The 55,119-nt window shown below is 71.2% G+C and carries 58 protein-coding genes (2 of these 58 only partly in view); 19 read left to right on the forward strand and 39 right to left on the reverse strand.

Annotation, left to right across the window (positions count from 1 at the left end; all coding sequences use genetic code 11):
- The 7 genes from era to AC3CF1_RS12420 all read right to left on the reverse strand — a co-directional run.
- Window positions 1–847, reverse strand: the 5' portion of a protein-coding gene (gene era, locus AC3CF1_RS12390; RefSeq protein WP_099857888.1) for a GTPase Era. It extends 50 nt beyond the left edge of the window; only the first 847 of its 897 coding nucleotides appear in the window; it begins with the start codon at window positions 845–847; its stop codon lies beyond the left edge, outside the window.
- Window positions 848–852: 5 nt separating this feature from the next.
- Entirely contained in the window at window positions 853–1,239 is a 387-nt protein-coding gene (locus AC3CF1_RS12395; protein ID WP_488450521.1) for a cytidine deaminase, read from the reverse strand.
- Entirely contained in the window at window positions 1,232–2,656 is a 1,425-nt protein-coding gene (locus AC3CF1_RS12400; RefSeq protein WP_088951947.1) for a hemolysin family protein, read from the reverse strand. The genes AC3CF1_RS12395 and AC3CF1_RS12400 overlap by 8 nt, the downstream gene beginning before the upstream one ends.
- A complete protein-coding gene (gene ybeY / locus AC3CF1_RS12405; protein ID WP_088949688.1) occupies window positions 2,632–3,105 on the reverse strand; it encodes an rRNA maturation RNase YbeY in 474 nt (157 codons plus the stop codon). Before ybeY ends, AC3CF1_RS12400 begins: the two co-directional genes overlap by 25 nt.
- Window positions 3,106–3,120: 15 nt before the next feature.
- Window positions 3,121–4,179 carry a PhoH family protein gene (locus tag AC3CF1_RS12410; RefSeq protein WP_088949689.1) on the reverse strand — a complete coding sequence of 353 codons (1,059 nt, stop codon included), beginning with the start codon at window positions 4,177–4,179 and terminating at the stop codon, window positions 3,121–3,123.
- A 132-nt stretch (window positions 4,180–4,311) separates the two neighbouring features.
- On the reverse strand, window positions 4,312–5,679 hold the full coding sequence (locus AC3CF1_RS12415; protein WP_488450522.1) for a serine hydrolase domain-containing protein: 1,368 nt from the start codon (window positions 5,677–5,679) through the stop codon (window positions 4,312–4,314).
- A gap of 26 nt (window positions 5,680–5,705) precedes the next feature.
- Window positions 5,706–6,065: a histidine triad nucleotide-binding protein gene (locus AC3CF1_RS12420; protein ID WP_088988083.1), complete on the reverse strand. Its 360-nt coding sequence runs from the start codon at window positions 6,063–6,065 to the stop codon at window positions 5,706–5,708.
- 96 nt (window positions 6,066–6,161) lie between these two features.
- Here AC3CF1_RS12420 and AC3CF1_RS12425 point away from each other — a divergent pair, with 96 nt between their 5' ends.
- Window positions 6,162–6,923, forward strand: coding sequence for an SDR family NAD(P)-dependent oxidoreductase (locus AC3CF1_RS12425; protein ID WP_330465715.1), 762 nt, complete (start codon window positions 6,162–6,164; stop codon window positions 6,921–6,923).
- 72 nt (window positions 6,924–6,995) lie between these two features.
- Complete coding sequence (ppk2, locus tag AC3CF1_RS12430) at window positions 6,996–7,907, forward strand: polyphosphate kinase 2 (protein WP_088949692.1); 912 nt, start codon at window positions 6,996–6,998, stop codon at window positions 7,905–7,907.
- Window positions 7,908–7,927: 20 nt separating this feature from the next.
- Here ppk2 and AC3CF1_RS12435 read toward each other — a convergent pair whose 3' ends face one another.
- From AC3CF1_RS12435 to hrcA, 3 genes are all read right to left on the reverse strand, one after another.
- Complete coding sequence (locus tag AC3CF1_RS12435) at window positions 7,928–8,662, reverse strand: 16S rRNA (uracil(1498)-N(3))-methyltransferase (protein WP_488450523.1); 735 nt, start codon at window positions 8,660–8,662, stop codon at window positions 7,928–7,930.
- Between the two features lies 1 nt (window position 8,663).
- On the reverse strand, window positions 8,664–9,809 hold the full coding sequence (dnaJ, locus tag AC3CF1_RS12440) for a molecular chaperone DnaJ (RefSeq protein WP_172862226.1): 1,146 nt from the start codon (window positions 9,807–9,809) through the stop codon (window positions 8,664–8,666).
- Between the two features lie 75 nt (window positions 9,810–9,884).
- Window positions 9,885–10,907 carry a heat-inducible transcriptional repressor HrcA gene (gene hrcA, locus AC3CF1_RS12445; RefSeq protein WP_088949695.1) on the reverse strand — a complete coding sequence of 341 codons (1,023 nt, stop codon included), beginning with the start codon at window positions 10,905–10,907 and terminating at the stop codon, window positions 9,885–9,887.
- 225 nt (window positions 10,908–11,132) lie between these two features.
- Here hrcA and AC3CF1_RS12450 point away from each other — a divergent pair, with 225 nt between their 5' ends.
- Window positions 11,133–11,729, forward strand: coding sequence for a DUF4870 domain-containing protein (locus tag AC3CF1_RS12450; protein WP_354983390.1), 597 nt, complete (start codon window positions 11,133–11,135; stop codon window positions 11,727–11,729).
- Window positions 11,730–11,765: 36 nt separating this feature from the next.
- Here the strand turns inward: AC3CF1_RS12450 and hemW are convergent, their stop codons facing one another.
- Window positions 11,766–12,989 (reverse strand): radical SAM family heme chaperone HemW, encoded by a 1,224-nt coding sequence (gene hemW, locus AC3CF1_RS12455; RefSeq protein ID WP_488450524.1) that lies wholly within the window; start codon window positions 12,987–12,989, stop codon window positions 11,766–11,768.
- A 19-nt stretch (window positions 12,990–13,008) separates the two neighbouring features.
- On the opposite strand from hemW, the gene AC3CF1_RS12460 reads away from it, so the two are divergent.
- Complete coding sequence (locus AC3CF1_RS12460; protein ID WP_488450525.1) at window positions 13,009–13,818, forward strand: enoyl-CoA hydratase-related protein; 810 nt, start codon at window positions 13,009–13,011, stop codon at window positions 13,816–13,818.
- Between the two features lie 91 nt (window positions 13,819–13,909).
- Here the strand turns inward: AC3CF1_RS12460 and AC3CF1_RS12465 are convergent, their stop codons facing one another.
- Window positions 13,910–14,674 (reverse strand): SDR family NAD(P)-dependent oxidoreductase, encoded by a 765-nt coding sequence (locus AC3CF1_RS12465; RefSeq protein WP_355160754.1) that lies wholly within the window; start codon window positions 14,672–14,674, stop codon window positions 13,910–13,912.
- Window positions 14,675–15,045: 371 nt separating this feature from the next.
- Here AC3CF1_RS12465 and AC3CF1_RS12470 point away from each other — a divergent pair, with 371 nt between their 5' ends.
- The 3 genes from AC3CF1_RS12470 (at window position 15,046) to AC3CF1_RS12480 (ending at window position 18,419) form a co-directional block, all read left to right on the forward strand.
- Window positions 15,046–15,906, forward strand: coding sequence for a hypothetical protein (locus tag AC3CF1_RS12470; RefSeq protein ID WP_328371282.1), 861 nt, complete (start codon window positions 15,046–15,048; stop codon window positions 15,904–15,906).
- 221 nt (window positions 15,907–16,127) lie between these two features.
- Complete coding sequence (locus AC3CF1_RS12475) at window positions 16,128–17,030, forward strand: phytanoyl-CoA dioxygenase family protein (RefSeq protein WP_488450526.1); 903 nt, start codon at window positions 16,128–16,130, stop codon at window positions 17,028–17,030.
- Window positions 17,031–17,228: 198 nt separating this feature from the next.
- Window positions 17,229–18,419 carry a low temperature requirement protein A gene (locus AC3CF1_RS12480; protein WP_488450527.1) on the forward strand — a complete coding sequence of 397 codons (1,191 nt, stop codon included), beginning with the start codon at window positions 17,229–17,231 and terminating at the stop codon, window positions 18,417–18,419.
- Between the two features lie 32 nt (window positions 18,420–18,451).
- Here the strand turns inward: AC3CF1_RS12480 and AC3CF1_RS12485 are convergent, their stop codons facing one another.
- Together AC3CF1_RS12485 and AC3CF1_RS12490 are read right to left on the reverse strand one after the other, a co-directional pair.
- The gene (locus AC3CF1_RS12485; protein ID WP_488450528.1) at window positions 18,452–19,645 is read right to left on the reverse strand and encodes a low temperature requirement protein A; all 1,194 of its coding nucleotides are present in this window, start codon (window positions 19,643–19,645) and stop codon (window positions 18,452–18,454) included.
- Window positions 19,646–19,772: 127 nt separating this feature from the next.
- Window positions 19,773–20,414 carry an MOSC domain-containing protein gene (locus AC3CF1_RS12490; protein WP_088949703.1) on the reverse strand — a complete coding sequence of 214 codons (642 nt, stop codon included), beginning with the start codon at window positions 20,412–20,414 and terminating at the stop codon, window positions 19,773–19,775.
- Window positions 20,415–20,486: 72 nt separating this feature from the next.
- Here AC3CF1_RS12490 and AC3CF1_RS12495 point away from each other — a divergent pair, with 72 nt between their 5' ends.
- Genes AC3CF1_RS12495 through AC3CF1_RS12505 form a run of 3 tightly spaced genes read left to right on the forward strand, consistent with a single transcriptional unit; the run spans window position 20,487 to window position 22,870 of the window.
- Complete coding sequence (locus tag AC3CF1_RS12495) at window positions 20,487–21,284, forward strand: ABC transporter ATP-binding protein (RefSeq protein WP_488450529.1); 798 nt, start codon at window positions 20,487–20,489, stop codon at window positions 21,282–21,284.
- Window positions 21,281–22,042, forward strand: coding sequence for an ABC transporter permease (locus AC3CF1_RS12500; protein WP_355160758.1), 762 nt, complete (start codon window positions 21,281–21,283; stop codon window positions 22,040–22,042). The genes AC3CF1_RS12495 and AC3CF1_RS12500 overlap by 4 nt, the downstream gene beginning before the upstream one ends.
- Window positions 22,043–22,087: 45 nt before the next feature.
- On the forward strand, window positions 22,088–22,870 hold the full coding sequence (locus AC3CF1_RS12505) for a MerR family transcriptional regulator (protein ID WP_488450530.1): 783 nt from the start codon (window positions 22,088–22,090) through the stop codon (window positions 22,868–22,870).
- Between the two features lie 41 nt (window positions 22,871–22,911).
- On the opposite strand, the gene AC3CF1_RS12510 is transcribed toward AC3CF1_RS12505, so the two are convergent.
- From AC3CF1_RS12510 to AC3CF1_RS12540, 7 genes are all read right to left on the reverse strand, one after another.
- Window positions 22,912–23,742: a carbohydrate ABC transporter permease gene (locus AC3CF1_RS12510; protein WP_354983382.1), complete on the reverse strand. Its 831-nt coding sequence runs from the start codon at window positions 23,740–23,742 to the stop codon at window positions 22,912–22,914.
- Window positions 23,739–24,725, reverse strand: a complete 987-nt coding sequence (locus tag AC3CF1_RS12515; protein ID WP_354983381.1) for a carbohydrate ABC transporter permease — start codon at window positions 24,723–24,725, stop codon at window positions 23,739–23,741. Before AC3CF1_RS12515 ends, AC3CF1_RS12510 begins: the two co-directional genes overlap by 4 nt.
- Window positions 24,722–26,008: a sugar ABC transporter substrate-binding protein gene (locus tag AC3CF1_RS12520; RefSeq protein WP_354983380.1), complete on the reverse strand. Its 1,287-nt coding sequence runs from the start codon at window positions 26,006–26,008 to the stop codon at window positions 24,722–24,724. The genes AC3CF1_RS12515 and AC3CF1_RS12520 overlap by 4 nt, the downstream gene beginning before the upstream one ends.
- A 251-nt stretch (window positions 26,009–26,259) precedes the next feature.
- Entirely contained in the window at window positions 26,260–26,544 is a 285-nt protein-coding gene (locus AC3CF1_RS12525; protein WP_091410004.1) for a GlsB/YeaQ/YmgE family stress response membrane protein, read from the reverse strand.
- Window positions 26,545–27,002: 458 nt separating this feature from the next.
- On the reverse strand, window positions 27,003–27,287 hold the full coding sequence (locus AC3CF1_RS12530) for a GlsB/YeaQ/YmgE family stress response membrane protein (RefSeq protein ID WP_088951951.1): 285 nt from the start codon (window positions 27,285–27,287) through the stop codon (window positions 27,003–27,005).
- 453 nt (window positions 27,288–27,740) lie between these two features.
- Window positions 27,741–29,618, reverse strand: coding sequence for a translation elongation factor 4 (gene lepA, locus AC3CF1_RS12535; RefSeq protein WP_088949710.1), 1,878 nt, complete (start codon window positions 29,616–29,618; stop codon window positions 27,741–27,743).
- Window positions 29,619–29,734: 116 nt separating this feature from the next.
- Complete coding sequence (locus AC3CF1_RS12540; RefSeq protein ID WP_110562678.1) at window positions 29,735–30,271, reverse strand: DUF4240 domain-containing protein; 537 nt, start codon at window positions 30,269–30,271, stop codon at window positions 29,735–29,737.
- A gap of 61 nt (window positions 30,272–30,332) precedes the next feature.
- Here AC3CF1_RS12540 and AC3CF1_RS12545 point away from each other — a divergent pair, with 61 nt between their 5' ends.
- Window positions 30,333–31,319, forward strand: coding sequence for a phosphotransferase family protein (locus tag AC3CF1_RS12545; RefSeq protein ID WP_488450531.1), 987 nt, complete (start codon window positions 30,333–30,335; stop codon window positions 31,317–31,319).
- A 255-nt stretch (window positions 31,320–31,574) separates the two neighbouring features.
- Window positions 31,575–31,844, forward strand: coding sequence for a 30S ribosomal protein S20 (gene rpsT, locus AC3CF1_RS12550; RefSeq protein WP_088949712.1), 270 nt, complete (start codon window positions 31,575–31,577; stop codon window positions 31,842–31,844).
- Window positions 31,845–32,037: 193 nt separating this feature from the next.
- On the opposite strand, the gene AC3CF1_RS12555 is transcribed toward rpsT, so the two are convergent.
- The 10 genes from AC3CF1_RS12555 to nadD all read right to left on the reverse strand — a co-directional run bounded on the left by AC3CF1_RS12555 (window position 32,038) and on the right by nadD (window position 41,117).
- Window positions 32,038–32,460, reverse strand: coding sequence for a hypothetical protein (locus AC3CF1_RS12555; protein ID WP_088949713.1), 423 nt, complete (start codon window positions 32,458–32,460; stop codon window positions 32,038–32,040).
- Window positions 32,457–33,437, reverse strand: a complete 981-nt coding sequence (holA, locus tag AC3CF1_RS12560; protein ID WP_488452073.1) for a DNA polymerase III subunit delta — start codon at window positions 33,435–33,437, stop codon at window positions 32,457–32,459. The genes AC3CF1_RS12555 and holA overlap by 4 nt, the downstream gene beginning before the upstream one ends.
- Window positions 33,438–33,601: 164 nt before the next feature.
- Window positions 33,602–36,010, reverse strand: coding sequence for a ComEC/Rec2 family competence protein (locus AC3CF1_RS12565; RefSeq protein WP_488450532.1), 2,409 nt, complete (start codon window positions 36,008–36,010; stop codon window positions 33,602–33,604).
- Window positions 36,007–36,834 (reverse strand): ComEA family DNA-binding protein, encoded by an 828-nt coding sequence (locus AC3CF1_RS12570; RefSeq protein ID WP_354983376.1) that lies wholly within the window; start codon window positions 36,832–36,834, stop codon window positions 36,007–36,009. Before AC3CF1_RS12570 ends, AC3CF1_RS12565 begins: the two co-directional genes overlap by 4 nt.
- A 239-nt stretch (window positions 36,835–37,073) precedes the next feature.
- The gene (locus AC3CF1_RS12575; protein ID WP_141910790.1) at window positions 37,074–37,448 is read right to left on the reverse strand and encodes a VOC family protein; all 375 of its coding nucleotides are present in this window, start codon (window positions 37,446–37,448) and stop codon (window positions 37,074–37,076) included.
- Window positions 37,449–37,665: 217 nt separating this feature from the next.
- The gene (locus AC3CF1_RS12580) at window positions 37,666–38,439 is read right to left on the reverse strand and encodes an SDR family NAD(P)-dependent oxidoreductase (protein ID WP_099857902.1); all 774 of its coding nucleotides are present in this window, start codon (window positions 38,437–38,439) and stop codon (window positions 37,666–37,668) included.
- A 4-nt stretch (window positions 38,440–38,443) separates the two neighbouring features.
- Entirely contained in the window at window positions 38,444–39,298 is an 855-nt protein-coding gene (locus tag AC3CF1_RS12585) for a DegV family protein (protein WP_099856581.1), read from the reverse strand.
- Between the two features lie 48 nt (window positions 39,299–39,346).
- Window positions 39,347–40,006: a histidine phosphatase family protein gene (locus AC3CF1_RS12590; RefSeq protein WP_354983374.1), complete on the reverse strand. Its 660-nt coding sequence runs from the start codon at window positions 40,004–40,006 to the stop codon at window positions 39,347–39,349.
- Window positions 40,003–40,410, reverse strand: coding sequence for a ribosome silencing factor (gene rsfS, locus AC3CF1_RS12595; protein ID WP_088949720.1), 408 nt, complete (start codon window positions 40,408–40,410; stop codon window positions 40,003–40,005). Before rsfS ends, AC3CF1_RS12590 begins: the two co-directional genes overlap by 4 nt.
- A gap of 110 nt (window positions 40,411–40,520) precedes the next feature.
- Window positions 40,521–41,117 carry a nicotinate-nucleotide adenylyltransferase gene (gene nadD / locus AC3CF1_RS12600; protein ID WP_088951954.1) on the reverse strand — a complete coding sequence of 199 codons (597 nt, stop codon included), beginning with the start codon at window positions 41,115–41,117 and terminating at the stop codon, window positions 40,521–40,523.
- 152 nt (window positions 41,118–41,269) lie between these two features.
- On the opposite strand from nadD, the gene AC3CF1_RS12605 reads away from it, so the two are divergent.
- Entirely contained in the window at window positions 41,270–41,989 is a 720-nt protein-coding gene (locus AC3CF1_RS12605; protein ID WP_488450533.1) for a PadR family transcriptional regulator, read from the forward strand.
- 153 nt (window positions 41,990–42,142) lie between these two features.
- On the forward strand, window positions 42,143–43,357 hold the full coding sequence (locus tag AC3CF1_RS12610; protein WP_488450534.1) for an FAD-dependent monooxygenase: 1,215 nt from the start codon (window positions 42,143–42,145) through the stop codon (window positions 43,355–43,357).
- An 86-nt stretch (window positions 43,358–43,443) separates the two neighbouring features.
- Here AC3CF1_RS12610 and pepN read toward each other — a convergent pair whose 3' ends face one another.
- Window positions 43,444–45,960: an aminopeptidase N gene (gene pepN, locus AC3CF1_RS12615; RefSeq protein ID WP_354983371.1), complete on the reverse strand. Its 2,517-nt coding sequence runs from the start codon at window positions 45,958–45,960 to the stop codon at window positions 43,444–43,446.
- 69 nt (window positions 45,961–46,029) lie between these two features.
- Between pepN and AC3CF1_RS12620 the strand changes: the two genes are divergently transcribed.
- Window positions 46,030–46,248: a DUF397 domain-containing protein gene (locus AC3CF1_RS12620; protein ID WP_030336536.1), complete on the forward strand. Its 219-nt coding sequence runs from the start codon at window positions 46,030–46,032 to the stop codon at window positions 46,246–46,248.
- Window positions 46,249–46,306: 58 nt separating this feature from the next.
- Here the strand turns inward: AC3CF1_RS12620 and AC3CF1_RS12625 are convergent, their stop codons facing one another.
- A complete protein-coding gene (locus tag AC3CF1_RS12625) occupies window positions 46,307–46,708 on the reverse strand; it encodes a hypothetical protein (protein WP_354983370.1) in 402 nt (133 codons plus the stop codon).
- A gap of 160 nt (window positions 46,709–46,868) precedes the next feature.
- On the opposite strand from AC3CF1_RS12625, the gene AC3CF1_RS12630 reads away from it, so the two are divergent.
- Window positions 46,869–48,116, forward strand: a complete 1,248-nt coding sequence (locus tag AC3CF1_RS12630) for a cytochrome P450 (protein ID WP_354983369.1) — start codon at window positions 46,869–46,871, stop codon at window positions 48,114–48,116.
- A gap of 88 nt (window positions 48,117–48,204) precedes the next feature.
- Here AC3CF1_RS12630 and AC3CF1_RS12635 read toward each other — a convergent pair whose 3' ends face one another.
- Window positions 48,205–49,374, reverse strand: coding sequence for a zinc-dependent alcohol dehydrogenase (locus tag AC3CF1_RS12635; protein ID WP_488450535.1), 1,170 nt, complete (start codon window positions 49,372–49,374; stop codon window positions 48,205–48,207).
- The gene (locus AC3CF1_RS12640; protein ID WP_354983368.1) at window positions 49,371–50,009 is read right to left on the reverse strand and encodes an SRPBCC family protein; all 639 of its coding nucleotides are present in this window, start codon (window positions 50,007–50,009) and stop codon (window positions 49,371–49,373) included. Before AC3CF1_RS12640 ends, AC3CF1_RS12635 begins: the two co-directional genes overlap by 4 nt.
- Before the next feature lie 159 nt (window positions 50,010–50,168).
- Here AC3CF1_RS12640 and AC3CF1_RS12645 point away from each other — a divergent pair, with 159 nt between their 5' ends.
- Entirely contained in the window at window positions 50,169–51,215 is a 1,047-nt protein-coding gene (locus AC3CF1_RS12645; protein ID WP_488450536.1) for a glycosyltransferase family 2 protein, read from the forward strand.
- A gap of 67 nt (window positions 51,216–51,282) precedes the next feature.
- Here AC3CF1_RS12645 and AC3CF1_RS12650 read toward each other — a convergent pair whose 3' ends face one another.
- The 3 genes from AC3CF1_RS12650 to AC3CF1_RS12660 are packed head-to-tail and all read right to left on the reverse strand — an operon-like array spanning window position 51,283 to window position 53,250.
- The gene (locus AC3CF1_RS12650) at window positions 51,283–51,933 is read right to left on the reverse strand and encodes a DUF3618 domain-containing protein (protein WP_488450537.1); all 651 of its coding nucleotides are present in this window, start codon (window positions 51,931–51,933) and stop codon (window positions 51,283–51,285) included.
- Window positions 51,930–52,397, reverse strand: coding sequence for a phage holin family protein (locus AC3CF1_RS12655; protein WP_088949728.1), 468 nt, complete (start codon window positions 52,395–52,397; stop codon window positions 51,930–51,932). Before AC3CF1_RS12655 ends, AC3CF1_RS12650 begins: the two co-directional genes overlap by 4 nt.
- 31 nt (window positions 52,398–52,428) lie before the next feature.
- Window positions 52,429–53,250, reverse strand: a complete 822-nt coding sequence (locus AC3CF1_RS12660; RefSeq protein ID WP_488450538.1) for a hypothetical protein — start codon at window positions 53,248–53,250, stop codon at window positions 52,429–52,431.
- 231 nt (window positions 53,251–53,481) lie between these two features.
- On the opposite strand from AC3CF1_RS12660, the gene AC3CF1_RS12665 reads away from it, so the two are divergent.
- Together AC3CF1_RS12665 and AC3CF1_RS12670 are read left to right on the forward strand one after the other, a co-directional pair.
- Window positions 53,482–53,973: a DUF4383 domain-containing protein gene (locus tag AC3CF1_RS12665; RefSeq protein ID WP_088949730.1), complete on the forward strand. Its 492-nt coding sequence runs from the start codon at window positions 53,482–53,484 to the stop codon at window positions 53,971–53,973.
- A gap of 65 nt (window positions 53,974–54,038) precedes the next feature.
- Window positions 54,039–54,698, forward strand: a complete 660-nt coding sequence (locus AC3CF1_RS12670) for a DUF6766 family protein (RefSeq protein WP_141910805.1) — start codon at window positions 54,039–54,041, stop codon at window positions 54,696–54,698.
- Window positions 54,699–54,714: 16 nt separating this feature from the next.
- Here AC3CF1_RS12670 and AC3CF1_RS12675 read toward each other — a convergent pair whose 3' ends face one another.
- Window positions 54,715–55,119 carry the 3' portion of a GNAT family N-acetyltransferase gene (locus tag AC3CF1_RS12675; protein WP_088951956.1) on the reverse strand. It continues 45 nt past the right edge of the window, so the window shows 405 of its 450 coding nt (coding positions 46–450); its start codon lies beyond the right edge, outside the window; the stop codon is at window positions 54,715–54,717.

Consider the following 55,119-nt stretch of genomic DNA (forward strand, 5'->3'; position numbering starts at 1 on the left):
CGACGCGGACGTGCAGGTCGAGATAGACCCGACTGCCGAGCAGCTCCTCGATCTGCCGGCGGGCGTTGGTGCCGACCTCCTTGAGCCGGCTCGCCTTGTGACCGAGAACGATGGCCTTCTGGCTGGGCCGCTCCACGTAAAGGTCGGCGTAGATCTTCATGACCTGACCCTCGGGGATCATCTCCTCCACCACCACGGCGATGGAGTGCGGCAGCTCGTCACGGACGCCCTCCAGGGCTGCCTCCCGGATCAGCTCCGCGACGAGAACCTGCTCGGGATCGTCGGTCAGCATGTCGTCCGGGTAGAGCTGCGGCGACGGCGGCAGATATTTGGTCATCACGTCGACCAGGGTGTCCACCTGGTGGCCGGACACCGCGCTCACCGGCACGATCTCGGCGAACTCCCCCATCTGGCTCACCGCGAGCAGCTGCTCCGCCAGGCGGCGCTTGTCGACCAGGTCGGTCTTGGTGACCACCGCCAGCACTGTCGCCTTCAACTCGGCCAGCTCACCGGTGATGAACCGGTCACCGCGCCCCACCGGCTCGTCCGCCGGAATGCACAGGCCGATGACGTCGACCTCCGTCCAGGTGGACCGGACCAGGTCGTTGAGGCGCTCGCCGAGCAGCGTACGGGGGCGGTGCAGGCCTGGGGTGTCGACCAGGACCAGCTGCGACTCCGGTCGGTGCAGCACGGCCCGGATGACGTGCCGGGTGGTCTGCGGCTTGTTCGAGGTGATCGCGATCTTGGTGCCGACGATGGCGTTGGTCAGCGTCGACTTGCCCGCGTTGGGCCGGCCGACGAAGCAGCCGAACCCGGCACGGTACGGCCGCGCCTCCGGGTCCTGCACGGGGCTCACTGGGTCACCGTGCCGAGGACCGTGCCGTCGGGAGCAGCCACGTGGATCGGCGCGTCCACCGTGAGGTCACGTACGGCCGCATGACCGGCGCCGTCCAGCGTCGACGCCTCGGTCACCACCGCCGCGGCCTCCAGCCGGCTCGCCCCGGCAGCCACGGCGGACGCGACCGCCAACTGCAACGCGGTGAGGGTCAACGAGGGCAGCGCGACATTGGCCGCCGCGTACGTCCGACCGTCCTGATCCCGGACCGCGGCGCCCTCCACGGCGCCGACCCGTCCGCGGGCTCCCCGGGCCAGGACGACGAGCTTGCCGTCCTCGGCGCTGAGCGTCGCCGACTCGGTGGGGGCGGGTCGGGCGGCGGGCGCGGCGGGTGTGTCAGGCATCGGCAGCTTGCCTCTCGTCATCTCGGTAGTTGTCCGTGTCGTCCCCGGGGCCGGCGTGGTCGCCACGCCCCGCGGTGTCCTGTTCGTGGCCCGACTCCACCCGGCTGACCAGGACGGTGTCGATCCGGTTGCGCCGGCCGGTGGTGCCCTCGGCGACCAGCCGGAGGCCGGCGACCTCCGCCTCCGCACCGGGGATCGGCACCCGCCCCAGCGACTGGGCGAGCAGGCCACCGACCGTCTCCACCTCGTCGGTGGGCAGATCGGTGTCGAACATCTCGCCCAGGTTCTCCACCGGCAGGCGGGCGGTCACCCGCACCGTGGAGTCCGCCAGACGTTCGACGGGCGGGCGTTCGACATCGTACTCGTCGGTGATCTCACCGACGATTTCCTCCAGGATGTCCTCGATGGTGACCAGACCGCCGGTGCCGCCGTACTCGTCGACGACGATGACCAGGTGGTTGCGGGCCGCCTGCATCTCCGACAGCAGGTCGTCGACCGGCTTGGACTCCGGAACGAAGGTCGCCGGGCGCATCAGCTCGGCCACCGGCAACTGCTCGGCCTCCGGGTCACCGCCCCGGGAGCGCCGGATCAGGTCCTTGAGGTAGAGCACACCCAGCACGTCGTCGACGCTCTCGCCGATCACCGGGATGCGGGAGAAACCGGAACGCAGGAAGAGCGCCAGCGCCTGCGCGAGCGTCTTGCCCTCCTCGATCCACACCATCTCCGTACGCGGGACCATCACCTCGCGGGCGATGGTGTCGCCGAGGGCGAAGACCGAGTGGATCATCTGGCGCTCGCCGTGCTCGACCACGCCGCGTTGCTCGGCCAGATCGACCAGCTCCCGCAACTCCACCTGGGTGGCGAACGGCCCCTCACGGAAGCCGCGCCCCGGGGTGACCGCGTTGCCGATCAGGATCAGCAACGACGCGAGCGGGTTGAGCGCCCGGCCCAGCCAGCGGACCATCGGCGCCACCGCACGACCCACGGCGTACGCGTGCTGCCGGCCGATGGTGCGCGGCGCGACGCCGACCACCACGAAGCTGACCACGGTCATCGCGCCGGCGGTCACCAGCGCGGCCCGCCAGCCGGCACCGAAGCTGTCCACCGCGACGAGCGCCACCAGCGTGGTGGCGGTCAACTCGGCGAGCAGCCGCAACAGCAGGAGCAGGTTGAGGTGCCGGACGACGTCGCCGGCGACGACCTGGAGGGTGCGGGCGCCGCGCACACCGTCACGGGCCAGCTCGGCGGCCCGGGCCGGCGAGACCGCCGCGAGAGCTGCCTCGGTCATCGCGATCAGACCGGCCAGCACCACCAGGCCGGCCGCGAAGACGATCAGCTGCAGGTCAGGAAGGCCGGCGGTGGCACCGGCCGCAAGTAACGGAGGAGTGGACATCACTGGGTGCGGGTCGACCGCCAGCTGGCCAGCAGTCGGGCCTGGAGCGCGAACATCTCCCGCTCCTCCTCCGGCTCGGCGTGGTCGTAGCCGAGCAGGTGCAGCACCCCGTGCACGGTGAGCAGGTGCAGCTCGTCGGCCGGCGCGTGCCCGGCGGTCGCCGCCTGCTTGGCCGCGACCTCCGGGCACAGCACGATGTCGCCGAGCAGGGCGGGCTCGCCGCCTGCCGGCGCGGACTCACCCGGGCCGTGGTCGACGCTGCCCTCGTCCATGGGGAAGGCGAGCACGTCGGTCGGGCCTTCGCCACCCATCCAGCGGTGGTTCAGCTCGGTCATGTAGTCGATGTCGACCAACAGCACGGACAACTCGGCGAGGGGGTTGACCCCCATCTCGTCGAGGGCGTGCCGGGCGACGGCGAGCACGGCGTCAGTGTCGACGTCGACACCAGACTCGTTGGCGATCTCGATGGACAACTGCTTTCCTCTGCTTTAGCGGCGACGGCCGGCCCGGCCGCCCTGGGCGGGTCGCCCGGGCACGGCGTGGACGCCCTGCGCCTGCTGGTTCTCCCGCTCGGCGTCCCAGCGGGCGTACGCGTCGACGATCTCCCCGACCAGACGGTGGCGGACCACGTCGGTGCTGGACAACTGGGCGAAGTGCACGTCGTCGACGTTTCCCAGGATCTCCCGGACGACCCGCAGGCCGCTGCTCGTCCCGCCGGGAAGGTCCACCTGGGTGACGTCACCGGTCACGACGATCTTGGAGTTGAAGCCGAGTCGGGTGAGGAACATCTTCATCTGCTCGGGCGTCGTGTTCTGCGCCTCGTCCAGGATGATGAACGCGTCACTCAGCGTCCGGCCCCGCATGTATGCCAGAGGCGCGACCTCGATCGTGCCAGCGGCCATCAGCTTGGGGATCGTCTCCGGGTCGAGCATCTCGTGCAGCGCGTCGTAGAGCGGGCGCAGGTACGGGTCGATCTTCTCGTTGAGCGTGCCGGGCAGGAAGCCCAGTCGCTCACCCGCCTCCACCGCCGGCCGGGTCAGGATGATCCGGTTGACCTGCTTGGCCTGCAACGCCTGGACGGCTTTCGCCATCGCCAGGTAGGTCTTGCCGGTGCCGGCCGGGCCGATGCCGAAGACGATGGTGTTCGAGTCGATCGCGTCGACGTAGCGCTTCTGACCGAGCGTCTTGGGGCGGATGGTGCGCCCGCGACGGGAGAGGATGTTGAGCGTCAGAACCTCGGCGGGCCGCTCGGCGGTGCCCTGCTCGAGCATGCCGACGGTACGCCGGACGGCGTCAGTGGTCAGGGTCTCGCCTTTCTCGATGAGTTCGAGCAGCTCACTGAAGACGCGCTCGGCGAGGGCGTTGTCCGCGGGCTCACCGGTGATGGTGATCTCATTGCCGCGAACGTGCACGTCACTGGCGACCGAGCGTTCGACGAGTCGGAGGATCTCGTCGCCTGCGCCGAGCAGATTGACCATGATCTTCGAGTCGGGCACGGTGATCCTGGTCTGCACCCGGGGCGGGCCGGGAGGTGGGGTGCCGGTCATAGGTCGGGCCCGTAGGGCCCTGCGCCACCTGCTCTCGATCTCGGCGCCGGCCTGCTGGCCTGGCGTGCGGACGTTACACCCATCGTATCCGTTCAACGCGGGCCGCATCGCGCCCATTTCCGCTGGCCGCGATCAACTGCCGGCCCGGAAGTCGTACCCCTCGAAGGTCTCCTGGTGGCGGGTGAACCGGTACGTCGCCCAGTGCATCCGGACCACCGCCCCGGCCTCGTCCCGGGTCAGCCGCAGCAGCTCACCGGCCTCCCGACCGGAGGCGGTGCGGAACACGTCCGGCTGGTCCGGCAGGGGCGTGAAGATCGCCGGCGGGCGTCCGGCGGCGTCACCGGCCCCGCTCGCCCGCAGGGCACCGTCGCGCCAGGAGAACACGTACTCGAAACCCTCCCCCCACCAGCGACCGAGCACGCCCCGCAGGGCCGCCGGGGCGGGTTCCCCCGGTCGCCATGGCTCGATCTCGGCCGGGTCGTGCTCGACCGCCGCGGCGAGCAGCCGGTGCGGCAGGTCGAACAGTTCGGCCGCCGTGCCGGACGAGCCGAGCACCGCGGCACCCATCGCGCCGGCCGTGCCGTCGCCGCCCCGCCGGCCGTAGACCCCGGCGAGGAAACCGGGCATCGCCCCGTCGTGCCCCACGTGCATCACCCGCTCTCCCTGCGGGACGAGGATCAGGCCGAGCCCGAAGCCGGCGCCCCAGAGCGTCTCGTCGGTGGTGGTCAGCGGCCAGCGCATCTCGTCCAGGGTGGCGGGGGCGAGCACCGTGCCGGTCGGGTCCAGTGCCGCCGGGTCGGCCAGGAACGCCGCCCAGCGCGCCATGTCGGTCGCGGTGCTCCAGAGCTGGGCGGCCGGGCCGACCGCGCCGAAGTCGGTCGGCGGCTCCGGGTGCGCCTCGTCGGAGTACGCGTCGACCAGGAAGCCGGTGGCCGCCGTCGGCCGAGGGGTCACCGTGGTGTCGGTCAGCCCCAGCGGCGTGAGGATCCGCTCGGTGAGCGCCTGCGCCCAGCTCTCGCCGCGCAGCCGGGCGACCAGTTGACCGAGCACGGCCAGGCCCAGGTTGGAGTAGTGGAACCGCCGTCCGGTCGGCAGCACCCGCTCGGCCCGGTCCAGCTCTGCCACCAACTGGTCGGCGTCCGGTGCGCGCAGGCTGTCCCAGACGTCGCCGAACGGCTCGCGTTGCAGACCGGCGGTGTGTGACAGCAGCCGGCGCACGGTCAGCTCGCCATGTGCGGGAAGGTCCAGGTGCCGGCCCACCGGGTCGTCCAGGTCCAGCAGCCCGTCGTCGCGGCACTGGAGGGTGAGGGCCGCGGTGAAGGTCTTGGTGACCGAGCCGATCCGGAACTGGGTGCCCGGCCCCAGCGGGCTGTCGGTGCCGGTCTCGCCGACGGTGCAGCTCCAGAGCGGGCGGTCGGCCCGGTGCAGCGCCGCCGACACCGCCGGCACCCGGGCGTCGGCCTGCACCCGCCGGACCAACCGACCCAGGCGCTCATCCACTCGGCTGTCCGGCGCCGGACCTGCGCTCACGCCAGGTCCCGGGCGAGCATCGGGCCGAGCGGCGCGCCACCGAGCAGATGTGCGTGCACGTGGAACACCTCCTGACCGCCGTACGCACCGGTGTTGAACATCAACCGGAAGCCGTCGCCGAGCAGGCCCTCGTCCTCCGCCACCGCGGCGGACGTCGCCAGCACGTCGGCGGCCAGCGCAGGGTCACCCTGGGCGAGCGTGGCGACGTCGGCGTAGTGCTCCTTCGGAATGACCAGGACGTGCACCGGCGCCTTCGGGTCGATGTCGCGGAAGGCGAGCGTGGTGTCGGTCTCCCGGACCACGGTGGCCGGGATCTCCCCGGCGACGATGCGGCAGAACAGGCAGTCGGATCCCATCGGGGCAGTGTAAGGACTAACGGGCCGGGGGCGCCCGGCGCAGCATGCGCCGCCGGCCTGTTCGCAGGAGAGACCGGCTGAGGCAGGATGGCCGGCATGACGGATCGGGCGGTACTCGTGACGGGGGGCTCGCGCGGCATCGGCCGGGCGGTGGCGACGGCGTTCGCGGTCGGTGGCGACCGGGTGGCGATCCACCACCGCGACTCGGCCGACGCGGCCGAACAGCTGCGCGCGCAGTTGCCCGGCACCGGGCACGTGGTGGTCCGCGCGGACCTCACCGACCCGGACGCCGTCCGGGTCATGGTCGACCGGGCCGCCGAGCTGCTCGGCGGGTTGGACGTGCTGGTGAACAACGCCGGGACGTACGGCGACCGGGACGAGCCGCACCCGATCTTCGGCACCTCCTACGAGCAGTGGCAGCAGCGCTGGCGGCGGGTGGTGGAAACCAACCTCACCGGTGCCGGCAACGTCACCTGGTGCGCCGCCCAGCACATGCGCGAACGCGGTGGGCGGATCGTCAACGTCTCGTCCCGTGGCGCGTTCCGGGGCGAGCCGGACCAGCCCGCGTACGGCGCCAGCAAGGCGGGCCTGAACGCGCTGGGTCAGTCGCTCGCCGTGGCGCTCGCGCCGTACGGCATCACTGTCGCCACCGTCGCGCCGGGTTTCGTGGCGACCGACATGACCACCGAGCACCTGCGTGGCGAGCACGGCGCGGCGATCCGGGCGCAGAGCCCGTTCGACCGGGTGGCCGAGCCGGAGGAGATCGCGGCCGCGGTGCACTGGCTGGCCTCGCCGCAGGCCGAGTGGGCCTCCGGCACGATCGTCGACCTCAACGGCGCCTCCTACCTGCGCAGCTGACGGCGGAACAGCCGCCCACATCACCCGGCCAGGGGGTGGTTCGCGGCACGAGGGCGGGTAAGTGTCTGCGACATGGCCGACTCCGCGCTGCTGGATCTCACCGCCGACTACCAGGTGGCCGATGGCCACGACGACGACCCCGTCCTGCTCCGACCCGACGGGACGCCCGTCGAGACCTGGCGGGAGGACTACCCGTACGACGAACGGATGGACCGCGACGAGTACGACCGCGACAAGCGGCTGCTCCAGATCGAGCTGCTCAAGCTCCAGGACTGGATCAAGGAGTCCGGCGAGCGTCTGGTGATCGTCTTCGAGGGTCGGGACGCGGCCGGCAAGGGCGGCACGATCAAACGTTTCATGGAACACCTCAACCCGCGTGGGGCGTCGGTGGTGGCGCTCGCCAAGCCGGACGAGCGGGAGGCCGGCCAGTGGTACTTCCAGCGGTGGATGGCGCACCTGCCGGCGGCCGGTGAGATCGTGCTGTTCGACCGTTCCTGGTACAACAGGGCCGGCGTCGAGCGGGTGATGGGCTTCTGCTCCCGCAAGGAATACCTGGAGTTCCTGCGTCAGGCCCCGGAGCTGGAGCGGATGCTGGTGCGCTCGGGCATCCGGCTGGTCAAGTTCTGGTTCTCCGTCTCGCAGAACGAGCAGCGCACCCGGTTCGCGATCCGCCAGGTCGACCCGGTGCGGCAGTGGAAGCTGTCCCCGATGGACATCGCGTCGCTGGACCGGTGGGACGAGTACACGGAGGCCAAGGAGGCGATGTTCTTCTGGACCGACACCGCCGACGCGCCGTGGACGGTGGTGAAGAGCAATGACAAGAAGCGGGCCCGGCTGGAGGCGATGCGCCACGTGCTGCACCGCTTCGACTACGCGGGCAAGGACCCCGAGGTGGTCGGCACGCCCGACCCACAGATCATCGGGCCGGCCGGGCTGGACCTGACGCCGGAGGAAGAGGTGGTGCCGGTGTTCCCTCGGCCGTAAACGAGCCAGCAGCCGACGGGCTACCAGCGGCCGAGGCGGGTGGCGAGCACGCTGAGCGCCGCCACTCCGGCGGTCGACGTGCGCAGCACCGCCGGCCCGAGCCGCACCGGCCGGCCGCCGGCCTCACGGAATGCGGTCAGCTCGGCCGGGGCGATGCCACCCTCGGGGCCGACCACCAGGACGATCTCACCGGTGGCCGGCAGGTCGGCGGTGGTGAGCCGCTCGTCGGCCTCCTCGTGCAGCACGAACCCGGCGGCGGCACCGGCGATCCGGCGGGCCACAGTGGCTGTCGACTCGTCCGGCGCACCGGCCACCACCGGCAGCCACGGCCGGCGGGCCTGCTTGGCCGCCTCCCGGGCGGTCGCCACCCACTTCTCCCTGGCCCGTATGCCCCGGTCACCGCGCCACTGGGTCACCGAGCGCGACGCCGCCCAGGGCACGATCTCGTCGACGCCGACCTCGGTCATCGCCTGCACGGCCAACTCGCCCCGGTCGCCCTTCGCGATGCCCTGCACGGTGACGATCCGGGGTACGGGCGCGTCCGCGTACCCCCGGGAGGTGATGGTGACCTCCAGGGTGCCCCGGCCGACGACGGTGACCACGGCGGCGGCCGTGCCACCCCGGCCGTCGGCGAGCAGCAGCTCCTCGCCGACGCGCAGCCGCTGCACTGTGGCGGCGTGGTGCCCCTCGGGGCCGTCCAGGGTCAGCGCGTCGCCGGTGGGCAGCGCCTCGACCAGGAACAGCGGCGCGGACACCTCAGGCGTGCCCGTTGAACGCGTCGCGCATCCGGGAGAAGAAGCCGCCCTGCTTGGACAACTCGGCGACCTCCTCACCGCGGGTCTTGGCGAAGTCGCGCAGCATCTTTTCCTGGTCGGGGTCGAGCTTGGTCGGCGTCCGCACGTCCAGGTGCACGTAGAGGTCGCCTCGGCCGGTGCCGCGCAGGTGCGGCACCCCCCGAGCGCGCAGCCGCAGCGTGCTGGCCGGCTGGGTGCCGGCCTTGACGTCGACCGTCTCCTCGCTGTCCAGGGTCTTGATGGTCAGCCGGGTGCCCAGTGCCGCCGCGGTCATCGGCACGGTGACCCGGCAGTGCAGGTCGTCGCCCTTGCGGGAGTAGACGTCGTGCGGCCGCTCGTGGATCTCCACGTAGAGGTCGCCGGCGGTGCCGCCACCCGGGCCGACCTCACCCTGCTGGGCGAGCCGGATCCGCATGCCGTCCTCGACGCCGGCTGGGATCTTGACGGTCAGCGAGCGGCGGGTGCGCACCCGGCCGTCGCCGGCGCAGGTGGGGCAGGGGTGCGGGATGGTCGTGCCGTAGCCCTGGCACACGGTGCACGGCCGGGCGGAGACCACCTGGCCGAGGAAGGTGCGCTGCACCGACTGCACCTCGCCCCGACCGGCACACGCCTCGCAGGTCGCCAGGTGGGTGCCGGCCGCCGTGCCGGCGCCGGAGCAGGTGGTGCACAGCACTGCGGTGTCGACGGTGATCGGGGCCTCGACGCCGAACGCCGTCTCGTGCAGGTCCAGTTCGAGGCGCAGGATCGCGTCGGCGCCCGGCCGGGTACGCGGACGCGGACCACGGGCACCGCCCGCGGCACCGCCGAAGAACGCGTCCATGATGTCCTGGAAACCGACGAACGGGCCGGCACCACCGGGACCTCCGGGGCCTCCGGCACCGCCGCCGCCCGGGGCGAGCGGGTCGCCACCCAGGTCGACGATCTGCCGCTTCCGGTCGTCCGAGAGGACCTCGTACGCGGCGTTGATGTCCTTGAACTTCTCCTGAGCCTCCGGGTCCGGATTGACGTCCGGGTGGAACTGGCGCGCCAGCTTGCGGTAGGCGCGCTTGATCTCGTCATCGGAGGCTTCCCGGCTCACACCGAGAATGCCGTAGTAGTCCCTGGCCACTGCGTTCCGTGTCCTCATGTTCGTCTCGCGTTGTGCCGGTCGGCGGCCGCAGCCGGCCGCATCGGCCCTGACCAATCAGTTCTGGGCCAGCAACTCGCCCACGTAGCGTGCCACGGCGCGAACCGTGGCGATGTTGCCGGGGTAGTCCATCCGCGTGGGCCCCAGCACCCCCAGGCCGCCGACGATCGTGGCGCCCGGGCCGTAGCCGGTGCTGACCACGGAGGCGGCCCGCAGGTTGTCGAACTCGTTCTCGTCGCCGATCAGCACCCGGGTCGTGCTCGGCTCGGTCTCGCCGATGAGCTTGAGCAGCACGACCTCCTCCTCCAACGCCTCGAGGATCGGTCGCAGGGAACCCTGGAAGTCGAGCAGGCCACCCCGGGTGAGGTTGGCGGTGCCGGCCAGGGCGATGCGTTCCTCGTGCCGCTCGACCAGGGTCTCCAGCAGCACAGTGGCGAGCGTGGTCATGGCCGGACGCAGCTTGGGCGACGACTCCTCGACCAGCGCCTGCACCAGCGGCGGCGTGTCGGACAGCCGGGCGCCGGCGAGCTTCTCGTTGACCAGTCGGCGCAGGTCGGTGACGTCGTCGGCGGGCACCGGACCGGGCAGCTCCACCAGACGCTGCTCCACCCGCCCGGTGTCCGCGATCATGACGACCATCAGTCGGGTGGTGGAGATCGGCACCAGCTCCAGGTGACGCACCGAGGAGCGGGCCAGGCTCGGGTACTGCACGACGGCGACCTGCCGGGTGAGCTGGGCGAGCAGGCGCACGGTGCGGTGCACCACGTCGTCGAGGTCGACCGCGCCGACCAGGAAGCGCTCGATGGCCCGGCGTTCGGCCGGGCTGAGCGGCTTGACCCGGGACAACCTGTCGACGAAGAGTCGGTAGCCGCGGTCGGTGGGCACCCGGCCGGCACTGGTGTGCGGCTGCCGGATGTAGCCCTCCTCCTCCAGCACGGCCATGTCGTTGCGGACCGTGGCCGGGGAGACCCCGAGCTGGTGCCGCTCGACCAGCGCCTTACTGCCGACCGGCTCCTGGGTGGAGACGTAGTCTTCGACGATGGCGCGGAGCACGGCGAGTTTCCGGTCGTCGAGACCCATCCTCCGCACCTCCTGTCGCACGTCGGCCGCCGGCGTCCTCGGCCGGCCGGGCCGTCCTGGCACTCGACTGTAACGAGTGCCAGTCTACGTCGGCGTGCCCGCCAGCGCGATGATCAACGGCTGTCCGTCGGTGCGGCCCGCGCCACCCCGCCGGGCCGATCGACCCTCACCGCCGGGCGGTGTCGCGCTGGTGCCGCGTTGCCACGTGCCCCTACGGTGGCATCCATGACTGAACCTCCTCGCCCTCCCGGCGCGGGTGACCCCGGTAACTACCCGCCGGAGCCGCCCACCGCACCACTGTCCGGGGCACCCGGCCCGGGCAGCTATCCCCCGCCCGGTGGCTATCCGCCGCCCACCGGTGACCAACCGCCGTCAGGTGGCTACCCTCCGGCGGGTGGCTATCCCCCGCCCGGCGGCTATCCCCCGCCCGGTGGCGGCTACCCGACCGGCGGCGCCTACGGCGGCCCTGGCGGCTTCGCCAACAACGAGGACAAGACCTGGGCGCTGGTCGCCCACTTCGGCGGCGCCGTCGGCATGATCGTCAGCGGCGGTGTGCTCGGCTGGATCGCCCCGCTGGTGGCGATGCTGGCACGTGGCAGCCAGTCCCCGACGGTGCGGGCACACGCCGTGGCGGCGCTCAACTTCCAGCTCATCTGGTCGATCGTCGGCCTGGTCGGCTGGGTGTTGACCTGCATCCTGATCGGCTTCATCGGGGTCGGCGCGGCCGTCATCCTCGGTCTCGTGTTCGGCATCATCGCCGGAATCAAGGCCAACGAGGGGCAGCTCTACCGCTACCCGCTCTCCGCGAACTTCATCAAGTGATGCCGGGTCGGCCGCTCCCCCGGCCGGCCCGCCCACTCAGGGCAGCAGGTCACGCACTACCGCGTCGGCGAGCAGCCGCCCGCGCAGGGTTAGCACCGCCCGGCCGGCCGCGTACTCGTCGGCGGCCAGCAGGCCGTCGGCCAGGGCCCGCTCGGCGCCCGTCCGGCCGGTGGCGTCGAGCACCGCCAACGGGAGGCCGCTGGCGAGGCGCAGTCGGAGCATCACGTCCTCCATGTGCGCCTCGTCGCCGGTGAGCACCTCCCGGGCCAGGCCGGGAGACGCGCCCGCCGCCAACCGCCGGGCGTACGCAGTGGGGTGTTTGACGTTCCACCAGCGCACCCCGCCGACGTGGCTGTGCGCCCCCGGCCCCAGCCCCCACCAGTCCGCCCCGGTCCAGTAGAGCAGGTTGTGCCGGCAGCGGGCGTCGTCGGTGCGCGCCCAGTTGGAGACCTCGTACCAGGAGAGCCCGGCCGCGTCCAGTGCGGCCTCCGCGGCCAGGTAGCGGTCCGCGGCCACGTCGTCACTGGGGTACGCCAGCTCGCCGCGCCGCATCCGGGCGGCGAGCCGGGTGCCGTCCTCGACGATCAGGGCGTACGCGCTGACGTGGTCCACCCCGGCGGCGACGACCTGCTCCAGCGAGGCGGCGAAGTCCTCGGTGCGCTCCCCCGGGGTGCCGTAGATCAGGTCCAGGTTGACGTGCTCGAACCCGGCGTCGCGTGCCTCCAGGGCGGCGGCGGTGGCCCGACCGGCGCTGTGTTTGCGGTCCAGGATCGCCAGCACTCCCGGGGAGGCCGACTGCATGCCCAGCGAGATGCGGGTGTAGCCGGCGGCCCGCAGCAGCTTCAACGATTCCGGGGTGACCGATTCGGGGTTGGCCTCGGTGGTCACCTCGGCGTCGGCGGCCAGCCCCCAGGTGCGGTCGATGCCGTCGAGGATGCGGGCCAGGTCGTCGGCGGGGAGCAGGGTGGGCGTTCCGCCGCCCACGAAGACGGTGTCGACCCGGGGCGGCGGGCTGTCGCCCAGCACCCGGGCGGCGAGCGCCAGCTCGGCCAGGACGGTGTCGGCGTACCCCTCGCGGCTCGCACCGCCGCCCAACTCGGACGCCGTGTAGGTGTTGAAGTCGCAGTAGCCGCAGCGGCTGGCGCAGAACGGCACGTGGACGTACACGCCGAAGCCGCGCGCGCCGACCGCCGTGGTGGCGGTGGCGGGCAGCGATCCGTCGACGGGGACGGTCTCACCATCTGGAAGGACGCCGGGCATGGCCACTAGTGTGCCCGGCATGACCTCTCCCGACGTCCTCGTGCGGGTCGCCACGGCCCGCGGGGTGACCACCCTCACCCTGGACAGCCCGCACAACCGCAACGCGCTCTCCACCGGCCTCATGACCCAGCTGCTGGCCGGGTTGGGCGACGCGGTCGCCGACGAGACGGTTCGAGCGATCGTGCTCGACCACACCGGCCCGGTCTTCTGCTCGGGCGCCGACCTGAAGGAGACGGCCGCGGCGTACGCCAGCGGCACGGTGCCCGCCGCGATGCTGGGTGACGTGCTCGCGGCGATCTGGGACTGCCCGAAGCCGGTGCTGGCCCGGGTGGGCGGGCCGGCGCGGGCCGGCGGGCTGGGCCTGATCGCCGCCGCCGATCTGGCGGTCTGCGCCGACGAGGCGACGTTCGCGTTCACCGAGGTGCGGATCGGGGTTATCCCGGCGGTGATCTCGGCGACCGTGCTGCCCCGGCTGCACCCGCGCGCCGCCGCCGAGCTCTACCTGACCGGGGACACCTTCGACGGCCGACGGGCCGCCGAGATCGGCCTGGTCACGGCCTCGGTCCCGGCGGACGGGCTGGACGACGCGGTGCTGCGCTACTGCGACTCGCTGGTGCGCGGCGCGCCGGGCGCCCTGGCCGGGGCGAAGGAACTGCTGCGCCGGCCGGGCGCCGCCGAGCTGCGCGGTGATCTGGCCCGGCTGTCCGCCCTCTCGACCGGCTACTTCCTCTCCGACGAGGGGCGCGAGGGGATCATGGCCTTCCGGGAGAAACGACCAGCGGCCTGGGTGCCCGCTCCGGACGGTGGTTCCGGTGATCATGCCGGCTAGGACCGGGGTCGCCGGTGATCATGTTGGCTAGGGCCGGGGACGCTGGGGACGCCGCCTGCTTGATGTGGCGTCCCCGGGCCATTCGGTCCGGTCACCATGCGGTCGCGCCGCCGTCGACCGGGTAGTTCGCCCCGGTGATGTACGACGCCCGGTCGGAGGCCAGGAACACCACCAGTTCGGCGACCTCCTCCGGTTGAGCGAACCGCTTGAGGAGCGTCTTGCCGGTGATGGCGTCCCGAGCCGCCTGGTTGTCACCCAGGTCGCGCTCACTTGCGGGGCTGACGATCGGCCCCGGGCTGACCGCCACCGCGCGGATCCCGTGCGGCGCGCCTTCGAGCGCGAGTTGTCGGGTCAGGCCGATGACGCCGGCGTTGGCGGCGGTGTGGCCGACCATCGGGGGGACGTGACCGGCGATCATGCCGGCCATGGAGGCGGCGTTGATGATGACGCCACCACCACGCCGGACCAGGTGGGGCCAGGCGAACTTGGACACGAAGTACGGAATGTCGAGTTCGCCGGTGATGGTGTACCGCCAGGCCTCGACGGTGAAGTCCGGCATCGGGCCGAAGCGGAGCGCTGCCGCGTTGTTGTAGACCACGTCGAGCCCGCCGTAGGTCGCGGCGGCGTCCTCGACGAACTTCCGCACCTGCTCCGGGTCGGTGAGGTCGACCGGCGCGATGCCGGTCATCTCGCCGCCGGCGCTCCGAACGAGTTCGACCGTCTCGTCGTTTCCGGCGACCTGGATGTCGGCCCCGACGACCTTTGCGCCCTCCCGCGCGAAGATCTGCGCGGCGACGCGCCCCAGGCCTCCGCCGGTGCCGGTGACGAGCACGATCTTGCCGTCGAGCGTTCCCATGGAACTCCTCCTTGCTCCGTGGCAACCCCCGGCCATCTGCGAGAACGGCCGGATGAGCCAGCAATTGACATGTCAATCGGGAGTAAGCGCCTCGGCCTTCCGACCATTCCGGGCACCGTCGGGGCGGTGACACGCACGACAGGTCAGACTGTCGGCACACGCGGTGCCCGCGATCCGCCAGCGGGCCCTGGCGCCGGATGGCTCGATTCTCGCCGGAGCAGGGTGGACCACAGGGCCGTACGGGCAGGTGAGAGCGCGGCCGGAGCGGGAATGCCGCGATCGGAACGGGTCGGCAGAGCCGGCCTGGAACCGTGCGGACGACCCGGAAAGGCCCGCGGGGGACGTACGCTTGTCAGACTGTCGATCTGGGGGTGTGGGTGCGAACTCGGGCAACCGTGGCGGGTGGAGTGGTGCTCATCCTCGTCGCCGTGATCGCGATCTGGCTCGTCGTACGGCAGGTCGGTGACCGCCTCCAGTTGCCGCTGGCGGCCCGGAAGTGCACCGTGCAGGCCGACGGTCGGGTCGCGCTCGACGCCGACCAGATGGCCAACGCGGCGACCATCGCAGCCATCGGGGCACAGCGCGGGATGTCCGAGCGGGCCGTGGTGGTCGCGCTGGCCACCGCCTACCAGGAGTCCGGGCTGCGCAACCTCGCCGACGGCGACCGGGACTCGGTCGGCCTGTTCCAGCAGCGGCCGAGCCAGGGCTGGGGCACCCCGGCCCAGATCCGCGACCCGCGCTACGCGGCCAACCGGTTCTACGCGGCGCTCAAGAAGGTGCGCGGCTGGGAGAAGATGCGCGTCACCGACGCCGCCCAGCGGGTGCAGCGCTCGGCCTTCCCGGAGGCCTACCAGAAGTGGGCCGACGACTCCGAGGTGCTCAGCCGAGCGCTGATGGGCGACGCGACCGGCGCGGTCGCCTGCACCGTCGGGCGCACCCCGGCGATGCACGGCGCGGCGGCGGCCACACAGCTGACCCGCAACCTGGTGCTGGACTGGGGGCTGAAGGGCACCGACCCGACCGACCCCACCGGGTTGGCGGTGACGCCGGACGACCAGCGCGACGGCTGGCGGTACGCGCACTGGCTGGTTTCCCACGCCCAGGACCACGGCGTGAAGCGCGTCCGTTTCGGCGACCTGGAGTGGACCGCCCGGGGCGGCACCTGGGGCCGGGCGGACGGCGAGCAGAGCCCCGCCGGTCAGGTGGTGGCCGAGGTGTTCAACGAGGGTTGACCGACCCGGATCTCTTAACCGGCAGTCACCGCACAATCGGACAAATCTCCGCAAATACCTTTATTGATCACGGTCAAATCACTCTCCGCAGTCCTCTCGCTGCACGGGGTCCCCCTGTGGCCCACCAGCCCCACACGCCCTCCCCGGGGCCAGATCCGTCGCGTTACGATCGGCGGCCTGTGCCAGAAAAGGTTTCACCTCATGGGGAGGGGTACGACGCGGTGTTCGATTACGGCGACCGGACCGGTTACGAACCGATCAGCGACACTGACCGCAAGGAGTTCCACGAGCAGGGCTTCCTCCTGCTGCGCAACGTCCTGACGGAGGACCACCGGGCGGCGCTGGAGGCGGCGGTCGACCGCGTCTACGCGGAGGAGCAGGTGAAGGGCACCACCAAGAAGGACGGCACCCTGCACCTGCTGGGCTTCCTGGAGCGCGACGAGCTCTTCGGCGAGCTGCTGACCCACCCGATCGCCTTCCCGTACATGTGGGGGCTGGCCGGCTGGAACATCTACACGCACCACAACCACCTGGACGTCACGCCGCCGGCCGCCGAGCCGGAGAAGCCGTACTGGGGTTGGCACCAGGACGGGTACCGGCAGAACTCCGACCCGGAGACGATGGACCCGAACCTGCCCCGGCCGATGTTCTCGCTGAAGGTCGCGTACGTGCTGTCGGACCTCTCCGAGACCGGCCGCGGCGCCACCAAGGTCATCCCGGGCAGCCACCTGAAGAACTCGCTGCCCCGGCCGGCGGACCTCACCGTGCAGAACCCCGACCCGGAGGGCACGGTGGAGATCACCGCCAACCCGGGCGACGCCTTCATCTTCGACCGTCGGCAGTGGCACTCGCGGTCGACGAACCTGTCGACCGTCACCCGCAAGATGCTCTTCGTCGGCTACACCTACCGGTGGATCCGTCCGCTGGACGAGCTGCACCCCGACGTGAACGGCGAGTGGTACCGCAACCGCACCCCCGTGCAGCGCCAGCTGATCGGTGAGGGCACCCACACCGCCAACTACTGGGGCATCAACTGGGACGGGTACGTCGACGACGAGATCCCGCTGCGCAAGGAGCTCAAGGACCGCGGTCTGCTCGACCGCAACATCCCCTGGCTCCGCTGACCCACCGCTCGCAGAACGGCCCCCTGCCATCGCCCAGCGGTGGCAGAGGGGCCGTTTTTCGTGTCTGCGGACACGACCCGCTCGGGCCGGCCCCGTTCCCGACCACCGCAGGCCGCACTGTCGGTAGCGTGACGGGTGCGCAGGTCGGGGCGCGGTGCCCCCACCCCAGGGCGCGGGGTGGCACAGGAGGCAGTCGCAGTGACGTCCGCTCCGCTTCCCCGGATCCTCCGCCGCCGGGGTGAGCCGGAATACCCGACCTTCCTGGAGCTCTTCTTCGACCTGGTCTACATCTTCATGTTCTCCCGGCTCGCCGCCAGCCTGGCCGCCGACCTCACCATCCGGGGTGCGCTGCAGACCGCCGTACTCCTGCTGGCCGCCTGGTGGGTCTGGGTGCTGACCGCGTGGCTCACCGACCTGTTCAACCCCCGACTGCCGATCATCCAGGCGACCGTCCTGCTGGTCATGCTCGGCACCCTGCTGATGGCGATCGCCACCCCGTACGCCTTCGGCCGGTACGGGTGGCTCTTCGTCGCGGCGTACTTCGGCATCCACCTGGTCCGTGACGCCGTCCTGATCCCCGGCACCCGGGTGAACCGCCCGATCCAGGCCAGGAGCATCCGGGTCTTCTTCTGGTTCGGCGTCACAGTGGCGCCGTGGGTGGCCGGAGTGTTCGTGGACGAGACGGCTCGGCTGGCGCTCTGGTCGCTCGCGGTGGCGGTCGACCTCGGTTCGGCCCGGTTCGGCTGGCCGACGCCGAGGCTGGGGCGCACCGAACTCGCCAGCCAGATCTTCACCGGGGTGCATCTCTCCGAACGGCACCGGGCGATCTTCATCGTCGCGCTCGGCGAGTTGATCCTGAGCACCGGCATGGGACTGGCCGGCAGCGGGTTCACGGCCGGCCAGGTGGCCACCAGCGCGGTCGCGTTCGTCAGCGCGGTGCTCCTGTTCCAGCTCTACTTCCAGCGGGTCCAGCGGATCCTGGCCCCACCGAGCGTCGCGACGGTGGAACGGGTGCGCCCCGGCACCTCCACCTCGTACAGCCATCTGGTGATGGTGGCCGGGGTGGTGGTGGTCTCGGCCAGCACCCTGACAGTCATTGATCAGCCGTCCGGTCGCGCCCCGGTCGAGCTGATGGCCGCCATCCTCGGCGGACCGGCCCTTTTCCTGCTCGGCAGCGTCCTGTTCGATGCCGTGGTGACCGGCCGGATGCTCTGGTCCCGGGTGCTGGCGATCGTGGTGCTGGCCGCCCTGATGGCACCCGCCACGTTCCTGCTCCCGCCCCTGGCCGCCCTGGTGCTGGCGAACCTGGTCCTGCTGCTCACCCTGGTCGGGGAAGGGCTGGCCGCGCGTGACCGCCGCCGGGCCTTGGTCGCCGCGCCGTCACTCTGAGCGGTCGCCCGGCCTTGGCCGCCCGTGCCGACTCACCGCAGCATCGGCGGTGCCGGCGTACGTGCGTGTAGTCGGGTGCTCACCAGGTTCGCCACGGCGATCAGGAGCAGCACCGCCATGGCGAGCAGCGCGACCAGGACCGGCGGCAGCAGGGGCGCGGTTGGCGCCACGCACGCCAGCAGCACCAGCCCGGCCAGCCGGGACCGCGATATCCGCCCGAACACGGTGAAGTCGAGGACTCCCCGGCCGACCAGGTACAACGCGGGGCCGCCGAGGATCACCGCAGCCCACGAGGGCGGGGTCTCGCCCAACGGGCGGCCCACCACGAGGTGACTGGTGACCGCCGCGCCGACGATTCCGGCCACCATGACCAGATGGGTGGCCGCCGCGGACTGGGTGAGCAGCGCCGGGTTGGTCGACCGGGTGATCGCGTCGGTCAGCAGCTCACCGGCGCGGTAGGTGTAGATCCGCCACATCAACACGACGGTGGTGAACACCACGAGCAGTGCCCACCCTCGCACCAGCGTGTACTCGCTCATGCTGAAGGTCGTTCCGGTCACGAAGATCGAGACACCGAGCGCGACGATGACGAACTGCCGGTACCGCTCAGCCACCCGCGCGCCGACCAGCCGCCAGTCGCGCGGTCGTGAGCGGCCGATCCGCGGCACCGGCCAGCCGAACACGGCTGCGCCGTACTCGACGACGACCGCGAGCGCCCAGATCGCCAACTGTCCCGAACCGCCGACGAGCGCCCCGCCGATCCAGCCGACGCCGGCGATGGCCTCCCAGACCTGGATCCGGATGCTGCGACGCGGCGGTTTCCTGATCGAGACGACCAGGACGTAGTAGGCCGAGGCGCTGAGGTGGATGACCACGTACGTGATCGCGAAGGCCAGCGCGTGATCGTCGTACGCGTCGGGCGCGAGCGCGGCCAACAGCAGGCTGGCCGCCGCCACCCAGATGAACTGCCCCTGCCCCGCCGGGCGGGTCAGGTCGACGCTGTCCGCCGCCCAGACGGTCAGCGCCCAGATCATCGCGAACCCGAGCAGCAGCACCAGCGTCCTGGCGAGGCCGGTCCAGCTGAGGTTCTCGGCCAGGACGGTCGCCAGGGTGACCAGCGCGAAGACGTAGACGAGGTCGAAGAAGAGTTCCAGGAACGCCGGACGCTCCAGACCCGGATCAGGTGGTGAGGCCGCAGCAGCACCGCCGTCCGTCGCCATCGACATCGCGCTCCACCCGGTCCCCCGCCGCATGCCCTCGATGGGGACAATACGGGCAACCGTCCGCCGTCGGTTCCTGTTGACCGTCTATCCCGACCTGGACGGGAGGGCCGCGTGTCGTCGCGGCTCGCGGTCAGCCGCGGGAGGCGAGGCGGCGGCGTGCCTTCTCCCGGATCGGTTCCGGCAGGCCCTCCGCCTCCAGCAGCCGGGGCAGCAGCTCCGGCTCAAGGCTGGTCGCCCGGAACACCTCGCCGATGGTCACGCCGTGCGCGGGCCGCTCCACCACCTCGACCGGGTCACCCGGGCCGACCTCGCCCTCCCGCAGCACGCGCAGATACGCGCCGGGCAGCGCCCGGGCGGTGAAGCGTTTGATCAGATCCGGTACGCCCCAGAACCCGGCGAAGGTGGTGCAGGGCGTACGCGGCTTGGTGACCTGGAGCAGGGCGGAACCGACCTGCCACTGCTCGCCGATCACCGCGCCGGTCACGTCGACCGCGTAGGTGGACAGGTTCTCACCAAAGCCACCCGGTCGTACGGCGCGGCCCAGCTCGGCCGCCCACCAGGCGGCGTCCTCCTCCGCGTAGGCGTAGACCGCCTGGTCAGGACCGCCGTGGTGGGCTCGCTCGCCGATGAAGTCACCGACCACCCCGTCCACGCGGACCTGCACCGGGCCGTCCACCGGCCGCTTGTCGATGCCGCTGCGACCACTCGCGTCGCCGGCCCACTGCGCCTCGGTCACGATGCCGAGGTTCACCGCTGCCACCCTGCCCGTCATGACCGTCAGCCTAGGTGAATTCGCGGTGCGGGCTTGACCTTGACGCTGCGTCAACCCTCCATGCTGGCGGCCATGAGCATCCCGCCAGCAACCGATCAGGTCGAGCCGCCCGTGATACACGTGCGGGGCCTGGAGAAGTCGTTCAAGCAACTGAAGGTGCTGCGCGGTGTGGACATCGACGTGGCGCGCGGCTCCATCTTCGCCCTGCTCGGCTCCAACGGGGCGGGCAAGACCACTGTGGTGAAGATTCTGTCCACGCTGCTCAAGGCCGACGCGGGGACCGCCCGGGTCAACCGCTTCGACGTCGCGACGCAGGCTGCCGAGGTGCGCGAGTCGATCAGTCTCACCGGGCAGTTCGCGGCGGTCGACGAGGTCCTCACCGGGCGGGAGAACCTCGTCCTGGTCGCCCGGCTCAGGCACCGTCCAGCGCCGCGCACGGTCGCGGATGACCTGCTGAGGCGCTTCTCGCTGACCGAGGCGGGCACCCGGAGGGTGGCGACGTACTCCGGTGGCATGCGCCGCCGGCTGGACATCGCGATGAGCCTCATCGGGAACCCACCGGTGATCTTCCTCGACGAGCCGACAACCGGGCTGGACCCGGAGGCGCGCATCGAGGTGTGGCAGGCCGTCAAGGAACTCGCCAAGGGTGGTACGACCGTACTGCTCACCACTCAGTACCTCGAGGAGGCGGAGCACCTCGCCGACCGGCTCGCGATCCTGCACGAGGGCCGGATCATCGTGAACGGCACCCTCGACGAGCTCAAGCAGCTCCTCCCACCCGCAAAAGTCGAGTACGTCGAGAAGCAGCCGAGCCTCGAGGACGTCTTCCTCACCGTCGTCGGCGCCCGCACGAGCAAGGAACAACGATGAACAAGCATTTCGTCGGCGACACCGCCGTACTCCTGGGTCGCTCGCTGCGCCACATCGCCCGCAGCCCGGACACCATCATCACCACCGCGATCATGCCGATCGCCTTCATGCTGCTGTTCGTCTACGTCTTCGGCGGCGCGATCGAGACCGGTTCCGACTCCTACGTCAACTACCTGCTGCCCGGCATCCTGATCATCACGATCGCCTCGGGCATCTCCTACACCGCCTTCCGGCTCTTCCTCGACCTGAAGGGCGGCATCTTCGAACGGTTCCAGTCCATGCCGATCGCCCGCTCCGCCGTGCTGTGGGCGCACGTCCTGACCTCGCTGGTCGCCAACCTGATCTCGATCGTCGTCGTCGTCGGCGTCGCCCTGATCATGGGCTTCCGTACGGGGGCGGGCGTGTCGGGGTGGCTCGCGGTCGCCGGCATCCTCATCCTTTTCACCCTGGCCCTGACCTGGATCGCCGTGATTCCCGGCCTCACCGCGAAGACGCTGGACGGCGCGAGCGCGTTCTCCTATCCGCTCATCTTCCTGCCGTTCGTCAGCTCGGCCTTCGTGCCCACCGGGTCCATGCCCGGCCCGGTACGCGCCTTCGCCGAGCACCAGCCGGTGACCTCCATCGTCAACGCGATCCGGGACCTGTTCGCCCAACAGCCGGTCGGCGCCGACATCTGGATCGCCCTCGCCTGGTGCGCCGGCATCCTCGTCCTCGCCTACCTGTTCGCCAATGTCACCTACCGTCGCACGATCTCCTGAACGGGTGTCGACCAGAGCTGGACGGACTACGGGCAGGATCAGGGCATGCTGACGATCGGCCAACTCGCGGCGTACGCCGGCGTCACGGTGCGGGCGGTGCGGCACTATCACCAGATCGGGCTCCTGCCCGAGCCGGAGCGGGACGCTTCGGGCTACCGGCGGTACGGCGCAACGGCAGTCGTGTCGCTCATCAAGATCCGCACCCTCGCCGACGCCGGCGTGCCACTGTCGCAGATCAGTCGGATGCTCGAAGCCGACGCCTCAGCCTTCGCCGAAGCGATCCGGACCATCGACAACCACCTGCGCGACGAGATCCAACGGCTGGAGACCAGCCGCAGACACATCGCGCAACTCACCGCCGGGGACAGCCTGGCGCTCCCACCGGAGGTCGCCGCCTATCTCGACCGACTCCGGGGCATCGGGGCGTCCCAGCGGATGGTGGAGGCCGAACGGGACGGGTGGATCCTGGTCGCGGCGCGCTGGCCCGACCGCATCGTCGAGTGGATGCCCGGCAAGATCGCCCACCTCGATGATCCGCAGGTCGTCCGGCTCTACCGGGTGCTCTCGGAGATCTTCGACGGTGACGAGGAGGACGACCCGCGGCTGGCGGAGGCCGCCGACATCATGGCCTGCCTGGCAGAGCAGGCGTACGACGCCAGCGAGGTCCTGAACGTCGAGGAGGCCAATGACGATCTTCCACACGACCTGATCGACGCGCTTGCCGTCGAGTCCGACCCGCGGGTGCGGCGGCTGCGGGAGCTGATGCACGAGCGCGGCTGGTCCGGTTGGAACCGGATGGAGCGACTGCCGAAGCCGCCGCCCGACTGACCGCCGGGCGGCGCTTCCGACCGCTCAGCGCTTCCGACCGCTCAACCCTTGACGGCGCCGGCCACCAGGCCGGAGACCATCCGACGCTGCACCAGCAGGAAGAAGATGATGACCGGCAGGGTGAACAGGGTCGACGCGGCCATCACCGGCCCCCAGTTGGTGTCGTCGCGGCCGAAGAAGAAGGTCATCGCCACCGGCAGGGTGTAGCTCCCCTGGTCGTTGATGAACGTCAACGCGAAGATCAGCTCGTTCCACGCCGTGATGAAGGAGAAGATGCTGGTGGCCACCAGGCCGGGCGCGACCAGCGGGAAGAGGACCCGCCGGAAGATCTGGGCCCGGCTCGCCCCGTCGATGGCCGCCGCCTCCTCCAGTTCCTTGGGCACCGCGGCGACGAAACCACGAAGCATCCAGACCGCGAACGGCAGCGAGAAGCCCAGGTACGTGAGAATCAGGCTGGGCAGGGTGTTGTAGAGCCCCAGTCGCTGGATCATCAGGAACAGCGGGATGACCAGCGCCTCCAGCGGAATCATCTGCACCACCAGCAGCATGATCAGGAAGCTGGTCCGCAGCTTGAAGCGGAACCGCGCCACCGCCGTCGCGGCCAGCAGAGCCACCAGCCCACTGAGCACCACTGTGGAGACGGCGACCAGCGCGCTGTTGAGGAAGAAGTCGAGGAAGCTCACCCCGGGGATCAGGTTGCCGGTCAGGATCTGCCGGTAGTGCTCCAGCGTCGGGTGGGTAGGCACCGGCTGCGGAGTGGACGAGAAGATCTCCCTGCTCGGCTTCAGCGAGGTGGAGATCATCCAGTAGACCGGGAACGCCGCGAAGAGCGCGACCAGCAGCCCGGCGCCGTTGAGGGCGACCTTCTTCACGACTCGTCCTCCTGCCTGAGCACCATCCGTACGTAGAAGCCGGTGACCATCAGCAGGATCAGCGTGAGGATCACCGCGATGGCCGCGCCGAGTCCGTACTTCGGCGGCGGGGAGAAGGCTTCGGCGTACGAGTAGATGGCGAGCATGAACGTCGGCCGGTCCTGGGTGCCGCCGGCCAGCACGAACTGCTGGGTGAAGACCTTGAAGTCCCAGATGGTGGAGAGCACGATCAGGATCCCGAAGACCGGCCGCAGCAGCGGAAACGTGATCTTCCAGAAGACCCGCCACGGGCTGGCGCCGTCCACCCGCGCGGCCTCGTGCAGCTCGCTCGGCACGCTCTTGAGACCAGCGAGCACGCTCACCGCGATGAACGGGAACGAGTGCCAGACCACCACCAGGGTGAGGATGGAGAAGAAGAGCAGCGGCGAGTTGAACCAGCCGTAGCCGGTCCAGTCGCTACGGCCGAAGAGGCTGTTGGACAGCCCGTCGGGCAGGGCGTTGAACAGCCACGTGACGAGGCCGCTCGTGTCGTCGAAAATCCACTTCCAGACGATGGTGCCGGTCAGCGCCGGGGTGGCCCAGGCGAGCATCACGCAACTGGCCACGAAGGTCGCCATCTTGCGGCCGAGCCGGTTGAGCAGGAGCCCGACCAGGGTGCCGAGGACCATGGTGAGCAGCACGTTGGCCGCGGCGAACAACACCGTGTTGCGCAACACCGTCAGGAAGAACGGATCGGAGAGGATGTCGGCGTAGTTGCCCAGCCCCACCCACGGCCACTCCCGGTCGCCGCGCAGCTGCCGGACGGTGTTCAGCCGGTAGAAGGACATCACCACCACCTGGCCGAGCGGCCAGAGCAGCAGCACCCCGATGATCACCAGTGCGGGCAGGAGTAACAGGTAGGGCAGGCGGTCAACCCGGCGACGCCGCCGCGCGGGGGTCTCCCGCGCGGCGGCCGTCTCCGGGTTTCTTGTCTGTAAGCTCACTTGCTGTTCAAAATGCCTTCCATCTCACCGGCCGCGTCGGCGGTAGCCTTCTCGACCGTCTTCTGACCCTTCATGACCGAGCTGTTCATCGCCTGGGTCACCGTCTTGGTCCGGCTGACCTCCACCCACTTCGGGGTGAGGGGCGTGAGCTTGGTGTTCTGCATGGTGGTGGCGAACGCCGCCATCACCTTGTCGTTGGCGTACGCGTCACCGGCCACCAGGTCCTGGTAGACCGGGAAGAAGCCGAGGCTGCTCGCGAAGCTCTGCGAGTTCTTCTTGTTGAGCAGCACGGTCAGGTAGTCCCAGGCCAGATCCTGGCGCTCGCTGTCCTTCCAGATCGCCACGTCCGAACCGCCGGCGAAACCGGGTGCCGCCTTGCCGTCCGGGCCGGGGATCGGGAACGTACCCCAGACCTTCTCGATCTCGGGGTTGTCCTTCTTGATGGCACCCTGCTGCCAGCTGCCGGCGAAGGCCATCGCCGCCTTGCCGGTGGCGAACTGGGTCCGCGCGTCGATCTCGTTCCAACCGGCCGCGGCCGGCGGGGCCACCTTGTGCACGGTCACCAGGTCGGTCCAGAACTTGACCGCCCGCTGCGCCTCCGGCGTGGTGTAGCCGGACTTCCAGGTGCCGCCCTGGTTGCTGGCGATCTCGCCGCCGGCGCCCCAGAGGAAGGAGTAGAACGGCAGCTCCGAGTTGCCCGGCAGCGCGATGCCGTACGTGCCCTTCTTCTTCGCCTGCACGGTCTTCGCCACGGTGACCAGGTCGTCCCAGGTCTTCGGGGGCTGCACGCCGGCCTCGGCGAACCAATCGGTGCGGTAGTAGATAGCGCGCACACCCGCGTACCAGGGCACGCCGTACTGCTTGCCGTCGAGCTGCGCGTTGCGCACCAGGTCGGGCAGCAGATCCTTGCCGTCGGCCCAGCCGCCCATCCGACCACTCACGTCGGCGAGCGCCTCCTGGGCCGCCCAGCCCTGGGTCTCGGTGTTGCCCAGCTCAGTGATGTCCGGTCCCTCGCCACCGGCGAGCGCGGCCTGGAACTTCTTGGGCGCCTCGAGCCAGGGAATGTACTGCACCACCACGTCGGTGTCAGGGTGCTTCTGGCGGAACTCGGCCTCGACCCCGTCGAGGAAGGTGTTCTGCGCGTCGCCGCCCTCGCCCATCATCCAGACCGTGAGCTTGCTGTCGTCGGCCGCCTTGTCGTCGGAACCCCCACAGCCGGTCAGCACCATCGCGGCCGAGGCCACCATGGCGGTGACCGGGGCCAACCGCTTCCACCTGTTCACGCCACTGCTCCCCTCGCGCCGCCTGGAACTAACCTTCTCCGCCGCACCCTAGTACGGAGAATTCCTTTACGACAGTGGGCGGGACTGGCCGAAGCGTCGCGACCGTACCGCAGAGGCCCGACGATCGGCACTGCCGCATCGGATCGAAGTCGGGTGTACCAGCACGAAAGAGCGCCCGGCCAAAGGCCGGGCGCTCTTTCCAGTGTTGCCGTCTTGCCGGTGGTGCTGTTCGACCAGGTGATGCCGGGTCGTTATCGGGTGACGCTGCGGCGGCGACCAACGCCGGCCACCAGCGCGACCGCGATCGCGGCCACCACGACCTGCACCAGCAGCTCGGCCCAGTCGATACCGCTCGTCTCGGTCGCGATGCCGATGGCCCGCGCCAGCACGGTGCCCAGCAGAGCCGCACCCACACCGATCAACAGGTGCAGCCAGATCGGCATGTTCTGCCGACCCGGAACAACCAGGCGGCCCAGCGCGCCGACGATGAGACCAACAACGATCGCAGTGATGATGCCCCACACGGTGAGCTCCACGGCCACCCTCCTTCAAAGAATGTCTGACACACAAGCGTGTGCTTCCTGTCGTGACCACTAATTGCCCGACCCACCGAAAATCCAAACCGACTCCATCCGCCAAACGATCACGATTTGGCAGACACGAACACGTTTCGCCGACCGCCGATCGCCCGACGGACGCGGTCCTGCCGAGGTCCGCGACCAGCCGGCGATCCCCGACCTACCGGCGCCGCTGGGCACATTGATCAACACGGAATCCTTGAAACTGGGGTATCGGAGGCCTTGGCACACCCCGACTTCCCTGAACCCGAGTCGATCACGGCGGCTCGACGGGCCGAGCCGGCGAACCAGGGTTACGGTCGGCCGCGATTCGAAGGGCCAACCACCCTCCGAACAGGAGGAACGCCGATGGGCGCCCGACCTGTCGGTCGGGCGCCCATCAAAGATCTAGCAGTGGTGCGGGGTGATGCTCGGTGTTACCGGGTCACGCGGCGGCGGCCACCCACGCCGGCCACCAGCGCGACCGCGATCGCGGCCACCACGACCTGCACCAGCAGCTCGGCCCAGTCGATACCGTTCGTCTCGGTCGCGATGCCGATGGCCCGCGCCAGCACGGTGCCCAGCAGAGCCGCACCCACACCGATCAACAGGTGCAGCCAGATCGGCATGTTCTGCCGACCCGGAACAACCAGGCGGCCCAGCGCGCCGACGATGAGACCAACAACGATCGCAGTGATGATGCCCCACACGGTGAGCTCCACGGCCACCCTCCTTCAAAGAATGTCTGACACACAAGCGTGTGCTTCCTGTCGTGACCGCTAATTGCCCGACCCACCGAAAATCCAAACCGACTCACCTGAGATAGCAGCGCCAGACGTCAATGCCCAGAGCTGCGTCGGTTCCGCGTGGGAGCGCATCCACACAGGTGGGAGCCCATCTGGTCACCCCCGGCACTCCACGACAGCGCAGCAAAATTTTCTTCCCGGCACTGGCCGGTGCCGGGTGGCCGGGCCCAGTGGCCGGTGGCCGGTGGCGCGCCCGGGGCCGGTGGCCGAGCACAGTGGCCGGCGCGGTGGCGGTGGCGGTGGCGGTGGCCGGTCCACTCGCGTTTCGGGAAGTCGCCACCCGAGAGCACCCCACGACACGAAAGCACCCCACCACGCAAGAACACCCGCCACGCAAGCAACGCGCCGGCGGACCCGCTGCGGGAGCTGCTACTTCTTCCCGGCCGCCTTGCCATCGCCGGAGTCGGAGGAGAGCGCGGCGATGAAGGCTTCCTGTGGGACCTCGACCCGGCCCACCATCTTCATCCGCTTCTTGCCCTCCTTCTGCTTCTCCAGCAGCTTGCGCTTACGGCTGATGTCGCCGCCGTAGCACTTGGCGAGCACGTCCTTGCGGATCGCCCGAATGGTTTCCCGGGCGATGACCCGGCTGCCGATGGCCGCCTGGATCGGCACCTCGAACTGCTGGCGCGGGATCAGGGTACGGAGCTTGGCGGCGATGGTGACGCCGTAGTTGTACGCCTTGTCCTTGTGCACGATGGCGCTGAACGCGTCCACCGGCTCGCCGTGCAGCAGGATGTCCACCTTCACCAACTCGGACGCCTGCTCGGTGGTGGGCTCGTAGTCGAGCGAGGCGTAGCCCTTGGTGCGGCTCTTCAACTGGTCGAAGAAGTCGTAGATGATCTCCGCGAGGGGCAGCGTGTAGCGCAGCTCCACCCGGTCGGCGGAGAGGTAGTCCATGCCCAGCAGGTTGCCGCGCCGGCCCTGGCAGAGCTCCATCACCGCGCCCACATAGTCGTTGGGCGTCAACACGGTGGCCCGCACGACCGGCTCGTACACCTCGGCGATCTTGCCGGTGGGGTACTCGCTCGGGTTGGTCACGACGATCTCCTCGCCGTCGTCCGTGATCGCCCGGTAGACGACGTTCGGCGCGGTGGAGATCAGGTCGAGGTTGTACTCGCGCTCCAGCCGCTCCCGGATGATCTCCAGGTGGAGCAGGCCGAGGAAGCCGCAACGGAAGCCGAAGCCGAGCGCACCGGAGGTCTCCGGCTCGTAGTCCAGCGCGGCGTCGTTGAGCTTGAGCTTGTCCAGAGCTTCACGCAGGTTGGGGTAGTCGGACCCGTCGATCGGATAGAGGCCGGAGTAGACCATCGGCTTCGGGTCCTTGTAACCACCCAACGCCTCGGCCGCCGGACGGCTGTTGATGGTGACCGTGTCACCGACCCGGGACTGCCGGACGTCCTTCACACCGGTGATCAGGTAGCCGACCTCGCCGACGCCGAGCGCCTCGGCCTTGACCATCTCGGGCGAGATGACGCCGATTTCCAACAGCTCGTGCACGGCGCCGGTGGACATCATCTTGATCCGGTCCCGGGCGCTGATCCGGCCGTCGATGACCCGGACGTACGTGACGACGCCGCGGTAGACGTCGTACACCGAATCGAAGATCATCGCCCGGGCGGGCGCCGCCGCGTCGCCGACCGGCGGGATGAACTGCCGGACGATCTCGTCGAGCAGGTACGGCACGCCCTCGCCGGTCTTGCCGGAGACGCGGATGCAGTCGGCGGGGTCGCCACCGATGAGGTGGGCCAGCTCCTCGGCGTACTTCTCCGGCTGGGCGGCCGGCAGGTCGATCTTGTTGAGCACCGGGATGATGCGCAGGTCGTTCTCAAGCGCCAGGTAGAGGTTGGCCAGGGTCTGCGCCTCGATGCCCTGCGCGGCGTCGACCAGGAGCACGGCGCCCTCGCAGGCGGCCAGCGACCGGGACACCTCGTACGTGAAGTCGACGTGCCCCGGGGTGTCAATCATGTTGAGCACCGCGTGCTCGCCGGTCCGTTCGCCCTCGCGGATGGTCCACGGCATGCGAACGGCCTGGCTCTTGATCGTGATGCCGCGCTCGCGCTCGATGTCCATCCGGTCCAGGTACTGGGCGCGCATCTGCCGGGGGTCGACCACACCGGTGAGCTGCAACATCCGGTCGGCCAGGGTCGACTTCCCGTGGTCGATGTGGGCGATGATGCCGAAGTTCCGGATGCGACCGGGGTCGGTGGAACCAGGGGCGTTCGCGCCGGGATCGAGCTTCGGTGGCACAGCGGTCCGTTCTGGTCGGCTGACGTGAACAGGCCGGCGCGCCGCCGACCCCCTCTATGTTCCCACGCCGCCGGGGCACGCCCGCTGCGCGGGCGATGGATCGGCCCGAGGACCCCTCACTCCATCGGCGGTTCGACGAAGAGCGCGGCCAGCCGGGGCAGCCGTCGGCGGGCCTCCTCCTCGTCGTCGAAGTCCCAGAAGTCGTTGAGGTCCGGCGTACGCACCGGGTCGCGGTCCGCCGGCAACTCGGTCGCGGTGGCCTTTCGGTACGCGTCCCAGGGCACCGACAGCATCTGCTCGGCGGAGAACTCCTCGCCGCTGAGCGAGGCTGCCCGCACCTGGGGCAACTCGGCCAGCGAGTCCGGTTCGGCGACCGCCCGGGCGAAGACCGCCCGACCCTGGGTCATCAGCCAGCCCCGGAAGTGCTCGAAGCCGTCGGCGGAAGCGCCGCCGTTGATCAGGTACGCCGCACCCCACAGATCCGCCTTGTGCGAGGCGGCCAGCACCCTCGTCTGGTGCCGGGCGTACCCGATGATGTCCTCCGGGTCGCGTTCGGCGAGCAGCGCGACCGCCCGCGCGGCGACGGGCCCGGGCTCTCCCCCACCGCCCGCTCGCGCCTGGTCGATCAGCTGCCAGAAGTCCTCGGTCCTCATGGCTTGGCAGTCTGGCAGTGTCGCCGCGCGTCGCGCACGTACCCCAGGGCAGCATGGTGTGGTGCCTCTTCCCCCGCTGCCGCCGGTGCCCTACCACGCGAGTGCCCTGCGCCCCTCGTGGCCGACGCTGCCGGCGGCGCTGCGGGCCGCGGTCGCCGACCGGCTGGGCGCGCCGGTGGTAACCGCCCGGGTCGCGGGTGCGGGCTTCACCCGCGGCTTCGCCGCAGTGCTCCACACCGCCGACGGCGGCCGGGCCTTCGTGAAGGCGGCACCCGCCGCCGAGCAACCGCATCTGGTCCAGTGGTACGCCCGGGAGGCCGCGATCCTGGATCGGCTGCCGGCCGACCTGCCGGCGCCCCGCCCCCGGTGGACCCTGTCCGAAGCTGGCTGGTTCGTGCTCTGCACCGACGCCGTCGACGGCCACACCCCGCGTCTGCCCTGGGTGCCGGCCGAGTTGGACGCCACCCTCGCCGGGTACGCGCAGGTCGCCGCCGCCCTGGCCGACCCACCGGTCGAGCTGACCGCGCTCGGCCTGCCGCAGCTGTCGGACCTGGCTCGCTCGGACATCCTCTGGTGGGAGGAGGTCGCCGCCGGGCGCGAGCCGGTCCCACCACTGCCCGCTCCGGCGCAGGGTCGCCTGGCCGAGCTGGTGGCGCTGGAGTCCCGCCTCCCCCGGTACGCCGCCGGGGCGACCAGCCTGATCCACGGGGACCTGCGGGTCGACAACGTGCTGATCGACGCGCACGGCCGAGCCTGGTTCTGCGACTGGACGTGGGTCTGCTCCGGCCCGGCCTGGTTCGACCTGGCCGGCCTGCTGCTCACCGCGTACGCCAGCGGGCTGGACGCGGACCGGCTCTTCGCCACGCACCCGACGACCGTCGGCGCGCCCCCGGACGCGCTGGACGCGACCCTGGCCGCGTTGGCCGGCTACTACCTCACCGGTGCTGCTGCGGCGCCGCCGACGGCCTCGCCGCACCTGCCTGCCCACCAGCGGTGGAGTGGCGAGCAGTCACTCGACTGGCTGGCCCGCCGCCAGGGCTGGCGGTGAGCCGGCCGGCCTGGCGGCGGGCTGGCCTGACGGTGACGCGGCCTGACCTGGGCGCGACGCGGGCCCGGGGTGAGCCGCCGTAACGGTCGAGGGCGTAATCTGGTGGTCGACGGGCCGGGTCCGTCCGCGCGAAGGCCGAGCCGTTTTGGCTCGTCCCGGGCGACCTGGTAACCTGGCTCTTCGCGCAGCGGTGACGCATGTTCGTCATCCAGCGCACAAGCTGACCAACCCGAGCTATCAAGACGAGGCTGTCGCGTGGCGAACATCAAGTCCCAGATCAAGCGCAACCGGCAGAACGAGAAGGCCCGGCTGCGCAACAAGTCGGTCAAGTCGTCGCTGAAGACCGCCGTCCGGAAGTTCAACGAGGCTGCCGAGGCCGGTGACGTCGAGAAGGCCACCGCGCTGATGCTGGACGCCTCTCGCAAGCTGGACAAGGCCGTCAGCAAGGGCGTGATCCACTCCAACCAGGCCGCGAACCGCAAGTCCGCGATCGCGAAGCGCGTGGGTGCTCTCTCCGCCGCCTGACGACTCAACCGTCAGACCGATTCGGAAAGCCCCGGGCTCAGGCCCGGGGCTTCCGCGTGTCCGCAGGCCGGTGTCGTGCCCGCAGAGCAGACGGCTCAATCTCACGGGCCGACGCTCAATCCGCCGGGCCGCGCTGAGTCGGACGGGCCGGCGCTCGATCCGACCGACCAGCGCTCGATCCGACGGGTCGGGCTCAGTCTGACGGGTCGGGGCGGCGGGCGGGCGGCACCGAATCCGCGGTGATCACCACGCCGGTGACGCTGTGCGAGATCCACTCCACCTGGGCTCGGCCGACCGCCGGCTCCATCTGCCGTCGGAACCGGTCCCGTTCCTGCTCGGGCACGAGCGCGGCGGAACGGACCACGATCGCGGCCACCATGTCGTTGAGCTTGACCATGGCCGCCACCACGACGGGCAGCACCAGCACCGCCCACCAGGTGACCAGCTCGGCGAGGGCGAGCAGCACCGCCAGAGCGATGGTGCCCTCGAAGAAGAGGAAGCACAGCACGCCGCCGGGGTTGACGAACCGCAGGCCGAGGAGTCGGGCGTAGAGCGGCCGGTAACGCTCCTCGTCCACGGGGATGGTGGCCCAGGCCGGGCGGTTCGCCCCCGTCACCTGGTGCTGCCCTGCCGGGCCGCGGCGACGGAGAAGACCGCACGCTCCAGGGCGTACGCCCGGTCGTCGGAGCCACCCTTGACGGCCGCGTTGCACTCGGCGGCGACCTGCATGGCCCGGACCAGGCCCTCCGGGGTCCAACCACGCCCCTGCCGCTGCGCCCGCTCGATCTTCCACGCGGGCATCCCGAGGCTGCTGGCGAGCTGGTACGGGTTGCCCCGCCCAGCCGAGGCCACCCGGGCAACCGTGCGTACTCCGTCGGCCAGGGCGTCGGCGATGGGCACCGGGTCGACTCCGACGTGCAGGGCCCAGCGCAGTGCCTCCAGCGCCGCCGGCACGTCACCGACCATGGTGGCGTCCGCCACGGTGAAGCCGGTCACCTCGACCCTGCCGCGGTAGTAACGGGAGACCGTGTCGGCGCTGATCCGCCCGTCCGTGTCGGCGATCAGCTGGGAACAGGCGGCGGCCAGCTCGCGCAGATCGTTGCCGACCGCCGCGATGAGCGCCTCGGCGGCGTCGTCGGTGCACTTTCCGCCACCTCGGCGGATCTCGTCGCGGACGAAGGCCACCCGGTCGCGGTGCCCCTTGAGCTTGGCCGCCGGCACGACAGTCGCACCGGCTGCCCGCAACCCGTCGGCGAACGCCTTGCCCTTGGCGGCGCCCGGGTGCAGCACCAGCAGTTGGACGTCCGGGTCGGGGTTCTTCGCGTACGCGAGCAGTGCGGCGACCAGATCCTTGCGGGCGTCCTGACCGGAGCGCAGGATCAGCAGCCGCCGTCCACCGAACAGCGACGGGCTGAGCATCTCGGCGATCTCGCCGACGGTGAGCGCGCTGGCCTGGTATTCGCGGACGTCCGCTTCGGGGTCGACACCGCGAACCTTCGCGACAGCTTCGGTGACCGCGCGCGTGGCGAGCAGCTCCTCGTCACCGAGGACGAGCAGAATGGGGGCGAGGCTGGCGGGGGTCACGCCGCCCATATTCGCACGGCCCGGCTCGGGATCGTGCCTGCTCATTCGCTGCTTGGTCGGCGCAGCCCGCACACAGCGCAAATCCCGACATCTATCTCAATTCCCCATGCAATCCGCAATTTACCCGCATCTTCAGCCCTGACAGCGACCTGGGAGCTTCACCCGCCGTCGGCTCAGGGTCGCCGGCCCACTGGGACACCTCGCCGGGCCACACCCAGCCCGCGGCTCGTCCGAACCGCCGCGAGGTCACCATCGGTGTCGGTACGCAGCACCCGAGCGCCGCCCCTGCCCAATCGCGCGAGCAGCCCAGGGCTCGGGTGTCCGTAGGTGTTGCCGGTGCCGACCGGCACCAGCGCGACGGAGGGCCGCACCGCGTCGAGGAAACCGAAGTCCTGGTACGCCGAACCGTGGTGGGCGACCTTCAACACGTCCGCCCGCAACTGGCCGGGGGCGGCCCGCGCCACCATCGCGTGCTGCTCCTCGGTCTCCGCGTCTCCGGGCAGCAGGATCCGCACCCCGGCCACCGTGGCGAGCAGCACCAACGAGTTGTTGTTCGGATCGGACCTCGTGCCGGCCAGCGGGTACGGCGGGCCGAGCACCAGCAGGTCGACGTCCCCGATCGGATGGCGGGCCCCGGACACCGTGGTGAACGATGCGGCCCGTCCGGCAGTCGCCGCCGCCCGAACCACGTCCCGACCGCTGTCCGGGTCAGTCGAGGACGGCACCAGCACGGCGTCGACCCGCCGCCCCCGGAACACCCCGGCCACTCCACCCACGTGATCGGCATGGAAGTGGCTGATCACCAGCAGCGGCACCTCCCGTACGCCGAGCCGGCGCAGGCAACCGTCCACCGCCCCGGGTTCCGGACCGGCGTCCACCACCACCGCCCGACCGGGGGCGACCGGCAACACCACGGCGTCGCCCTGACCCACGGCGCAGACCACCACCACCCAACCCGGCGGCGGCCAGCCGGCGAACACCAGCCGCACCGGAAGCGCACCGAGCACCGAGGCGACGCCGACGACCGCCACGAGTCGCCGTACGAGTGGCCGGCGCACCGCGATCAGCAGCGCGACGGTCAGCGCGGTCAACAGCAGGGCGCCCGGCACCCCGCCCGGCCACGGCAGGGTGCCACCCGGCAAGCGGGCGCCCTGGTGGGCGATGACCACCAGCCACCAGGCCGGCCAGCTCGCCAGCCAGGCGAGGAACTCGGCGCCGCCCGGCCAGATCGGCGACATCATGGCCGCCAGCACGCCCAGCACGGTCGCCGGCGCGATGGCGGGAACCGCCAGCAGGTTGGCCGGCACCGCCACCAGGCTGACCGTGCCGGAGATGCCGGCGACGACCGGCCCGCAGGCCAGCTGCGCCGCCGCCGGCACGGCCAGCGCCTCCGCCAGGCCGGGCGGCACACCTCGCCGCCGCAGGCCGTCCCGCCAGCGTGGCGCGAGCAACAACAGGCCACCGGTGGCCAGCACGGAGAGCGCGAAACCGGGATCACCGGCAAGCTCCGGGTCCACCAGGACCAGCACGGTGACGGCGGCGGCCAACGCGGGCAGTGCTGCCCGGGGACGACCCGCGGCCAGCGCGGCCAGCCCGATCGCCCCCATCGTGGCGGCCCGTACGACGCTCGGTGACGGCCGGACCAGGATGACGAAGCCCACCAGCGCCACCCCGCAGAGCCCGGCGGCGAGCCAAGGGCCGGCCCGCGCCCACCGGGCCAGCAGCAGCACCGCGCCTACGACAATTGCCACGTTGCTTCCCGAAACGGCGTTGAGGTGTGTCATCCCAGTGGCGCGAAAGTCCTCCTCGACGGCGGGTGGCAATCGGCTGGTGTCCCCCACCACGAGACCCGGCAGCAGCCCACCCGGATCGTCGGGCAGCGGTGCACAGGCTCGCTGCAGGCCGGCGCGCAGCGTCCCGGCAGCGCGCTGCGCCCAGGACGACGCACCGTGCCGCTCCGGAGGGCCGTCGGTGCTGAGCACCGCCGCGGTGAGGTCACCACCGCGCGGAACGCCGAGCCGGCCGTCGGCGGTCAGGCGTTGCCCGGGCAGCAGGCCCCGCCAGGCCGGGTCGGTCGCCAGGACGAGCAGCTGCACCGACGCCTCGGTGCGTCGGCCGTCCGGGCCGGTGAGCCGGACCAGTTCCGTCGACACCAGCAGCATGCCGGGCCGGCCGGCACTGCGGATCGGACGCGGATCGTCCCGGACCACCAGGTCGGCGGTGACCGAAGCGCGCTGTTCGGCAAGGGCACGGATCGGCGGTGCGTCGCGGACGGCGAGCCGGGCTGCGGTGGCGGCTCCTGCGCAGACCACGCCGAGGCCGACCGCGACGGCGATCCAGCCGTAGCGGCGGACAGCGGCCCGGGGATGGCCGAGGCCACCGAGTAGGTGCAGGGCGCCCACCGTCGTCACGCCGGCCGCCGCCACGGTGACCGCCAGAAGTGGGCCGGGGCCGAGGTGCAGGCCGGCGAGCGCGGTGAGCCAGGCGGCCACCGCCAACCCGGCCAGCCGCAGGTCCGGCGGGGAGGTCTCGGCTGGCACGACACCGACATCGTCCGACGGCCTCGGGGCACCGCCGCTCACACCGTCACCAGGTCCTTGAGCTGCTCATACCGCGCATCGCCGATCCCGTCGACCTGGCGCAGGTCGCCGACGGCCTTGAACCCACCGTGCTGGTCCCGATGGGTGAGGATCCGCTGGGCGAGGACAGGCCCGACCCCGGGCAGCGCGTCGAGCTGGGCCAACGTGGCGGTGTTCAGGTTCAACGGCCCGACGGCGGGCCCGGCCGCGCCGCCGGGTGGCCCGGCCGCACCACCCGGCACCGGCGGTGGCGTCACCCCGACCACGATCAACTCACCGTCGGTGACCTTGCGGGCGGGGTTGAGCAACGCCACGTCGACACCGGGCAGCGCGCCGCCAGCCGCCTGCACCGCGTCGGCGAGCCGGGAACCGGCCGGCAACCGCACCAGCCCCGGCTTGCGAACCTTCCCCGCGACCGCCACCACCAGCTCGCCGGAGCCGGACGCGTTGGGATCGTCCGCCGGTGCGGCAGACGCGGCCACGCTGACCAGCGGGGCAACCGGTTCCGACTGCGGGCGTGACCGCCAGGCCCAACCGGCCGCGCCCAACACGACCACCACGGCGACGACCGCCAACGCCCGCACGCCGCGCCGCCCGGGGTCGAACGCCCCGGGCCCGGGCAGTCGCGACCCGGGCTCGGCCGCGAGGCCAGCCGATGCGCCGCGCGCGTCCGACTCAGCGGGCGGCGCATCGGCCCGGGGCGGCAACACACCCAGCGGGGGTACGCCCGCAAGCGGCACCTCAGCCCGCATTGGCGGCGAACCCTCCGGCGGGTCGGTCAGCCAGCGCAGGCGTTGGCGGACCTCTGTCTCCTCGTCGTGCGACACGGCCCGACGCTAGAGCGGAGGACAGCGCGACGGGGCGAGCCGTCCTCCCCCTCTGTGGACAACCGGCGTCCTGTGGACAACGCCCTGATCACCGCACGATCTGCTAGGGGCACACCTCACCCACGAGGCCGAGCCGGATCAGCCCATGAGCGTGATGCCTCTGAGTCATCAAGATGACTCTGAGGCATCACGCTCACGCCTATGTGGGTCCCGAGTGCCGGTGCCGTCGACGCCGGTCGCTACACGTACGGCCGGGTGATGATCTCGATGGCGTGGCCCGCCGGGTCCATGAAGTAGAAACCCCGCCCACCGTGCTCGGTGTTGGTCTCGCCCTCACGCTTCAGCTGCGGGTCGGCCCAGTACGTGATGCCGCGCCCCTGGACGAACGCCAGGCACCGGGCGAACAACTCGTCGTCGACGAGAAACGCGTAGTGCTGCATCTGGATGTCCACCGGCGGCTCGGCGAACTGGAGCAGCACACCCTCGTCCAGCAGGACGTTGACGAACGGCCCCCACGACGGCGCCTCCGGCAGCTCGAACAGCTCCCGGTAGAACGCGGCCGAAGCCTGCTTGTCCTTCGTGGCGATGATGGTGTGGTTGAACGTGACTGTCATGCGTACCGTCTTCTTCCCGGTCGATCCGAAGACCCGACCGGAGGCCCAAAGCGCCCACCAGCCACCAACGACAAAACCCCGAGGGCACCGACACCCCGGATCCCGCACGAGAGACGCGCATATCGCGTCGATCTCGGCGTGGTGGCTGAAGTAGCCAGAACCTCCGGGGGGTAGGCCCATCTGGGGCGCGCAACCAGGCTACCCGACGGGTACGCCGTCAGCGGGCCTCCGGGTCGAGGCCGAGCACGGCCCGTCCCCCGTCCACCGGCAGGACCACCCCGTTGACGAAGCTCGCCGCAGGTGACAGCAGGTACGCGACGGCCTCGGCCACCTCGTCGACCCGCCCGATGCGCCCCACCGGGTGCAGCCGGGTCAGCTCGGCGTCGATCCACTGGGCCTGGGAGGGTTCCTGCGCGGCCAGGAAGTCGGCGTGCCGCTCGGTGGCGATCGAACCGAGCGCGACCGCGTTGGCACGGATGCCGTGCCTCCCGTACTCGACGGCCAGCGCCCGGGTCAGCCCCTCCACCGCGGCCTTCGCCGTCGCGTACGGCAAGGCGCCTGACACCGGCCGGCGGGCCTGGTGCGACGAGACGTTGACGATCGCGCCGCCGGCGGCCCGGGCCAGGAACCGGCGTACGGCCACCGCGGCGCCCACCACTGCCGGACGTAGGTTCAGCTCGATCAGTTCCAGCACCGTGTCGGCGGAGGCGGAGTGCAGGGCGGCGTCGCGGAAGACCGCCGCGTTGTTCACCCAGCCGGACAGGGGCGCGGCGCGTTCGGCCAGCTCGGCGGCGTGCTCGGCCACCTGCTCGTCGGCGGCGTCGCCGATCATGGCGACGAGCCGGTCGGCGGCCGGGTGCCCGGTCAGCCAGTCGACCGCGTCCGCGTCGCGCTCCAGCACGACGACCGTGACACCGGTCGCCACCAGGCGCTCCACCACGGCCCGGCCGACACCACGGCCACCGCCGGTGACCACACAGGACGTCGCCATCGGCTCAGCCGGCCGGCCTGCGGTGGACGACCACGCTGGCCAGACCTGGGCCCGCGTGCGCGGCGACGACCGCACCCGCCTCGGAGACGTACGTGTCGTGCAGCCGGTCACCGAACCGTCCGGTCAGCGCGGCGAGCAACGCCTCGGCCCGCTGCGGCGCGGCCAGGTGATGCACACCGATATCCACATCGTCGTCCCCGGCCGCCTCGACGGCCAGATCCACCAGACGGGCCACTCCACGGCTGGCGGTGCGGACCTTCTCCCGCAGCACGATCGCCCCGTCCGGCATGTGCATGATCGGCTTGACGGACAGGGCGGTCCCGAGCAGCGCCTCGGCGGCGTTGATCCGGCCGCCTCGGCGAAGGAACTCCAGCGTGTCGACGTAGAACCAGACGGTCGTGCGGGCGACGGCGGCGAGCGCCGCGTCGCGTACCCCGGTCAGGTCGGCGCCCGCCTGGGCGGCGGTGGCGGCCGCGATGGCCGGGAAGCCGAGCCCCATGCCCGTGGAGCGACTGTCCACGACCTCGACGCGGCCGTCGAAGTCGGCGGCGGCGAGCCGGGCCGCCTCCACCGTGCCGGACAGGGCGGCGGAGATGTGCACCGAGACGACGCCGTCGGCGCCGTCGTCGAGCAGTCGGCGGTACGTGCGGGCGAACTGCTCGGGTGCCGGCCGGGAGGTGGTCGCGGTGACCCGCCGGGCGCTCAGCGCCAGGGTGGCGTCGGCCGGCTGGGTCTCCACCCCCTCCAGCCCTTCCGCGCCGTTGAGCACGACGGTCAACGGAACGACGGTCAGCCGGTGCGCCTGCACCAGCTCGGGCGGAAGGTAGGCGGTGGAGTCGATGACAACCGCGACGGGCATGCCCGGCACGCTAGCCGATCGAGAGGTCGAACGACGAGGCGGAAGCGTTCAGATCGCGTCGACGACGACCGGGGCAGTGACCAGGCCGACGTTGTGCGCCCGCAACTGCCAGCCCCGGACGTCCTGCGGACGCCCGACAGCCGGCGCGCGGTCGTCGTGCCGTAGCTCGCTCCAGTGGCAGTTGGCCAGGGAGCCGATGGTGCGCAGCACACTGGTGTCCCAACCGAGCAGGTGGCCGATGCCCTGCCGGGAGCCACCACCGTGGGTGGCGATCACCACGGTGCCGCCCGGTGCCGCGTCGGCCGCTTCCCGCAACGCGGCGCCGACCCGCTCGCCGAGGCCGTGCAGAGGCTCCAGGTCCGCACCCGGATCGGGGTCGCCAGCCCGCCAGCGCGCGTACTCCTCGGGGAAGCGCTCGGCGACCTCGGTGAGGTGCAGACCCTGCCACTGACCGAAGTGCCGCTCGCGCAGCCGGGCGTCAGTGCGCACCGGAAGCCCCGTCAGCGCGGCGAGCGCGCCAGCGGTCTCCACGGCGCGGCTCAGGTCGCTGGACACGATCGCGTCGGGCCGCAGCGCCGCGAGCAGCGGGGCGGCGGCGCGGGCCTGGTCGCGGCCCAGCTCATTCAGGGGTACGTCGGTCTGCCCCTGCACGCGGTTGGCGGCGTTCCAGTCGGTGTTGCCGTGCCGCCAGACGATCAGCCGGGTCATTCTGCTGCGGCGGACCCGCTGGCGTCGGCCTCGACCAGGTCGCGGTCGACGAACGGGATGGTGGGGCAGTCCTTCCAGAGCCGGTCGAGCGCGTAGAACTCGCGCTCCTCGGTGTGCTGGACGTGCACCACGATGTCGACGTAGTCGAGCAGCACCCAACGGCCGCCACGCTCGCCCTCGCGCCGCACCGGCTTCGCCTTCTCCGGCAGCTCCAGCAGGCTCGCCTCAATGGCGTCGACGATGGCCAGCACCTGACGCTCGTTGGGGGCGGCGGCGAGCACGAACGCGTCGGTGATGGCGAGCTGGTCGCCGACGTCGATGATCGTGATGTCCTGCGCCTTCTTGTCGGCAGCGGCCTGGGCAGCCGCGATAGCCAGCTCGTGAGCGCGTTCGGAAACTGTCACCGTTCTCCTTAGATCAAGCGTGCGATCGTCCAAGCGTCTCATACCCGGCGACACCCCGACCGGTCAGTTCTGGTCGGTCAAGGGCACAGAAAGGGCCATATCGGGCGTGATCAGCCCTGATAGAGGCGCCGCTTGGCGATGTACTGCACCACACCGTCGGGCACCAGATACCAGACCGGCTCACCACGGGCGACCCGAGCGCGGCAGTCGGTCGACGAGATGGACATCGCTGGCACCTGGATCAGGCTGACGGTGTCCGCCGGAAGATGCTTGTCGGTCAACTGGAAGCCGGGCCGGGTCACCCCGACGAAGTGGGCCAGCTCGAAGATCTCGTCCAGGTCCTTCCACGACAGGATGCGCTGCAACGCGTCCGCGCCGGTGATGAAGAACAGCTGCACCTTGGGGCCGTACTCGGCCTGAAGATCACGCAGGGTGTCGACCGTGTAGGTGGGGCCACTGCGGTCGATGTCGACCCGGCTGACCTGGAAGCGGGGGTTGGAGGCGGTGGCGATGACCGTCATCAGGTACCGGTCCTCGGCCGGGCTGACCGGCTCGTCAGCCTTCTGCCACGGCTGACCGGTGGGGACGAAAACCACCTCGTCCAGACCAAACCGGTCCGCCACCTCACTCGCCGCGACGAGGTGCCCGTGGTGGATCGGGTCGAAGGTGCCACCCATGATCCCGATCCGCCGGATGTCTTCCTCCACCCCGTGATCGTAGGCCGGACGTCGTGGGGCGCCGTTGGGGCCCGGCATCGGGCGCGCGTCAGCGTGAAGGGTCGCCGCATGAGGGTCGCGGGACAAGCCAGCGCGCGCATATACTCGTCTACGAGTAATCGCCCGCGAGCAGAGGAGACGTCGTGCAGAAGCGGCGCAAGGTCGGCAACCTGCTGGCGCTGGCCGTGCTGTCTGCCCTGGTCCAGCGGCCGATGCACCCGTACGAGATCGCCACCGCACTGCGTGCCTGGGGCAAGGACCAGGACATGGAGTTCAAGTGGGGATCCTTCTACACGGTGATCCGCAACATGGACAAACACCGCATGATCGAAGCGGCGGAGAGCGTCCGTGAGGGTCGGCGCCCGGAACGCACCGTCTACCGCATCACGGACGCGGGGCGGGCGGAGCTGGTCGACTGGGCCCGCGAGCTGGTCTCCACGCCGATGCCTGAGCATCCCCGCTTCCGAGCCGGCCTGTCCGTTCTCGCCGCCCTGCATCCCGACGAGGCCGCCGCCCTGCTGCGGCAACGGCTCGACCTGCTGGAGGACGCGATCCGCCAGGACCGGGAAGCGCTCGGCGCCCACCTGCGGGAGGTTCCGCGGCTGTTCCTGGTGGAGTCGGAGTACGACCTCGCCATGCGCGACGCGGAGGCCTCCTGGCTGCGGGGGCTGCTGGCGGAGCTGACCTCGGGCAGCTACCCGGGGCTGGACACCTGGCGGGCCTTCCACGAGACCGGCGAGATGCCCGCGGAGCTGACCGAGCTGTCCGAGAGAACCACCACCGCGAAAGCCACCGCCGAACGCAACAACACCACCACACAGAAAGCCAGCACCCCGACAACCAGCAGCCGGGAAGCCGACTGAAGAACGGCTCCGGCGGGGTGCGCCAACACCCCGCCGGAGCCCTTACCCCGAACCGATGCCTGGGAAGGCGCCCGGCCCGAAGCGGCAACCAGAGGATAACCGGGCTCCCTCCCAGGTCGGTCGCACGCGACCACACACCTCAGGGAGAAGAGCATGACCACGGTACGAACCGCGATCGTCATCGGCGGCGGCATCGCCGGACCGGTGACGGCACTCGCACTGCGCCGCGCCGGCATCACAGCGACAGTCCACGAGGCGTACCCGGCCACCGCCAGCGGAGTTGGCGGCATCGGCGGCACCCTCGCGCTCGCGCCCAACGGCGTGGCGGCCCTACGTACGGTCGGCGCGGACCAGGCGGTTACGTCGGCCGCCACCCCGATCACGCGCAGCGTGATGGCGGTCGGCCGACGCCGCATCGACCTGCCCACGCTGAGCGGAGTGCCACCGCTGCGCGTGGTGCACCGCGCCGAGCTGCATCGGGCGCTGCACGACCAGGCGGTCGCCGAGGGGGTCGGTTTCGCGTACGGCAAGCGGCTGGTCGACGCCGAGCAGTCGGAGAGCGGCGTGACCGCCCGCTTTGAGGACGGCAGCACCGCCACCGCCGACGTCCTGATCGGTGCCGACGGCATCCGGTCGACCGTTCGCGGCCTGATCGACCCGGCCGCGCCCGGCCCCCGGTTCACCGGCCTGCTCGGTTTCGAGGCGGTGGCCCGGCACGAGGTGGATGCGGAGCCGGGCACTATGACGTTCGCGTTCGGGCGCCGCGGCTACTACCTCTACTGGCCGGAGCCGGGCGGTGGCACCCGGTGGGGGGCCAACCTGCCGTACCAGCGGCCGATGAGCCTGGTCGAGGCCCGCACGGTGCCGTCGACGAAGTGGCTGGCCACGCTGCGCGACACCTACGGCGACGATGACCCGGGCCGGGAGCTGGTGTCGACCAGCACGGCGGACGAGCTCCAGGTGGTCGGGGCGTTGCAGATCATGCCGCCGGTGCCGCACTGGCACCGGGGTCGGATGGTGCTGGTCGGCGATGCGGCGCACGCACCGTCGAACAGCTCCGGGCAGGGCGCGTCACTGGCCATCGAGAGCGCGGTGCAGCTCGCCCGTTGTCTGCGTGACCTACCGGACGTGGCGTCGGCGTTCGCCGCGTTCGACCGGCTCCGCCGCTCCCGGGTGGAGAAGGTTGCCGCCCGCGCTGCGCGGATCAACCACACCAAGGCGCCGGGGCCGGTCGGCCGGACGCTGATGCCGTTGCTGATGCCCCTGCTGGTGCGCACCGCAATGGACCCGGAGAAGACGATCGCCCACGAGCAGCGGTACGTCATCGACTGGGACGCGCCGGTCACGGCGGAGCCCGCGCTGCGCTGAGCTACGGGTGCGGGAGCACTTCCTGATCGAGTCGGGGTCCGGGACGGGGTGTCACCCCGCCCCGGACCCCGCGCCCAACCGGAGCCCTACGCGGACGCGGCGGCCACCGCCGTTCGGGCGACCAACGCGCGGCGCAGGTCGTCATCGGCGTCGGTCACCACCCGGCGTAGGCCGGGGGTCAGGTCGTCGCGGGCCAGCAGCGCCGCGGCCGCTTCCCGGGTCGGCTGCGCCACGGCATAGCGGGGGAACGCCAGGGCCGCGACCCGGTCGGCCGTCCAGGGGGTACGCCGACGCGCGGCGGCCGGCATGTCCGCGAAGTAGCGATCGACGTACGCGGCGGTCAGCTCGGCCTGTTCGGGTTGCCAGAACCCTTCGGCGGTCGCCTCCAGCGGCCGGCTGGACAGCTCGGTGTCCCGCACGATGATCTCCCAGGCTGCCTGCTTCGCGGCCGGGTCGGGCAGGGCGGCCCGGCAGCGGGCGGCTCGTTCCGCCCCCGTGGAGCTGTTGTCGGCGGCTGCCTCGATGGCGATCTCGGCCTCGCCGGCGGCGCCGAGCACCACCAGCCGGTGCAGCACCGCCCAGCGCAGCTCCGCGTCGACCTTCAGGCCGGTCGGCACGTCCCGGCCGGCGAGCCAGCCGACGAGCAGGTCCGCGTCGGTGGTCGCGGCGATCCAGCCGCGGGCGGCAGCGAGTTGCAGCGACTCCCCCGCCTGCGCACCGTCGAGCAGCCGCTGGCACGCCTCGGCGACCCGGGCCAACGCCGTGGACCGGGCGAGTGGGTCGAGATAGCGGTCGATCAGCGACCGGCTGAGGGCCAGCACGTCCTCCGCGATGATCACCTCGGTTTCGGCCGGCAGCGCGGCGACCATCAGCTCGACCAGGCCGGTGACCGGCCGCTCCCCGTCGGTCGCCGCGTCCAGCGCCTCGCTCCAGAGCACCGCCCTCGCCAGTGGGTCGGTCAGCCCGGGCAGCACCAGCGGAACGGCGTCCGCCGACGCCGGGTCGAGGCGCACCTTGGCGAAGCTGAGGTCACCGTCGTTGAGCAGGAGCAGCCGGGCCGCCGGGGCGCCGGTCAGCTCACCCAGCACCGTGCGGCCACCGTCGACGGCGGGGTCGATGTCCACCTCGTCGCGCTCGACGGTGCCGTCCATCGAGTAGCGGCCCACGCCGATGCGGTGCGGGCGCAGCACCTTGTGTGACGCGGGCGCGGTCTGCACCACGGCCACCTCGGCGTAGTGGCCGTCGGCATCGACGGCGACCTCGGCACGCAGGGTGTTGACCTGTGGTCGGCGCAGCCACAGCTCGGCCCAACCGGACAGGTCCCGCCCGCTGGCGGTGGAGAGGCTGGCCAGCAGGTCGTCGAGGGTGGCGTTGCCGAAGCGGTGCGCCGAGAAGTGCGCGTTCAGGCCGGCGAGGAACGCCTCGTCACCGAGCCACGCGACCAGTTGCCGGAGCACGCTGGCGCCCTTGGCGTACGAGATGCCGTCGAAGTTGAGCAGGCCCTCGTCGGTGTCGGCCACCTCGTCCGGGGCGACCGGGTGGGTGGAGGGACGCTGGTCGGCGGCGTAACCCCAGGCCTTGCGGCGCATCGCGAAGGTGGTCCACGCCTGGTCGAAGCGGGTCGCCTCGGCGGTGACCCGGGTGCCCAGGTATTCCGCGAAGGACTCGTTCAACCACAGGTCGTCCCACCAGCGCATGGTGACCAGGTCACCGAACCACATGTGCGCCATCTCGTGCGCGATGGTGGTGGCCCGCAGCTCGCGCTGGCTGTCGGTGACTGCCGAGCGGAACACGTAGTCGTCGCGGAAGGTGACGATGCCCGGGTTTTCCATCGCGCCGGCGTTGAACTCGGGCACGAACGCCTGGTCGTACTTGCCGAACGGGTAGCGCTCGGTGAAGAGCTGGTGGAACCGGTCCAGGCACTGCCGGGTGACGGTGAAGATCTCCTCGGCGTCCGCGTCCAGGTGCTCGGCGAGCGACCGGCGGCAGTAGATGCCCAGCGGCACGCCGTCGTGCTCGGCCCGTCGGACGTGGTACGGACCGGCGATCAGCGAGAAGAAGTATGTGGCCAGCGGCGCGGTCGGTGCGAACTCCCAACGACCGGGCGCGGGATTGGCGGCCACCTCGGCGTTGCCGGACACCGTCCATTCCGGCGGAGCGGTCACCGAGAGGGTGAACGGGGCCTTGAGGTCGGGCTGGTCGAACGCGGCGAAGATGCGCTGCACGTTGTCGAGGAAGGACATCGCGTAGAGGTAGGTCTCGCCGTCGGCCGGGTCGACGAAGCGGTGCAGCCCCTCGCCCGTCCTGGAATACGCCATCTCCGCCTCGACGACCAGCGTGTTGTCCGCGAGCAGGTCGTCGAGCGGCAGCCGGTTGTCGGTGAGCAGACCGGGGTCGAGGTCGCGGTCGTTGAGGCGTACGCCGAGCAGTTTTGCAGGCTTGACCTCGGCGAAGGTCGCGGTGCCGGCGGTCGCCCGGAACCGGATCTCGACGCGGGATCGGAACAGCTCGGTGCCACCGGTCAGGTCGAGGTCCACCTGATAGGACTCGACAGTAATCGCCGCGCCACGCGCGGTCGCCTCTACACGGGTCAGGCTCGGCATCCGCTTATCCTGCCCGATGGGGATCGGCACCCGGTCACCACACGACCCTCGGCACTGGAGGAAAGAACAATGGCGCAGCACCCCAAGGGCGACTTCGACCTCTCTCGGGCGGTCTGGCAGCGGGCCGAAGGGGACACCTCCGACAGCGCCGTAGAGGTCGCCTTCGTCGACGATCTGATCGGGATGCGCAACTCGGCCGAGCCGGACGGGCCGGTGCTGGTCTTCACACAGGCCGAGTGGGACGCGTTCGTGGCCGGCGCGCAGGACGGCGAGTTTGACCTGGACTGATCGTGCCCGCCGGCGGGCGGTGGCCGTCGACCCGGGACCGGCGACCCCGGGTTGGCGGTCAGTCACGGGCGGGGCCGTCGCCGTCGCCCCAGCCGAGACCGCCGGGGCCCGGGGCGTGGTGGAAGCCGGGGTGATCGGCGACGTCGACGCAGCGCTCGCCGTCCGGGCCGAGCGCACCGCAGAACAGCCGCTCGGCCCGCTGCCAGGCATCGGCCGGTGACAGGGCCGCCGCCCCGAGCGCCACCTCCGGGCGGAGCAGGTTGAGAGCCTCCGCGTATGCCACGGCCAGCTCGCGTGCCTCAACCACGCTGGGGGCGGTGAAGCCCAGGTGCACGGTGAAGAAGCGGTGTGGCCGGGTGGGCCGCCGGGGCGGCCCGATGAGTGGCCGCCCGTCGCGGCCTCCGCCCAGTGCACCGACCGCTCGTCGCTGCCGCCAGTGCGGTGATGTGTTGTCGCGCATCCGCCCTCCCCGTGGTTGCCCCACCAGCAGCAAACCAGGTTCCGCTGCCCCTGGGAGGGGCCAGCCGGCGTGCCGTCGGCGCGGGGATTCAGCGGCCGTGACGGGGGTAGACGCAGCCGGCCGGTGGCGACCCGGCCACACCCGCGCGTGAGGAGACCCGATGGCGACCATGCCGGCCGACCGCAGCCCGGACAGCACCCTCGCGTTGCTCCGCGCCGGCTACCGGTTCATCGGCGAACGCTGCGAGCGGTACGGCAGCGACGTCTTCCAGACCCGGATCCTGCTCGCCCCGACCATCTGCCTGCGCGGCCGGCCGGCGGCGGTGCTGTTCTACGACAACGAGCGCTTCCAGCGCGCGACCGCCATGCCGCTGCGGGTGCAGCGGACCCTCACCGGTCGGCGTGGTGTGCAGGGGCTGGACGGGCCGGAGCACGCCGGCCGCAAGGCCATGTTCATGTCGATCATGACGCCGACCGCCATCCGGCAGCTCGGCCAACTCTTCGACGAGGAGTGGCAGGCGCGGATCCCCGCCTGGGAGGCCGCCGGGCCGCTGCCGCTCTACGACGAACTCGGCCGGTTGCTGACCCGGGTGGTCTGCGCCTGGGCGGGGGTGCCGCTGCCCACGTCGCAGGTCGAACGACGCGCCGTCGAGCTGCACTCGATGATCGAGGCTCCGGCGGCGGTCGGCCCCCGGCACTGGCGGGGACGGCTCGCCCGTCGTCGCACCGAACGCTGGCTCGGCGACCTCATCGAGCGGACCCGGATCGGTCTCTTTCCGGCGCCGCCCGGCAGCGCCCTGGCCGTGATCGCCGAACACCGCGACCGGCAGGGCCGGCTGCTCCCCCGCCGGGTCGCGGCTGTGGAACTGCTCAACGTGCTGCGGCCGGTGGTCGCCGTGGACCAGTACATCGCGTTCGCCGCGCTCGCCCTGCACGACCATCCGGGCTGGCGGGAACGGGTCCGCGGCGACGGTGAGGCCACCGAGAACTTCGTCCAGGAAGTACGCCGCTACTACCCGTTCTTCCCAATGGCGGCAGCCCGGGTCCGGCGTTCCTTCGACTGGCAGGGCCACCACTTTCCCCAGGGGCGACGGGTCCTGCTCGACCTGTACGGCACCAACCACCACCCGGCCCTCTGGCCGGAACCGGAGCTGTTCCGGCCGGAGCGGTTCGCCAACCGACGCGTGGACCCGTTCGAGCTGATCCCGCAGGGCGGCGGTGACCACTGGGCCGGGCACCGTTGCGCAGGCGAGTGGATCACCACCGACCTGATGAAGCGGGCGGTCACCAACCTGACCAGCACCATGCGCTACGACGTGCCCGTCCAGGACCTGGCCCTGGACCTGCACCGGATGCCGGCGCTGCCGCCCCTCGGCCTGACCCTCACCAACATCCGCCGCACCGCCTGACGCTCAGCACCGCCTGACGCTCAACACCGCCTGACCTCCGCCTCGCCGGTCGTTCCGGGGGGACCGGCGAGGCGGCACGCCCAGCGGGTCAGGGGTGCAGCACGCTGCGGAGACAGCCGTCCTGCTTCTTCTCGAACAGCTCGTAGCCGTGTGCGCCCTCTTCCAGGGAGATCGGGTGGGTGGCCAGGTAGCCAGGGTCGATCTCGCCGGCCGCGAGCCGGTCGAGCAGCATCGGGATGTAGCGCTGCGCGTGCATCTGCCCCATCCGCAGCACCAGGGCCTTGTTCATGGCCGCGCCGAGCGGGAACTTGTCCACCAGACCGGCGTACACCCCGACGATGCTCACCGTGCCACCCTTACGACAGGCCATGATCGCCTGGCGTACGGAGGTCGGCCGGTCGGTCTGCAACCGAGCCGCCTGCTTCGTCCGGTCGTACGCGTAGGTCGGTCCGACGTCGTGTGACTCCATGCCGACGGCCTCGATGCAGGCGTCCGGCCCACGGCCGGCGGTCAGCTCCCGTAGCGCCTCCAGCACGTCCGTCACCGCGTAGTTGATCGTCTCGACGCCGACCCGCTCGGCCGCCGTGGCGAGCCGGTCCGGGAACCGGTCGATCATGATGACCCGCTCGGCGCCGAGGAGTTGCGCCGACCGGGCCGCCATCTGCCCGACGCCGCCGGCGCCCCAGACGGCGACCACCTCGCCACCGGTGAGCCCACAGAAGTCCGCCGCCATCCACCCGGTGGGCATCGCGTCGGAGGCGAACACCACCGAGTCGTCCGGCACCCCGTCGGGCACCCCGAACGCACCAACATCACCGAACGGCACCCGGATGTACTCGGCGTGCGACCCCGAGTAGCCGCCGGCGGCGTGCGAGTAGCCGAGGATGCCGGCCGGTGAGTGCCCCCACAGCTTCTCGGTGAACACCGGCTGTGGGTTGGAGTTGTCGCAGAGCGAGTACTGCTCGGTGCGGCAGTACCAGCAGCCACCGCAGGCGACCACCGACCCGACCACCACGCGGTCACCGACCTTGTGCTGTCGTACGCCGGGCCCGGTCTCCACCACCTCGCCCATGAACTCGTGGCCGAGGATGTCGCCCTCCCGCATCGCCGGCAGGTACCCGTTGATCAGGTGCAGGTCGGAGCCGCAGACACTGCTGGCCCGGACGCGGACGATGATGTCCCCCTCGGCGCGGATTCTGGGCTCCGGCACGTCCCGCACCGCCAGCTTGCCGACGCCTTCCCAACACAGTGCCCTCACGCCCGGCCTCCCGTCATCAGCTTCTCCCGGACCTTGTCGGTCGCCTTCTCCTGCCTCGGGCTCCGACCGGACGGGTCGTCGCGGGTGTCCATCACCTGGCCGCACTCGATCAGCGACTTCACCCGCCGCAGGGCGTCCCGCAGCGCCAGATCGGGGTCGTCCCCACCGATCAGGCCCAACACCCGGCGCACCGGGCCCGAGCGGTACCGCAGCTCGGCGCGGATCTCGGTGCCCCGGCCCTGGGGAGCGTCAGCCAGCTCGATCCGCCCCTCCTGCGGCACCGGCCCGTCCTCAACCTGCCACCGCAGCGTGCCGGGCCCGTCAACGGTGATCTCCGCCCGCCACTCGGTGTCGCCACCGGCCCGGTCGCGAGCCACGCACCGCCAGCGCCGGTCGTCGAGCTGCTCCAGGGTGGCCCACCCGGCCAGCGCGCGGTCCAGCCGTTCCCGGTCGGTCCAGAAGCCGATCACCTCATCCCGGGGCCGGTCCACGGTCACCCCGCGACGTACCACGTACCAGCCGTCCTGCCGCTCCGGCTGATGCCGGTGCCGACGGCGAGCCACCGCCCGGCCCACACCGACCGCCGTGACCGCGGTGATGCCGAGCACCGCCCATCTCGTTCCGTTGTTGGTCATCTCGCCTCCTCCACCCGGAGGTCCGGGCATGGACAGCTCTTTCCGGCAGCGCTACCCGGCGTGGGGCGGTCGAAACAACACGTCCGTTTGATCGGCGGGAATGCGGGCACGTGCTGCTCAGCCACCGGTTCACCGCTGTCCTGCCGAGGAGGCCCGTCGATGTCCCTGTTCAGCCCAGCTGGTGACGCCCGGCCCGCCGCGCGCGGGTGGGGCGTCGAAGACGGCCGCGGCGGCACGGCGCCGGTCCGACTGCCGATGACGTACGTGCTGCCGCTGCGCTGGCACGCCGACACCGGCCTGGCCGAGCTGACCGGTTACCTGCGGTGGCTGGCCGACCGGGTCGACGTGATCGTGGTCGACGGCTCCGCCCCGGACCTGTTCGCGCGGCACGCCGACGCCTGGCGGGGGCTGGTCCGTCACCTCCCGCCCGACGCCACCGCCAGCGGGCTCAACGGCAAGGTGCTCGGCGTACGCACCGGCGTGCGCGCGGCGGGCCACGAGCACGTGGTGATCGCCGACGACGACGTCCGGTACGACGAGGCCGGTCTGACCGCCGTGCACCGGCTGCTGGACCGGGTCGACCTGGTGCGACCGCAGAACTACTTCGACCCGCTGCCCTGGCACGCCTGGTGGGACACCGGCCGGACGCTGCTCAACAGGGCGCTCGGCGCTGACTACCCGGGGACCCTCGCGGTGCGTCGCAGCACCTTCCTCGCCATGGGCGGCTACGACCCGGACGTGCTCTTCGAGAACCTGGAGCTGATCCGCACCCTGCGCGCGAACGACGGCACCGAGGCGGCGCCGGCCTGGCTCTACGTACGCCGGCTGCCTCCGGACGCCGCGCACTTCCGCGGGCAACGGGTCCGTCAGGCGTACGACGATCTGGCCCAGCCGGCCCGCCTGCTGACCTCGCTCGCGGTCCTGCCGGCGCTGGCCGCGGCGGTCGCGGCCCGGCGGCCCGCGCTGGTGCTCGGCGCGGCGGCCGGCACCGTGGCCCTCGCCGAGCTGGGTCGCCGTCGCGCCGGCGGCACCGCGGTCTTCCCTGCGGCGACGGCGCTGGCGGCTCCGGTCTGGCTGCTGGAGCGCGGCGTGTGCGGCTGGCTCGCGGTCGGCCAGCGGTTCCTGTTCGGCGGTGTCCGCTACGGCGACACCCGAATCCGCCGGGCCGCCCACCCGACCCGCGCCCTGCGACGCCGCCGCCACTGACCGCACCCCACAACGCGACAGCTCGCGGTCACCGAGGTGGCCGCGAGCTGTCGGGATTGGCGTGGGGTCAGGAGTTGACCTGGTGCCGGGCCTGCTGGGCCTGGTCCCTGACGTCCTGCGCGGCCGACTTCGAGTCGTCCTTGACCGCGTGCACGGCGTCCTGAGCGGTGGACTTCACCGACTGGGCGGCCTGCTGGGCCGGCTCGCGCAGCTCTTCCTTGAGCTCGCTGGCCACAGTGCCAAGTTTCTCGGTCACCGCACCGCTGTGCTCGCTGACCCGATCCTTGAGCTGGGTGGCGGCCTGCTGCTCACGGCGGGAGGCCGGGATCAGCGACGAGGCCAGCCAGCCGACCCCGAACGCGATCAGACCGGCGGCGAGGGGGTTGCCCTGGGACTTCTGCCGGATCACCCGCGGAGCGCTGTGGGCGGCGTCGCTGACACTGGTCGCCGCCGAGTGCGCGGCGTCGCTGACGCTGGAGGCCGCCGACGAGGCGCGGTCACCCACCGAGTGGGCGGCCTGGCCGGTGCCGTGGCCGAGGTCAGACGCGGTTCCCATGACCTTGTCCCTCACATTCTGCATAGCGGAACGGGCCCGCTGCTTGCGGTCGTCGACGATGCGGCTCGGGCTGACCTTGTACGCCAGCGCATCCACATCGGAGCTGAGGCTGTTACGGGTGGCTTCGATCTCGCGGCGGATCTGATCGGGATCGGTGCTCATCGGGTGACTCCCTCCGGGTGCGGCTTGAGCGCGTCGGGGATCCGCTGCACGCTGTCGTTGGTCTGCTTGAGCCCGCGTACGTGCTGGGCGTTCTGCTTCGCCTTGGAGTAGAGGACGGCGGCGACCACGGCCCAGATCACGGCCACGATCAGCGCGGCCAGACCGGAGTCCATGACGTTGTCCAGGAACTGCCAGACGGCGATGGACACGAAGAGGGCCACCATGTAGCCGCCGAAGCCGGCACCGCCGAAGAGCCCGGCGGCCTTGCCGGCCTTCTTGCCCTCCTGGCGGATCTCGGCCTTGGCCAGCTCGACCTCCTGACGCATCAGCGTCGACAGGTCGGTGGTGACCTGACGCATCAGGTCACCCAGCGAGCTGCCCTTCACCTCCGCGGCGGTGTGCGGGGCACCCGCGTCGGGGTGGTATCCGGAGTCCAGCCCGGACCCCTGCGTCGGCATGCTCATGCCGTCGCCTCCCTTCGGATGACTCGGCGGCTCACGGGCGCGGGCTGCCGCTGGACGGCACGCCCGGCAGCGGGTCGGTCTGGGTCACGGGCGGCAGCGGCTGCCCGGTGCCGGTCGGCTCGGTGTAGCCACCGGGGGTCGGCGCGGTGTAACCGCCGGGGGTCGGCTCGGTGTAACCACCGGGGGTCGGCTCGGTGTACGTGCCGGGGGTCGGGTCGAGGTAACCGCCCGCCGGGGTGGCGTCCGGCGCCGCGCGGGGTGCCGGCGGCGGCGTCGGGATCACGGCGGTCTGCTCCGGGTCGTACGCACCGGCGCCCCGGTAGGCCGAAGATCCGTTGCCGGAGTCGTCGCCAGCGGAGGAGATGCTGCGGGTCAGCCGGCCGGCCAACACTCCGAGAACCGCCGCGCCGACCAGGAAGGTGCCCGGGTTGCGCCGCGCGTAGTCCCGTACCTCGGTGATCAGGTCGCCGGGCTCGCGCTCCTCGAGCCAGCCGGCGACGCCGTGCACCCGGTCGGCGGCCTGGCGGGCAATCTCGGTCACCGGGCCGGCCTGGCCACCCTGCTCGGCCATCGAGCGCATCTCGTCGGCCAGCGAACGCAGCCCACCGGCGGCCCGGCGCTGCTGCTCACCGGTCTGGCTGGCGAGCTGGGTGCGAGCCTCGCCGTACAGGTTGCGGGCCTGCCGGGCCGCCTCGCGGCCAACCTCGGTGCCCTGCTCCTTGGCAGTCTGGGCGACCGCGCCGCCAGCCTGCGCGGCCTCGGAACCGACCTGGCGCGCCTGGTCGCGAACGCCACCGCCGTTCGTCGACTCCTGCCCGTACGTGGAAGACGTAGGTGAAAGATCGTAAGACATGATTTCCCTTCCGCTCAGAAAGTCGTCGCGGTTGTGCTGGGGGGATGCGGTTGCGTTGCCGCAGCCGCTGACCATTGACCTACCCTGCGTTTTGGCTTCCATACCTCTTCGTGCATTTCTCTGCGGGACCGGCCGCTCCAACTTCAAAATGGAGGATCGTCGGGCTGCGTCACGTCGCCGCTGCGGACAGTGAGGTTCGCGAGGGCTGGCAGATCCATGGAGGGGGCAGCGATGGCACGAGACGCGCGAGGTGGCCGACGGGCCGGCCCCCGACCCCGGGTCCAGCTGGCCGCGTTGGCCGTCGCCGGGGTCTTCCTGCTGATCGGCGTGCTCGGCTTCATCCCCGGCATCACCACCGACTACGGCGAGCTGAGATTCGCCGGACACCACTCGGACGCCCGGCTGTTGGGGCTGTTCCAGGTGTCGATCCTGCACAACGCGGTGCACCTGCTCTTCGGGCTGGTCGGCCTGGTGATGGCCCGCAGCATCGCCGGCGCCCGCGTGTTCCTGGCCGCCGGCGGCGCGATCTACCTCGCCCTCTGGCTGTACGGCCTCGGGATCGAGGCGGTCAACCCGGAGGGCGGGGCGAACATCCTGCCGGTGAACGACGCCGACAACTGGCTGCACCTCGCGCTCGGCTTCGGGATGCTCGCGCTCGGGCTGCTGCTGTCGAACCAGGCGGGCACCGGCGGGCGCCTCGACAATCCCGCCGAACGGCACTGACCTGGAGCTTTGGTGGTTTCGCCGCCATGCCGGCAGGGGTAATCGACCGCCGAAGGAGGTACGTCATGCCTCGTTGGCTACGCAATAACGGCTTGGCCGTCGCCATGCTGGGGGCCTTCCTGGTCTTCCTCGTGTTGCAGAGCGTCTTCGGCTGGCAGACCCACAATGAGGAGCTGACCGAGTTCGGTGCCGCGCCGCTGAGCTGGCCGGCGTACCTGACCAGCGGGCACTTCATCGAGTCGGTCTTCGAGAACTGGGAGTCGGAGTTCCTCCAGATGGGCGGGTACGTGCTGCTCACCGCGCACCTGGTGCAGCGGGGGTCGGCCGAGTCGAAGCCGGTGGATCAGACCGACCGGCCGGAGGACGACGAGCGCCGGGCCACCCCGCAGTCGCCCTGGCCGGTGCGTGTCGGCGGTCTGCCGCTGGTGATCTACCGCAACAGCCTCTCCCTCGCGCTGCTGCTGATCTTCGCCGGTTCGTTCGTCGGTCACCTGTTCGGGGGCACCGCCGCATACAACCAGGAGCAGGCCCTACAGAGCGGCGCACCGCCGATCGGGGTGTGGGAGTTTCTCGGCACCAGCGACTTCTGGTTCCAGTCGATGCAGAACTGGCAGAGCGAGTTCCTCGCGGTCGGTGCGCTGATCCTGCTGAGCATCGTCCTGCGCCAGCACGCCTCACCCGAGTCGAAACCGGTGACCGTCGAGCACGCCAGCACCGGCGCCTGACCGGCGACGCGACGCCTCAGGCCGCGACCGGCAGCCGCTTGGCGAAACAGACGCTGTACGGGTTGCTCACGTACTCGCCGTAGACCGGGATCTGCTCGTAGCCACACGAGGTGTACAGCGCGATCGCCGTCGGCAGGTAGGTGCCGGTCTCCAGACAGACCACCGAGTGCCCCTGTCGGAACGCGCACTCCTCCAGCGCGGCCACCAACTGGCGGGCGATGCCCCGCCCCCGGTACGCGGGCCGCACGTACATCCGCTTGATCTCGCCGGTCTCGGCGTCGAGCGACTGGAGCCCTCCGCAGGCGACCGCCCGATCGTTGACCACCACGGCCAGGTAGCGGACGTCGTCGTGCGGCATGAAGACCTGCCCGTCCAACCCGCCATCGGCCTCGCGCAGCTCACGCTGCTGCGCGACGACGAG

This window comes from Micromonospora sp. MGP-C2 (assembly GCF_057766525.1).

What these genes read in the sequence shown, in the direction of transcription:
- AC3CF1_RS12540 (WP_110562678.1), bottom strand. Translation starts at nt 30,271, where the DNA reads ATGAGGACCGAGGACTTCTGGCAGCTGATCGACCAGGCGCGAGCGGGC.
- AC3CF1_RS12395 (WP_488450521.1), bottom strand. Translation starts at nt 1,239, where the DNA reads ATGCCTGACACACCCGCCGCGCCCGCCGCCCGACCCGCCCCCACCGAG.
- AC3CF1_RS12420 (WP_088988083.1), bottom strand. Translation starts at nt 6,065, where the DNA reads ATGGGATCCGACTGCCTGTTCTGCCGCATCGTCGCCGGGGAGATCCCG.
- AC3CF1_RS12660 (WP_488450538.1), bottom strand. Translation starts at nt 53,250, where the DNA reads ATGTCTTACGATCTTTCACCTACGTCTTCCACGTACGGGCAGGAGTCG.
- AC3CF1_RS12670 (WP_141910805.1), top strand. Translation starts at nt 54,039, where the DNA reads ATGCCTCGTTGGCTACGCAATAACGGCTTGGCCGTCGCCATGCTGGGG.
- AC3CF1_RS12650 (WP_488450537.1), bottom strand. Translation starts at nt 51,933, where the DNA reads ATGAGCACCGATCCCGATCAGATCCGCCGCGAGATCGAAGCCACCCGT.
- AC3CF1_RS12585 (WP_099856581.1), bottom strand. Translation starts at nt 39,298, where the DNA reads ATGCCCGTCGCGGTTGTCATCGACTCCACCGCCTACCTTCCGCCCGAG.
- AC3CF1_RS12450 (WP_354983390.1), top strand. Translation starts at nt 11,133, where the DNA reads ATGACTGAACCTCCTCGCCCTCCCGGCGCGGGTGACCCCGGTAACTAC.
- AC3CF1_RS12625 (WP_354983370.1), bottom strand. Translation starts at nt 46,708, where the DNA reads ATGCGCGACAACACATCACCGCACTGGCGGCAGCGACGAGCGGTCGGT.
- AC3CF1_RS12580 (WP_099857902.1), bottom strand. Translation starts at nt 38,439, where the DNA reads ATGGCGACGTCCTGTGTGGTCACCGGCGGTGGCCGTGGTGTCGGCCGG.
- AC3CF1_RS12575 (WP_141910790.1), bottom strand. Translation starts at nt 37,448, where the DNA reads ATGACAGTCACGTTCAACCACACCATCATCGCCACGAAGGACAAGCAG.
- AC3CF1_RS12505 (WP_488450530.1), top strand. Translation starts at nt 22,088, where the DNA reads ATGCTGACGATCGGCCAACTCGCGGCGTACGCCGGCGTCACGGTGCGG.
- AC3CF1_RS12640 (WP_354983368.1), bottom strand. Translation starts at nt 50,009, where the DNA reads ATGACCAACAACGGAACGAGATGGGCGGTGCTCGGCATCACCGCGGTC.
- AC3CF1_RS12500 (WP_355160758.1), top strand. Translation starts at nt 21,281, where the DNA reads ATGAACAAGCATTTCGTCGGCGACACCGCCGTACTCCTGGGTCGCTCG.
- AC3CF1_RS12630 (WP_354983369.1), top strand. Translation starts at nt 46,869, where the DNA reads ATGGCGACCATGCCGGCCGACCGCAGCCCGGACAGCACCCTCGCGTTG.
- AC3CF1_RS12590 (WP_354983374.1), bottom strand. Translation starts at nt 40,006, where the DNA reads ATGACCCGGCTGATCGTCTGGCGGCACGGCAACACCGACTGGAACGCC.
- AC3CF1_RS12610 (WP_488450534.1), top strand. Translation starts at nt 42,143, where the DNA reads ATGACCACGGTACGAACCGCGATCGTCATCGGCGGCGGCATCGCCGGA.
- AC3CF1_RS12425 (WP_330465715.1), top strand. Translation starts at nt 6,162, where the DNA reads ATGACGGATCGGGCGGTACTCGTGACGGGGGGCTCGCGCGGCATCGGC.
- AC3CF1_RS12495 (WP_488450529.1), top strand. Translation starts at nt 20,487, where the DNA reads ATGAGCATCCCGCCAGCAACCGATCAGGTCGAGCCGCCCGTGATACAC.
- AC3CF1_RS12485 (WP_488450528.1), bottom strand. Translation starts at nt 19,645, where the DNA reads ATGTCGATGGCGACGGACGGCGGTGCTGCTGCGGCCTCACCACCTGAT.
- holA (WP_488452073.1), bottom strand. Translation starts at nt 33,437, where the DNA reads ATGGGCGGCGTGACCCCCGCCAGCCTCGCCCCCATTCTGCTCGTCCTC.
- pepN (WP_354983371.1), bottom strand. Translation starts at nt 45,960, where the DNA reads ATGCCGAGCCTGACCCGTGTAGAGGCGACCGCGCGTGGCGCGGCGATT.
- AC3CF1_RS12645 (WP_488450536.1), top strand. Translation starts at nt 50,169, where the DNA reads ATGTCCCTGTTCAGCCCAGCTGGTGACGCCCGGCCCGCCGCGCGCGGG.
- AC3CF1_RS12465 (WP_355160754.1), bottom strand. Translation starts at nt 14,674, where the DNA reads ATGGGAACGCTCGACGGCAAGATCGTGCTCGTCACCGGCACCGGCGGA.
- ppk2 (WP_088949692.1), top strand. Translation starts at nt 6,996, where the DNA reads ATGGCCGACTCCGCGCTGCTGGATCTCACCGCCGACTACCAGGTGGCC.
- hrcA (WP_088949695.1), bottom strand. Translation starts at nt 10,907, where the DNA reads ATGGGTCTCGACGACCGGAAACTCGCCGTGCTCCGCGCCATCGTCGAA.
- AC3CF1_RS12410 (WP_088949689.1), bottom strand. Translation starts at nt 4,179, where the DNA reads ATGACCGGCACCCCACCTCCCGGCCCGCCCCGGGTGCAGACCAGGATC.
- hemW (WP_488450524.1), bottom strand. Translation starts at nt 12,989, where the DNA reads ATGCCCGGCGTCCTTCCAGATGGTGAGACCGTCCCCGTCGACGGATCG.
- AC3CF1_RS12655 (WP_088949728.1), bottom strand. Translation starts at nt 52,397, where the DNA reads ATGAGCATGCCGACGCAGGGGTCCGGGCTGGACTCCGGATACCACCCC.
- AC3CF1_RS12620 (WP_030336536.1), top strand. Translation starts at nt 46,030, where the DNA reads ATGGCGCAGCACCCCAAGGGCGACTTCGACCTCTCTCGGGCGGTCTGG.
- AC3CF1_RS12490 (WP_088949703.1), bottom strand. Translation starts at nt 20,414, where the DNA reads ATGACGGGCAGGGTGGCAGCGGTGAACCTCGGCATCGTGACCGAGGCG.
- AC3CF1_RS12460 (WP_488450525.1), top strand. Translation starts at nt 13,009, where the DNA reads ATGACCTCTCCCGACGTCCTCGTGCGGGTCGCCACGGCCCGCGGGGTG.
- AC3CF1_RS12665 (WP_088949730.1), top strand. Translation starts at nt 53,482, where the DNA reads ATGGCACGAGACGCGCGAGGTGGCCGACGGGCCGGCCCCCGACCCCGG.